The following is a 57,671-nucleotide window of genomic DNA, read 5'->3' on the forward strand; positions in this document are numbered from 1 at the left end:
ACATTGCTATTTCGCCAAACGGCGAAACAGATTACGATGCAAAATAACAGCTCTACAACTAATATTAATACTACAGCAGACACAAAAATAACTGCACCAATGAATGGCGTTATCGTCAGTGTGCTCTGTCAACCGAATCAAGTTGTCGAGGCTGGTGAACCGTTAGTCGTGATGGAAGCGATGAAGATGGAATGCAACATAACCGCACCAACAGCTGGCACAGTAATAACAGTGTGTTATCAAGATGGTGACATGGTTGAAGATGGTGCTGAATTAATACAGTTAACCCCTTCTCCCATACTTGATAACAAGGAATGAGCCTGATGGCAATATTACCGCTGAATACGCTAAACCAACCCTCTAACAATCAATATAAACTGCCTGAACGCGTTAAAATTGTTGAGGTTGGTCCCCGAGATGGTCTGCAAAATGAAATAGCGATAAGTCTAAATGATAAAGTGTCACTGGTTAATATGCTCAGCCATACCGGATTAAGCATGATTGAATCGGGAAGCTTTGTATCCCCCAAATGGATACCACAAATGGCCAATAGTGGTGAACTATTTAGACGTATTAAGCGCACTAAAGGCGTAACTTACTCAGCATTAACACCTAACTTAATCGGTTTAAATGCTGCAATTTCTGCCAATGCCGATGAAATAGCTATTTTTGGTTCTGCATCAGAAAGCTTTAGCCGTAAAAATATAAACTGTTCTATTACCGATTCATTACGCCAATTTGAACCGCTTGTGAAACAAGCTCTCGCTGCAGGTTTACCTGTGCGAGGTTATATATCTTGTACTCTTGGGTGCCCATATGAAGGTTATATCAGCATTAATAAAGTCGCTAAAGTCGCGCAACAACTACAGCAAATGGGCTGCTATGAAATTAGCCTTGGCGATACCGTTGGAGTTGGTACGCCGGAAGCCACTAAAACCATGATTAACGCAGTGAATCAGTATGTACCAGTCGATAAGTTAGCTGTTCATTTTCATGATACTTATGGTCAAGCACTGGCGAACATCTATGCCGCATTACAATTAGGCGTGAGTGTTATCGACAGTGCAGTGGCGGGATTGGGTGGCTGCCCTTATGCTCAAGGTGCTTCAGGTAATGTCGCCAGCGAAGATGTGGTGTATATGCTCAATGGATTAGGCATTGAATCTGGTGTTGATTTAAGCGAGTTAATCGTCGTAGGTAACTTTATTAGTGAACGCTTAAAACGTAGCAATGGTTCAAAAGTCGCTCAAGCTTATCCCGCAGCGCAAGCACGGTTTCAATCATTAATATGAGGTGTTCATGATAGAAGAAGTACCGGTACCAATCTGGACGCCAAACCAAGCGCGTATTGACGCCAGTAATATGAGCCGTTATTTACAGTTTTTATCCGATGAATACTGCCTTACCTTTGCCCATTATCAGCAGTTACATCAATGGAGTATTAGTAATACGGCGCTATTTTGGGGCTCGTTAGTGCGTTTTTCTCAGCTTAAAGGCAGCTTTAATCTGGACCGTATTTTTGTCCTTAATGACTGCTTTTATCACTGCCAATGGTTTCCTGATTCAACCTTAAACTTTGCCGAAAACCTACTGTTTCCTAAAAATATAGCGGCGAGTGTTTCAACTAGAAATACAGAGACTGCCCCCCTCAATAGCGCAATCGAAAACGACAATAAATTAGCCATCATCAGTCACGGCGAAGATGGCCGCCGCAATCAGCTCAGCTACAAGCAATTACGCGATGAAGTCACTCGCATTGCAGGTGCTATGCGTGAACTCGGTATTGTAAAAGGTGATCGTGTTGCTGCTATACTTCCCAACAGCAGTGAAGCGATTGTTGCGATGCTTGCCACGACAAGCATCGGTGCTATTTGGTCATCTTGCTCGCCAGACTTTGGCCACCAAGGCGTACTAGATAGGTTTAGCCAAATCAACCCTAAATTATTATTCGCCTGCAACGGTTACCACTACGCAGGAAAAGCCATTAACATCACCACTAAAGTGACAGCCATTACCCGTGCATTACCTGAGTTACGCAAACTCATCATAGTGCCCTACCTCACAGTAACACAAGCACAACAATCAAATAATCCCGACCTTACAGCGACGACAGATAAAGATGCAGATACAAATCGCGACACAGTTAAGCACTGTCATTGGCAACACTTTAGCGCGACGATCCCTCGATCATTAAGCTTTGAAGCAGTCAGGTTCTCAGATCCACTTTACATTCTCTACTCGTCTGGCACAACAGGCATGCCTAAATGTATTGTCCACAGTGTGGGCGGGACGTTACTCCAGCATGTTAAAGAACTCGCCTTGCACACTGACGTTCAGGTCGATGATCGTATTTTTTATTACACCACATGTGGTTGGATGATGTGGAATTGGTTAGTCAGCAGTTTATCTCAAGGCGCCACATTAGTGCTATTTGATGGTTCACCATTTCATCCACACAAACAGATACTCTTTGAACTCGCAGACACAGAGAAAGTCTCTATATTTGGCGCCAGCGCTAAGTATTACTCCGCTTGTGATAAAGCGGCATTACGCCCCGCTGATAACTATAACTTGACTCATTTAAAAACTTTACTATCAACGGGGTCACCTTTATCTCACGAAAGCTTTGATTATATTTATCAGTATATTAAAAAGGATTTATGTGTTTCGAGTATTAGTGGCGGCACCGACATTATCTCTTGCTTCACGCTCGGCATGCCAACACTGCCTGTTTATCGGGGTGAGCTCCAATGTTTAGGTTTAGGTATGGATGTCGCCTTCATGCATAGCGAAGAGTCAAAGCAAGTAACTGAAGGGAAAGGAGAACTGGTTTGTCGCCAACCCTTCCCTTCAATGCCGACTGGGTTTTGGCAAGATCCAGGCGATCGTAAATATCATCACGCTTATTTCAGTCGTTTTGATAATATCTGGGCACATGGTGATTATGGCGAGCTGATAATGCATCATAGCTACACCAATAGTGACGCCAATACTACCGATAAAAACAAATTACAAGATATCGAAATAAATCAAGTTGGCGTTATCATCCATGGTCGTTCGGATGCCGTATTAAATCCCGGAGGTGTACGCATTGGCACCGCTGAAATATACCGGCAAGTAGAAAAACTACCTGAAATACAAGAGTCTATCGCCGTTGGTCAGCAATGGCGCAATGACGTACGGGTGATCTTGTTTGTTCGTTTATCAGAACACACGGTCTTGGATAGCCAGCTAATACGTAAAATTAAACATGTGATCCGCAGCAATACCAGTCCAAGACATGTACCTGCTAAAATCATTACTGTCACGGATATACCCAAAACCATCAGTGGTAAAATCGTTGAATTAGCCGTACGTAATATAATACATGGCATTGCTGTCACCAATAAAGATGCTCTTGCTAATCCAGACGCGTTAAGCTTGTTTGCTAACCTAGCTGAACTACAATGTGAATAAAGCTTATTCTGTGTTTAAAAAAACATAACTTGCATATCGTATATTTACAATATACGATATGCATTATTGAGAACGAAAAGCCTAGAAATAGGCAACGCTATTCCTAAATTAAAGACTAAACATACTGCCTGTAGTATCAGTATTAGAGAGGTTCGGATGTCGTCCATTATAATAAAACACTTTTATCACTCAGATAGCAGCACAATAAGTTACATTATTTACGATTTAATGAGCCTTCAGGCTACCATCATTGATAGTGCGCTCGATTATGAGAGTAACTCAGGTAACATTACTTTTGACTTTGCTCATACTCAAATTGAATTTATAAAGCAGCACAACTTAACACTTGTATGGATATTAGAAACACATGCCCATGCAGACCATCTATCTGCTGCTCATTATTTACGTTCACAGCTCGGTGGTAAGATTGCAATTGGCAAATACATCATTCAAGCACAGCAAACCTTTAAAGATATTTTTGCGTTAAGCGACACTGAAATATCTGTTTCAGGTAAAGAATTTGACCAACTATTAAGCCACAATGACACCCTATTTATCGGTGATACTGCCATTAAGGTAATTGAAACCCCTGGCCACACCAAAGATAGTGTCACCTACCTCATCGAAGATAATGCATTTATTGGTGACACGTTATTTATGCCCGACAGTGGTTCCGCGCGCTGTGACTTCCCCGGCGGCGCGGCATCAGAACTCTACCAGAGTGTAAAACGACTCTACGCGCTTGCAGACCATACCAAGCTATGGATGTGCCATGATTACCAGCCAAATGGTAGACAATTACAATTCCAAACCACCGTAGCAGAAAGTAAGCTGTCGAATATTCATATTACAAAAGATGTCTCTCTCGATCATTTTGTCTCTATCCGTCAAACTCGCGATAGCAAACTTGCAGTGCCAAGACTCTTGTATCCGGCATTACAAGTAAACATTAAAGCAGGCGAATTACCGCAAGCAGATGAGCACCAACCTGCATTCTTCAAAATACCTGTTCATATATTAAGGCATATAGTACAAACAGAGGATGTTAAATGACTCAACTAACACTTTTAGACTCAATTCTAGGTGGTGTAATTTTATCAATAGCCGCTTTATTTCTACTGTTTGGCATAGGGAAGTTAAGCGGTATCTCAGGGATTTTTTATGGCTTAAAGAACACCCGAACATCAGGTGAATATTGGCGAGTGCTGTTTGTTCTTGGCCTAGTGATAAGCCCTTTCTTTGCAGCGTTATTTGGGTTTTCATTACCGAGCAGTATTGATGTGATTTGGCCTGCGATTATCGTTGGTGGTTTACTCGTAGGTATCGGCACTCGCGTAGGATCAGGCTGCACCAGTGGTCATGGAATTTGTGGCATCGGTCGACTTTCAGCACGTTCACTGGCTGCGACTATCACCTTTATGAGTACAGCTGTTATCACTGTATTTTTTGTCAATACTCTATTTTTATCAACAACCTAACTTAAGGTAAAACATGAAATTATTTATAGCCTTATTCAGCGGTATCTTATTTGGTTTTGGTCTCATCGTTGCGCAAATGGTCAACCCTAATAAGATAGCAAACTTTCTTAATGTTACCGGAGATTGGGACCCGAGTTTAGCGTTTGTGATGGGCTCAGCATTATTGCTATTTATTCCTGCCTATAAGCTATTAAAGCAAAAATTTCAGCAGCCTTTATTTGCAGATGAATTCAGCCTACCAACAGCTAAATTAATCGATCGCCGCTTAATCATTGGTGCTGGACTGTTTGGTATCGGCTGGGGAGTCTCAGGTATTTGCCCAGGTCCTGCTTTGGTAAATATAACAGGTGGAGAACCGAAGATTTTCGTCTTTATATTTGCAATGATGCTGGGGATGTATATTTCTAACTATGTTAATATGGTGATATCAAAGCCAAAAGATTGATTAACTATGACTGAACAAATGAGCATTGAGCGATTAGAGAAGAATGCAGCTAAAGCTGAATCACTCATGAAAGCATTAAGTAACAAACATCGCTTGATGATATTGTGCTTGTTACAGCAAGGTGAACTGTCTGTATCAGCGCTGAATGAATTAATCCCGATCCCGCAATCAACGTTATCACAGCATCTTGCTTGGTTAAGACGTGAGGAATACGTAAAAACTCGCCGCGAAGCACAGACTATCTACTACCAATTAGATGATAGCAACGTGACAAAAGTGATAAATGTATTGCACGACATCTTTTGTGATTAAACTTTTGAGCAGTAGTTTGATACTTCCTCGGTTATACAAGCAGATAACAGTAAAAAGGGTGCAAATATACGCACCCTTTTTACTGACTAAGTTTTGCTGTTATAACCAGCCTAATCCCTAGTTTTTATATTTACTTGCATCGATGCCTAGCAGCTTAGCAATACCGTGGGCATAAGCTGGGTCTGCTTTAAAGCAATGACGTAAATGACGAAGTTGAATTTCTTCAGGCACGCCACCGATATTACGAGCGGTATTATCAAATAACACAGCTTGCTTCTCTGGCGTCATCAAACGGAATAAATCACCTGGCTGACTAAAGTAATCATCATCTTCACGATGATCCCAATGTGCAGCTGCGCCATCTAAACTTAACGGTGGTTCAGAGAAGTCTGGTTGTTCAGCCCATTCACCTTGATCATTTGGTTCATAACCAACCGTGCCACCATGATTACCATCAACACGCATCGCACCATCTCGATGATAACTGTGCACAGGGCAACGTGGAGCATTAACAGGAATACTGTGATGATTTACACCTAAACGATAACGCTGCGCATCACCATACGAGAACAAGCGCCCTTGTAACATTTTATCCGGAGAGAAACTGATACCTGGTACCACACTTGCTGGATTAAATGCAGACTGCTCCACTTCAGCGAAGAAGTTTTCAGGGTTACGGTTTAGCTCTAGCTCACCCACTTCAATCAAAGGATAATCGCTATGCGGCCATATTTTCGTTAAATCAAACGGGTTGTAAGGTACTTTCGACGCATCATCTTCTGGCATGATTTGGATTTGCATCGTCCACTTAGGAAAATCTTGATTATCAATGCTTTCAAGTAGATCTCGATGATGACTTTCGCGGTCTTTACCAATCAAAGTTTCTGATTCAGCATCCGTTAAATTCTTAATACCTTGCTGTGATTTGAAATGGAATTTAACCCAAAAACGTTCGTTATCACTGTTAATAAAACTAAAGGTATGACTACCAAATCCGTGCATGTGACGGTAAGTTGCCGGAATACCCCGGTCACTCATCACGATCGTTATTTGATGTAATGCTTCAGGTAATGACGTCCAAAAATCCCAGTTGTTCTTAGCGCTGCGCATGTTGGTGCGCGGATCACGTTTTACCGCATGGTTAAGATCAGGGAATTTAAGTGGGTCGCGTAAGAAGAACACAGGTGTATTATTACCAACCAGATCCCAATTACCTTCTTCGGTATAAAACTTCATCGCAAAACCACGGATATCACGCTCCGCATCGGCTGCACCACGCTCACCAGCAACGGTGGTGAAACGCGTGAATAGCTCGGTTTTTTTGCCTATCTCAGAGAATATCTTGGCCTTGGTAAATTGAGTAATATCATGAGTAACAGTAAAGGTACCGTAAGCGCCAGAACCTTTAGCGTGCATACGACGCTCTGGGATCACTTCACGATCGAAGTGAGCTAGTTTTTCCAAAAACCACACGTCTTGAAGTAATTGTGGGCCTCTTTTACCTGCGGTTTGTACATTTTGGTTATGGGCAACAGGACAACCTGCTGCAGTCGTTAATTTTTTACTCATCACTAATTCCTTATCTAGGCTAATTTTCACTGTAGAAACGAACGTGTATTACTGTTTTTTCATTATTGTTTTTATTTATTGCTTGTCTTTCTTTTCTTGCACTTCAATCTCAACGTCCACTAAAAATGTTTTCTATATGTGTTTGGCCAGCTTGCTTGCCAATCAAATAGCCTTTATTCAAGGCCGCTTTATTCATTGTTAATCTTTTAACACTAAATTCTTCGGGTGGCGCTATCACTCGAATGGTTAGGTCGCTCGGTGGATTTTTTATAAATTCGAGGGACTCGTTATAATTTGTTGCTCTTACCATCATCGACTTGGCGATATTAGGATGCTGAGAGAATAATTTTTTAACCAACCATGGATACTTAATCGTTTGTTTTTCATAACTAAGCGGATGAGAAAGGACGACGGTGATATCACGCGCACCCAGTCGATATGCTTTGCGAACGGGAATCGAGTCTGCAACACCTCCATCAGTATAGCAGCCGCCTGAAAAGCAAGGTGTGTCACGATAAGCAATCGGTAATGCTGTCGTGGCTTCTAACACATTAGCTAATGTATCAGGTTGAATGCGATGGTAATCAGCATCCCCTGTTTCTATATCCGTTACTGCGGCATACATCGGAATATTGCTAAATAATTTATCATGATCAATCGGATACCGTTCCATTGACGATTCCCATAACCATTTAACATCAACCAAATTACCGCCTTTGGCAAACCGCACCGGATTAAAAAAGGCTTTATCTGTGGCCATCGTAGTGATCACATTGAAACTACGTTGTGGAGCATTCGCCAAATAACCAATTAAATTAGATGCACCCGCCGAGACACCAATGGCAAAGTCATAAGGCAAATAGTGTTGTTCCATAAAAGCATCTAATACGCCGCTGGCAAAAATACCGCGCATACCACCACCCTCAACTATTATTGCTCTTTTTTGCATTGGCTTATCCCCTTTCAAATCAATATATAAAGAATATAGTGTTTTTACCATAAAGAAAAAGTGGTTAAACCGAAAAGAACAATAGTCAAAAACTATTGAAAATATGATTACATACTAAATGATTAATTAAAGATACACCGCACCAACTTGGTGCTTTTAGCATTAAATACCGCTTTACTATGGTGATAAAACATATACCCATTTATAAATACATTTAGCTTTCAAATAGTTAACATTTGGCCCAATTTTTGATATAAGTACAGCTTACAGACTCGTGACTTTTTAAATGAATTAGGGAGTGATATAAATATGCAAGACACACTAACGGTCGTACTCGCAGGTGGAATGGGCGCACGTCTTTCGCCACTAACTGATAATAGAGCAAAACCAGCTGTGCCTTTCGGTGGCAAATACCGCATTATTGACTTTACCCTAACCAACTGCCTTCACTCTGGTTTAAGGCGCATTCTAGTACTGACTCAATATAAATCTCACTCACTGCAAAAACACTTACGTGATGGCTGGTCTATTTTTAATCCTGAACTCGGAGAATACGTAACAGTCGTCCCACCACAAATGCGTAAGGGAGACAAATGGTATAGCGGCACTGCGGATGCTATTTATCAGAACCTCTGGCTACTCTCACGCAGCGAAGCTAAATATGTTGTAGTGCTTTCAGGCGATCATATCTATCGAATGGATTACGCGCCGATGCTAGAACGCCACAAAGAAAATGGCGCTGATTTAACGGTAGCCTGTATGGAAGTACCTATTGCTGAGGCGTCCAATTTCGGGGTGATGTCAACAGATGAAGCAAAGAAGATCATCGCATTTTCTGAAAAACCAGAACAGCCAACCCCCCTGCTCAATGATCCAGAAAAAAGCCTTGCCTCGATGGGTATCTATATTTTTACCACCGATGCATTAATCGATGCTTTAGAACAAGACGCCGATAATCCACTTTCCAATCATGATTTTGGTAAGGATATTATTCCCAAATTGATTGATAAAGAGAAGGTTTATGCGCATAAATTTGCAGGCAGTTCAGGGCGAGTGTCTAAAGATGCTTACTGGCGTGACGTGGGCACGATTGATTCTTTATACCAAGCCAACATGGATCTGCTAAAGCATGTATCACCCATTGATTTATATCAGCGCGATTGGGCAGTCAGAACCTATGAACGTCAATTACCACCAGCAAGAACAACGTCTTCAGAAACAGGTAATGAAGGTATTTTTATTAACTCGTTAATATCCAATGGCGTATTGATTACCGGAGGGTCGGTACAGAACTCGGTACTTTCGGCCAATGTGAAAATTAATGATGCAGCGACGGTGTCTGCCAGCATCTTGTTTGATAATGTTGAGGTCGGTGAATATTGTCAATTGAAGAATTGTATTATCGACAAGCACGTTAAAATCCCGCCAAGAACGAACATCGGTATTAATGCAGCTGAAGACGCAGCTCGATTTACTATTTCAGAACAAGGTATCGTCGTTGTTCCTACTTGTTATAAGTTCGAGTAAATAACTTATTATCAGTTCGCGTAGAGCTAAAGGTTAGCGTTTAATAAAGCTATTCTTTGGCTTTCAATGCGTTAGTAAACTCAGGCAATACATCAAACAAATCTGCGACTAGCCCATAGTCTGCTACATCGAATATGGGCGCGTCAGGATCACGATTAATAGCAACAATAACCTTGCTCCCCGTGATCCCGGCGATGTGTTGAATGGCGCCAGAAATACCCACCGCAATATACAGATCTGGAGCCACAATCTTACCAGTTTGTCCAACCTGTAAATCATTAGCAACAAATCCAGCATCGACGGCAGCACGACTGGCCCCCACAGCCGCATTTAGCTGATCGGCCAAACTATCCAACAATACAAAATTATCTGCATTTTGCAGGCCTCTACCACCAGCAATGACCACTTTAGCCGTGGTTAATTCCGGCCGTGATGATTGGGTTAACTCCGCGCTAATAAACTCAGTTTTACCATAATCCGCTTGCACAGCTAATTCAACAACAGGTACTTGCTTAGCATCATCTAACGACGAAGTGTTTAATGGGACAGGTTCGAACGCGCTGCTACGTACAGTGATAACTTGAATTGAATCACTCGATTGTACTGTGGCAATCGCATTACCAGCATAGATAGGTCGTTTAAAAATATCCGCTGATTCTACGCTGATTATATCGGAGATCTGGGCAACATCTAATAAAGCCGCGATCCTCGGTTGATAGTCCTTACCGGTTGTGCTGGCAGAGGTCATAATATGACTATAGTGACTTTGAAATGGGGCTTGCTTGGCATCTTGAATTTGCTTGAGTTCTTGATTTGTACCTTCAACGAGCGATACCACTAACGAGGCTATATTCTCTGCTAACGAATATTGATATAGAGGAGCATCGGTAATTAATATTTTGCTTAATCCCGCGATGCCCTGTGCCATATCCACAACAGCCTGGCAGTCGTGCCCAATGATAAGTAAATGTAATTCGCTATCACCGTCATAGGTCGCTATCTCAGCCGCCGCTGTTAGCACGCTTAACGTAGCGGCTTGCAATATATTGTTATTATGCTCTGCTACTATCAATATCGCCATTTAGATCACCTTTGCCTGTTGTAGTTTATCGACCAGTTCAGCAACATCAGCCACTTTAACCCCCGCTTGACGCACAGGTGGCGGCTCGACTTTTAGCATGGTTAGTCGCGGTGATAAACTAAACTTCATCGCCTCAGGAGAAGTGACAGTGATCACTTTACGCTTGGCTTTCATGATATTCGGTAGCGAGGCATAACGTGGGGTATTTAAGCGTAAGTCAACAGTCACAACGGCCGGTAAGCTTAAAGCTAATGTGACTAATCCCCCGTCGACTTCACGGGTTACTTTAATTTTATTTGGCACAGTGAACACAATATCAGAAGCAAAAGTACCTTGCGGCATACCAGTCAGCGCCGCTAACATTTGCCCTGTTTGATTATTGTCTGTATCAATCGCTTGCTTACCGAGTAATACTAAATCGGGTAGTTCTTCTTGCACTATTTTATGCAATAACTTTGCTACATCAAGCGACTGCACTTCTTCATCAATTCTAATCAGGATTGCACGGTCAGCGCCTAAAGCTAATCCCGCACGCAACTGCACTTCAGCCTCTTTTGCGCCAATACAGACTAAGACAACTTCATCGGCAGAGCCTTGTTCTTTAAAGCGTATAGCTTGCTCAATCGCAATTTCACAGAATGGATTAATGGCCATTTTGACATTCGCTGTTTCAATACCTGTTTTGTCAGTGTTCACCCTGACATTTACCGTGTGGTCAACAACCCGCTTCACTGCGACTAATATTTTCATAGCATCCCCAAGACATACTTGTATTTATTCAATCAAGTGGTTATGCATTAAGAATAGTGGTGTTATGAGGTATGGCAAATTTGAAGAATGATAATTAAGCAGCAAAGATTAAACCACAGCAAGGCTTTAAATCATCACTTATAATCTGTAAAGTACCCAGCATATTATAACGACTGACTTAGCTCCCTCTGAGCAAGTAGCAACAAAGAGTATATAAGATGAACAACGAACATGATGCTATCGATACGCTAGCAGAGCTAGAGAGTTTCCTATTAAGCGTTGAAAACGGAGGTTTAGGCCTGCAAGGCGTTGCTGGCGTAGGCATGGCAACAAACACCAAAGACGGTCGCCATTTTGTTGCTGTATTTGATGATAACCAGAGCCTGCTATTAGCACGTTACGTCACTGACGAAATTTACGAAAACGGTAAAGAAATGGTACGTAACGGTGTACAAACAAAACACTAACAGCGCGTCATTCAATAGATAGCTATTCAACGTAATAGCTAATAACAGGGGATGGTCGATTCACTCATACCCTGTTATCCTTTCTGCAATACCAACTTTCAAACAGCGAACCTATGAATTCACTACATCTAAAAGCACTGCTCCTCGCTATTGAAACGGGATCTATTTCTGCCGCTGCACGTAAGCTTGGTAAAAAACAGCCACAAGTGAGTCAGTGGATCTCCGATCTCGAAATTGATCTTGGTGTGAGCTTTTTTGACCGTTCGGGCAATAAAACCGCCTTAAGTAAAGCCGGTGAACGTTTGTTGCCTAGCCTGACGCATACACTTAGTCAACTGGATAGATTAGTACAAAGTGCTGACATGATCGCGCAAGGTGCACCAACCGTACTGACTATAGGTATAGAAAACTATATTCCTGAGCAGACCTTTACACAACCGTTAGCCTTAACACTGGATATACCGAATTTAAGTGTCGAAGTATATCGTGATGAGATTGAGCAATTAACGAAAGATTTACGTGACGGCAATGTCGATATCATCATTACCCATGAATCAGACACACTGCACCACCAGCAGTTTGAATATTGCCGATTGGGACATTATCAAGACGTATTAGCATCGAGTCCGACTCACCCACTTGCCACATTACCCATAGTCACGACCAGTGATTTAAGCCAATACCGAGAACTGACCTTAGGCGAAATGAATGAACACAGCGAAGGGTTCAGCCCAAGTTATGCCATGTTCTCAGACATTCAGCCATTGATTGCAATGTTAAAACTCAATAAAGGTTTTGCATTTTTACCCAATGAATATGTCAGTCATGAGATCAAAAACAACCAACTCGTTAAGTTAAACAGTGACTTTGAACCTGCTAGTATTATACGACGAGTGGAGTTATGTTGGCGAAATGGCTTAACGCTATCTGAACAAGGTAATCAGGTGATATCTGCCTTTAAAGACAAACACCAACTGACCTTATAGCGAATTTGTTAAAAAGGAGTCAACTATTCCTCTGCATCAAAAACGATATTACCTTGCAACACGGTCATCAATATTTCTGTTTTCGCGATAGCCTTAGGCGTCAATCCCGTAATATCTTGTTCCAAAATAGCGAAGTCAGCCGATTTCCCCACCGTAATCGACCCCGTAATATCACTAATACCCAAGCTATCGGCGGCATTTATCGTGTAAGCATCAATGGCAGCATAGACATCAGGTAACCCTGTTGCCCCCATTTTCAAGCTATTGGCGATACCGACTAACGGATTTATATCATGCACATTCCAATCACTGCTTAAGGTGACATTAGCCCCTGTATCAAAGATAGGTTTAAGGTTCATCATCGAATGTGTACGCTCTTTGCCTAAAAATGCTTCAGCCCACTGGTGATCATGCTTCGCCACATAGTCAGACCCAACTTGGAAGTCAGCTGTTACATCCAGTTTTTCAAAACGACTGACGTCTTCAGCGTTAACCAGTTCAACATGGGTTAACGTGTACGGTTTTTTAGACCCCTGATCTCGGGCATATTCAATCGCATTTAATGACTCCCGCACGGCACCATCACCAATAGCATGAATATGGGCGCTATAACCCAGCTTATCTAACGCCGCTAACCAGCCTTGCATCTGCTTTGGTTCAATGTAATTAATGCCGAACGGTTCGTCTGGAATGTAAGTATCATCGTACGGAGCCAGTATTTTTGCCGTGCCATTAATGAAAATACCATCACTGTACATCTTCACTTGATCCACCAGCAACAAGCTTGACTTATCACTTGATTGAATGGTTTTTAAAAATGCTAACTGTGGCGGCATTGAGTCAGCCGGATAGATCCACGGACGCAGTGATACGCGCGCGGTTAAATCACCGTCTTTTTCTGCTTGCTTCCATACGTCATACCAACCACGTTTCCAATAAAGTCGACCGTCACCAATCGTGGTAATTCCATGAGCAGCCGCTTCTTCAAGCCCATTCATTAAGCCATCATAGCTTTGGTTAAATTGGTTTTCTAAACTGTTCCATGCCATTTCCATGATAATGTCACCCGCATTATCAAACAGGATGCCATTGAGCTCACCAGTCTCTTCGTCTTTGAGTATCTTGCCACCTTGTGGTTCAGGAGAGTGTTTAGTGATACCAGCCAGTTTTAACGCCGCAGAGTTCACCCACATCGAGTGTGACGTTTGTTCCATTAGCACAACAGGTTGTGTTGGGAATATACGGTCTATCACTTGCAATGGCGTATAACGATTATCTTCAGCTAGTATCGCATCAAGTGAAAAACCATATCCCATTAACCAGCCGCCAGGCTTAGCGTTTGCACTGCACGTTTTTAAATAAGGTATCTGTTCTTCAAGGGATGCATCCATATCCAGCTCACAGTTACCGCCAGCTTCAGATGCAGCTTCGAAGACATGATTGTGGTTATCAATGAATCCGGGCATGACAACAGCTTGTTCAAGATCGATGACTTCAGTTTTGTTAGTGCGGTAGGTATTAACATCCGCAGCGTTACCAACAAATAGGATATTGCCATCACGTACTGCAATTGCATTGGCATTATCGTAACCGTAAATTTTAGCGTTGGTGAAGATCATATCAGCAGGCTTGTCGTGATCTTTCTCTGCTGCCAATGTGTAAGGGCTCATTATTAAACTCGCTATTATTGCTAAGGGGTAGATTTTATTCATCATTTTTCCTTTCATGCCCTATTGTTTTTCATAGTATAGAAAATTTGTATGGGCTGTGGGTGCGTTGTGATGAATAAAGTCTACGGCAGCGAAAAAATAAAAGAAAAGTAGTGAGTATAAGGATTTTGGGATGGTCGATAGTCACTAATGACTACTCACCAACTAACAGCGCTACCCGTTTTTGTAAACTCGGGATCACCTCTTGTTCAAACCAAGGATTTTTCTTCAACCAAATATTGTTACGTGGACTAGGATGCGGCAGCGGTAATCGTACTGGCCAATTTTTTTGCCAATAGTCTTGCCAATGCCTCACAGTTTCAGTGAGGTTTTTCTGCTTTACCTCACCCATATGCCATTTCTGCGCATAAATACCAATCACCAATATCAACTCAATATTCGGCATCGCGGCTAATATTTCCGCTCTCCATGTTCGAGCGCATTCGGGTCTTGGTGGCAGGTCGCCCGACTTCCCCGTTCCGGGATAACAAAATCCCATTGGCAAAATGGCTATTTTACTCGCGTCATAAAATATGTCTTTATCAATACCCATCCATTGGCGTAAACGATCACCACTTGGGTCGGTAAACGGTATACCAGATTTATGCACGCGAATACCTGGTGCCTGCCCTGCAATCAGTATTTTAGCTTGGTCATCCACTTGTAATACAGGCCTAGCTCCCAACGGAAGGTCAGGTTCACACAAGGTACATTTTCGTACATCAGAAACGATTGTATCAAGCATACTATTTTTCAAACTGTCATTTCCTCATACGTTTATTTAAGAATAGTAACTTTGTGTTATCTCTTTGTAATTACTTATAAATTCGTTACTATTTATTATAATTAGATTAGTATTTTACGCTACTCCGTATAACAATAAAATTAATCTGGATAAAAACCGTTTACTGGTTTCGTTTATAACGTGTAGATAAGGTTCTTTCTAGTTCGGTTATTAACAGGGGTTTAAAGATAAAGTCATCCATACCTACAGCTGCACAATTTTTTCTATCTTCACTTAATACATTAGCTGTCATGGCAACAATAACAGGGCGAGCTTGGCCATAACGTTTTACTATTTCTTTTGTGGTGGTCAACCCGTCCATTTCAGGCATTTGCAAATCCATGAAAACAATACTATATTCTGAATTATTTAAGGCCTTTAACGCTTCAATACCGTTCACAGCAACATCACATTCAAAACCCAATTTAGATAGCATCATTTTTACGATGGTCTGATTTATACATCCATCTTCAACAATCAGTATTTTATGATTAGGGTTGATGGTTTTTGCTAACTCATTTTCTGGATCTACTTGAACACGAGATGCCTTAGGGCTTTGAGTGGCTTTAAATGGTATAGATATGAGGAAGGCTGTACCTTTTAGTTCTTCACTTTCTACGCTAATGGCACCATTCATAGTTTTGGTCAGGTTAGCTGAAATAGCGAGCCCGAGCCCGGAGCCTCCGTACGTTCTACTCATTGAATTATCGGCTTGAGTAAAAGGTTGAAATAGATTCTCTTGGGCTATTTTACTAATACCAATACCTGTATCTTTTACAATTATATTAACTTGATAGAGAGAGGTCGCTGTTTCTTCAATATTCACTATTATGTTAACGTCACCTATTTGAGTGAATTTAACCGCGTTATTTACTAGGTTACTTAATATTTTTTTTAATCTTTCTACGTCCCCCTTAAATATAACTGGCGTTGAGTTATCAAAAGTAGTGGTTATACTCAGTCCTTTAAGGTGCGCCGCCGCAGAGAACCTTTTAACCACATCTTCCACAGGCTCAATGAGGTTAAAATCAACTTCATTCAACGCCACCTTACCTGTTTCTAATTGACTATAATCTAATATGTCATTAAGTATTCTTATTAAGTCGTCACCGCTATTTGTTATGCTATCAAGCATTTCTACTTGTTGATTATTAAGCGACGAATCTTTTAGTAACTGAACGATTCCTAGAATACCATTCATTGGTGTTCTAATCTCATGGGATATTGTGGCTAAAAATAGTGACTTTAGCTTATTAGATTCTTCTAAAATCGCTTTTTCATTTTGTAATTTTCTGTTTTGAAATTCGTGATTTCTAGTTTCTAACAGTTTTTTTAGCGATGCACAAAATAGCTCTAACACAATTGAAATTTGGGAGGGGAATCGCTTAGTTCGTTGGAAGAAAAGAATCAACTTAGCATTGTCACTGTCTTTATATAACACGTGGTAAAATAGGTAATAGTCGTTATCAGATAACGAAACAGGCATGTTTTGCGCATATTCCACAATAGGTAGTTTCGTTAACGATTCGAAGTCATGCATTATATTCTCGTTGCTTAAAACGAGGTTAAGGTGACATTTTGTGGACTTCTCAAGAATAAGGCAAAGATCAAAATCGATAATCCACATCAATTTATCAACCAATTGACTTATTATTTGATTAGCGTCTAGAGAAGGGGTCGTACTGTCTTCAGCCATCGAATTTGTGAGTTCAATTAAAGACACTAATTGGTAAGTATCAATTCTATTATTAGACATCATTAAGTAAACTTACTACTTTTTGGTCAACTTCAATCATCATACCTTGCGCTAGTGTATTGGAGTAATTAACCAAACTAACCAGAGCCATCAATTCAAATATTTGGCTTTTAGTTAGCCCTGCATCGAGAAGAGTCTGATGGTCAGATTCAACAATTAATCCTGGATTGATCGCCATTTTTATAGAAAATTCAATGGAAAGTTTAACCCTTTTGGGATTTAAGTTAGTTCCTTTTGCTAATATTTTTTGAATATCACCTTCATTTACATTAAGAAGCTTACACATCGCAGTATGGATATCGGTGCAATAGCTACAGTTTTTCTCATTTGAAACAGCAATAAACACAAGTTCCTTCAATGACCGAGGTAATTCACCTCCCAGTAAAATATTTTTCAGCGTATTCCATGTCACATCCAATACAATAATATTGTAGCGGCCAAGCACCTTAAAATAATCAACAAGTCCTTCATTACCTAAGCACCCGATTATATCGTCATAAATTTTTTTAACAGGCTCAGGAGCATCTCCATATTCCAAAAAACTATACATACTTAACCCTAATTTATAAAGTTACTGTAATTGTAGTCAACTATTCAGAGACTGGGAGGGTTTGATATGTTCCAATAGTTTTTAATACCTTGATATTTATTGCTTCAACTCTATTAGTGGTGAAACTTATCTCGTAACAAACGCGTTAATAGCTCAACATTCATGTAGGCAGCTAAGTCGCAGTTTTGTACTTTTTGATTCTTCCTGTTTTTCTGTAAACATGATAACTTACTGTAAAATTAATGCTTTTATACGTCAGTTTCAGTTATTTTGGCGTTATGGCAATAAACGTGTGATTACGCGTTAAACTAAAAATAAACGAGTATTATGTTTGAATTAAAAACGATTTCACTATTTTTCGTTACCGCCCTTGCTGAAATCATTGGCTGTTACCTACCTTACCTTTGGCTTAAACAAGATAAGAGTATCTTACTGCTAATCCCCGCCGCAGCAAGCCTTACACTGTTTGCATGGTTGCTGTCACTACATCCAGAAGCAGCAGGTCGTGTGTATGCGGCATATGGTGGCGTCTATATTTTCGTTGCCATACTATGGCTTTGGGGCGTTGATGGTGTTAAACCGACAATGTGGGATCTGATTGGCGCTTCAGTTGCACTTGTTGGTATGGCCATTATTATGTTCGCGCCGAGAACCTAATCTGTCAGTTATGTAATGAATACCACACTATCGGACAAATGCTTTTTAAGGTGATATGTTAGCTCATCAATCTTAGCTGCTGGAAAGATAAACTCAGGCACAACGCCAGGTAAAGACTGATCAAGGGGTAATGAGAAATACCCCTCATTTTTAACCGTATCAAGCGCGACTTGTCTTATTGAAATAATGGGGAACGTCACTGCACCTACACTCATATTTATATCTGACATTACTCCCCTATACTTTAGACATATTCCGAATTAGCTCAATTTCATCTGCATCAATATTCAATGACTCAAGAAACTCTTGATGGGCGCCAGGTTCCATCTTCTCGAACTGTTTATGCCAATTACTCATGTCTTCTTCATCAAAACCAGCGTTACGCATCACCCCTACCCAGCGCGCTTTGGTTAGCTGATTTGTGGCTAATAATGCCGGCTGCTCAAGTAACATGACAATGGCTTTTTGCTGCAGGCGTAATACCTGAATTTCTTTCTCTAAAGCATTGAACTGATTATGTAATGTTTGTTCTTGTTTTAGGTCATTATCAAGCAATGGCATAATGTCTTTGATAGACAAGCCGAACGAACGATATGAAATTATCGATTCAAGTCTTTTGACTTCCTTATCACCATACCAGCGATAACCATTATCACTCCTTAGCGCGGGTAATAATAAACCAGCACGTTCATAGTAAAGCAGTGTGGTTCGTGAAATATGACAAGCATTCGCTAATTGTGTCACGGTTAGCATTCGTACCTCCTTCATAATGTTCGTCTAGTCCATCGATTTAACACTAGCGGCACAACGGCGCTAAGTAAGATAATCATCACACCAAGTATGGCGATATTATTCGGCACTTCGGAAAATAACCAGTAGCCAAAGCCTAATGAGTAAATGATTTTTGCATATTCAACATTGGCAATCACATTCGCTTCGCCATATTTATAGGCACTAATACCAATCCATTGTGCGATAGACGAGACAACCCCCACCAGCGTAAGCAGTACCAATTGCTCAACATTAGGCCATTGCCATGACAATAGACTTGGTATTAAGGCTATCAAGCCTACAAACACCGCTTGATAAGTAAGGAGTACAACTTTAGGTACTGTACTCGTCATTTTTTTCACGCATATCACCGCCGTTGCCGCACCTAATGCACTGCCTAAGCCAAGTAAGGTATAACCAAATGATGATTGTTCAAAGCTCGGCTGTACAACAAACATGACCCCTATAAACCCGACGAGAATAGTCATTACCCGTACTGTACCTATCTTTTCAGCTAGGAATAGATTAGAGATACAGGCCACAAACAATACCTGCGTAAATCCAAGCGCTGTCGCATCAGCAAAAGGGATATTACTCACGGTTAAGAAACCAAAATATAACGCAAAGAATGCACCGATAATGCGGAATGAATGTAGTTTTGCATTCTGTATTTTCAGTAATGCTTGTCGACTACTCACGATTGCTGGAAGTAGTAATACAATGAACACGATTTGTCTGAATAATAACATCTGAAATACGTCGATGGATCCACTTAACATACGCACTAACACACCCACAGATACAAACAGTCCTGTCGATATCAACGCTAATAACACGCCCTTTAGCGTCGGCGATAAATCTTTAATAGTATGACGCAATGGTTTTAGAATAACGGAATGATTAAATAACAACATAGTGTACCTCAAGCTAAGTTGAGGACATATTAAAGCCTACACCTATAGACGGGTCAAGCTGGCTCGTTATGTTATCCAGCATTTAATGAGGTCGTTGACTTGTTACCAGCGTTTGCCTTAAAAACGCCAACATCCATTTGGTAATAAGCTTGTAATCTGCCTGATAATGGCGTGAAAGCCCAAGCGAATCCATGGCAATGTTAAACGTCTCTGTAGGGATAATATCACGACGCTGTGCCATGAGTGCGGCAGAATATTGCGTAGTAAACTCAGGGTGTCCTTGCAAACCAAGAAAGCACTCTCCGACCTGGAACATGCTATAGGGGCAAAATGTATTACTCATCAACACCCTTGCGTTATCAGGTAATTGACAAACCTGGTCTTGATGACAAACAACAAGGGCAATACTCGCTTGCTGTGGCTGCATCCAAGCTTGCTCTACAAGTACATCAGCATGTGCAATTCCGACGCCCCAACCTCGGAGACTTTTTTCAACTTTCCCGCCCAACGCTTTAGCTATCATTTGATGACCAAAACAAATACCAATCAAGCCTTTCTGCGCATCGTAGAGTTCGCGCGTAAAATCTTCCAACTGTCTGATCCAAAGATCGTCATCATTAACCCCCCATTTACTGCCACTGCAAATGTAAGCGTCACATTCATCCACATGTTGTGGAAACTGACCATCAATCACGCGATAAAAATGAAGTTCTAATGCGCTATCGACTTGTTGAAATAACGCCTCAAACATAGCCGCGTAATGACCAAAGTCAGCGTGTAAGCTAGCCCGAACATCGTCACATTGCAAAATACCAAGTTTCATATCCTTACCTCCATCACATGATTCCTGTTGCCGTTATAGATCGCCATGTACCGCAGATAAACAAATATCAGCATACGCCTGCGCATCAAGTATTATCGGATTTCCGCCTGCGGAGGGATCTTGCGACGCCATAGCACCGAGCTCAACGACACGATCAGCATCAATGCCAATCTCACCGAGGGAGTGTGGAATATCGAGTTGTTTACGTAGCGTTAATACCCAATCTAAAAAGCCATCAAAGTCAGTATCTTCCAGTTCGATATAACGACTTAAACGACTTAATTTATCCTCAATCGCATCCCTATTCGCCTTTAATACATACGGCATTAAAATCGCATTTAATAGGCCATGGTGACTATCATAAAGCGCGCCGATAGGATGAGCGAGTGCATGCATACCGCCAAGGCCTCGTTGAAAAGCAGTTGAGCCCATCGTTGATGCCGTCATCATTTGCGTTCTAGCTTCAAGATCAAAGCCATCTTCAACTGCGCGCGGTAAATATTCCTTAATGAGACGAATGGCTTCCAGCGCAATGCCTTCTGCCATCGGATGATAACCATTTGCGCAATACGCTTCTAAGGCATGAGATAAGGCATCCATCCCCGTGGCAGCAGTTAACTGCGAAGGTAAACCAACGCTCAATTGGGGATCTAAAATGACAATATCAGGTAACATATTAGGGTGGAAAATAATACGCTTAATATGATTCTCGTTATCCGTTATGACCGAAGCTCGCCCGACTTCTGATCCCGTACCAGATGTGGTAGGCACCGCGACAACGGGGACCATTCCCGCCGTATTTACGTTTAACCAATTATCACCAACATCTTCAAAGTCCCAAATAGGTCGATCTTGCCCGACCATCAAGGCAACCGCTTTACCAGCATCCAATGCTGAGCCGCCGCCAAATGCGATAACACCATCATGTTCGCCACGTTTAAATACACGCACTCCATCACTGACATTATCACCTGTTGGATTACCTTTTATCTGTGAAAAAATAGCGAGCTTTAACCCAGCTTGTTGGCAATTGACTAATGCATCTTGCACCATAGGTAACTCAGCTAAACCAGGATCGGTAATCAGTAGTGGCGATGTCATTCCCAGTTCTTTGCAAGCATCGGGTAAACCTTGAATACGACCAATGCCGGCGCGAATAGCTGTTGGATAATGCCAATTAGCAGTAAAGTGATTCAAATCCATAGTATCTCCTTGCTTAGCGACAACAGTTATTACAGTTACAGCTCAAGCTACAGTTTAATGTGGAATGATTTCGGACGCGTTAACGACTCATAGCCTAAAACAGATAAGGTACAGCCTCGCCCCGAATGCTTAACTCCTGTCCACGCCAAAGCTGGATCGAGGTAATCACAACGATTAACAAAGAAGGTGCCCGTTTCGAGTTGCTCACCAATAGCCACCGCCGCGTCAACATCTTTCGTAAACACCGCAGCAGTAAGACCAAACTCAGAATCATTCATTAACGTGATAGCCTCTTCATCACTCTCGACTTTCATGATGCCGACGACAGGACCAAAACTTTCTTCGGTCATGACGCGCATTTGGTGATTAACATTAGTTAATAGTTGTGGTGCGAGATAAGGTGTGCCAACTTCATTCATTGGAAAATCATCTGCGTTAATGTGAGTAATTGCACCTTGTGATATGGCATCCTGCACTTGCAAACGCACAAAGTCAGCCGCAGATGCTTTCACCATTGGCCCTAATGTTGTGTTTGGATCATCAGGCAGGCCAAGCTGATAGCCGTTAACAAGGTCGACAGACTTACGCACGAATTCGTCAAACACGCGGCTATCGACATAGATACGTTCGATACCGCAACAGGATTGACCCGAATTAAAAAATGCACCATCAATACACGTTGCTACCGCATCATCAATATCAGCATCAGCACGGACATAAGCAGGATCTTTACCACCTAGCTCTAAACCAACACCAATAAAACGACCATTAACCGCCTTTTCAACCATAGCACCACCAGCAACAGACCCCGTAAAAGCGACATAATCCACACGCGAATTCTTGATTACCGTTTCGGTATTCTCATGGCTAAGGTGCAAATATTGAAATACCCCATCAGGTAAGCCTGCTTGCTGAAAGGCTTTATATAATTGTTCTGCGCATAATGGCGTCTGTGTAGAGTGCTTTAATATCAAACTGTTACCCGCCATGATGGCAGGCATAATGGCATTAATAGACGTGAGATAAGGATAGTTCCACGGCGCGATAACAAAAGTAGTGCCTAAGGCTTCGCGCTTGATATAACGTTGGAAACCTGTTTTTTCTGGCAATTGAATCGGCGCTAACGCAGTTTCTGCTACATCAATCATATAACGAGCACGCTCTGCTAAACCCGCAACCTCACCACGTGCATATTGGATTGGGCGTCCCATCATCCAACATAATTCATTGGCGATTTCATTTTCATTGGCAACGAAGGCATCAACCATTTTATGGCAAATTTCAGCGCGTTCTTGTAGTAAAATATGACGCCAATCAGCTTGTGCGGTGACTGCCTTTTGCAAAACCTGATTAATATCGTCACTATTTGCTTGTTCACGCTTAACGTAAATTGAGTTATCAATGGGTGAATACGTTTCTTGTATGATCCTTTGCTTTTCCCTGTTGCTTGTCATTATCGCTGTGCTCCCTAGATAATTTCAAAATAGCGTTCTAGTTCCCAATCTGTCACATGTTTTCTAAACTCACGCTCTTCCCATTCCCGTGTCGCCGCATAGTGCGCAACAAAGGCTTCACCGAATAATTCTTTCGCCGCTTCAGAACGCTTAAGTTTACCTGCCGCATCAAACAATGTGCGTGGCAAGGATAAGGCTTCAGGATGATCTTGTTCGTAGGCATTGCCTTTTACTTGCGCGTGAGGTTCAAGTTTATGCTCTACCCCCATCAAGCCCGAGGCTAATGCAGCAGCGAGCGCAAGATACGGATTAGCATCTGCTGAACCCAAACGATATTCAATGCGTTGAGATTTGGCCGCCCCCGGAATGACGCGCAGTGCAGTCGTTCGATTTTCAACGCCCCAAGTTGCATCAAGTGGTGCCCACAAGCCTGGTACCATTCTGCTATAGCTGTTTACAGTGGGCGCGATCAGGGATAAGAATTCCGGCATGTATTTTTGCTGCCCCGCCAAGAAGTGACGTTGAGTATCGCTCATGTTGTAGGGATTATTCGGATCATGAAACAGCGCCTTGCCATTTTTATCTTTCAACGAGATATGAATGTGACCACTTTGACCCGGCCAGTCACTCGACCATTTCGCCATAAAGGTAGCCATCAGGTTGTTACGTTGCGCCCAAACTTTAATAAACGTTTTAAAGAGTGCTGCTTTATCGGCGGCATCTTGTGCATCATCATAGCCAATAGCCGCTTCTAATACGCCAGGGCCTGTTTCGGTATGTAGACTCTCTAATGGAAAGTCCATCTCTTCGCCTAACGCCATAATTTGATGATGCAAACCAGCATGTACAGAGTTACGAATAATAGAATAGCCAAAGGAATCTGGCGTCAGTGGGGTGAGGTTTTTAAAGCCTTTTTCTCGAATCGATTCAGGCGTCTCTTTAAACATGAAAAATTCATATTCAAACGCAGCCGTCACAGCAAATCCCATTCTCTCAGCGCGATCTAATACACGGCACAGGGTTCCACGGGGGCAAACGGCGCCAGCGTCATCACAAAATTCAGCAATGAATAACAACATGCTGTCTTCGCCAGGTAGGTCACGGCAGGTCTCAGGTAAAATACGCACAGGTGCATCGGGATAGCCTGTATGCCAGCCTGTGTATTCAACATTATCGTAAAGCTGATCTTTTGTGTCCCAGCCTAAAACCACATTACAAAATGAAAAACCACTATCGAGAGCAGAGAAGAACTTCTCTTTACTCATATATTTACCACGCATAACACCGTCTATATCAAACAAACCGACTTTGATATGGCTTAACCCACGTTGTTCGATTATATGTTTGGCGTCGTCAACAGTCTTTACGTCTCTGGAGTTGAGCATAATACATCCTTATATTACTAAGCCGACGTCGGCTAAGCTGATAATGAGTGACAGCACCATTATGAGTATAGGAAGTGTAAGTGTGTTGTGATGAATAAAATGAGAATAAAATTAAATGTCGCGATGAATAAATAGTACTGAAAGGCTTCTATTGAAAGATGTACTGAAAAAAAGGCAAAAAAAATGGCAAACCCATAAGGCTTACCATTCTTTATATTTATTCAGCTCTGAATCAGAGCCAAATACATAGCAATTAAAGTGCTACGATGTTTTCTGCGTTCGGGCCTTTTTGACCTTCGCCTACAGTGAATTCTACTTTCTGGCCTTCAGTAAGGGTACGGAAACCTTCACTTGAGATAGCGCTGAAATGTGCGAATACATCTGGGCCATTTTCTTGCTCGATGAAACCAAAACCTTTAGCTTCGTTAAACCACTTAACTGTACCTTGAACTTTAGACATAATAATATCCTGTAATCTTAATGTTGAATTGCCTTAATAGGCTTGGATAGCGTACAAATTTTGGAACTTAAAAACTACAGAGCGAGGTATTATGAATAAAACAACGAAATGGAGAATGTAAACAAAAGTTTTCTTGCTGAGGAACACTTTATAGAATCTTTAAAAAAAGTCAAAGCTATTCATGAAATAAAAGCGTCCTGCCTGCCACAAAAACATCATTAAAAGTTAAATTGAATATTGTTTTCATATGCTTAACATGAAATTAAACCTACATTTTATTTCCTATTGATTTATTAACCCTGACGAAAAAATACCCATTAATGCTTAAACCTCAAGCTTGCGTTGCAACAGCACTGAGGTTATTCTGCTTTTATATTATGGATAACAGACTAAAAAACCAATATGACAGTAGTATTTACATTACCAATCATCCTTGATGGTGGCATGGGCCGAGAACTACAAAGTGTCGGAGCTCCTTTTCAACAGCCAGAATGGTCAGCTCAAGCGTTAATTGAAGCGCCTCATTTCATCTCGCAAGTACATACTAGCTTTATACAAGCCGGTGCAGAGGTGATCACCACCAATACTTACGCATTAGTCCCCTTTCATATTGGTGAAAAGCGTTTTAATGAAGAAGGTGCAAACTTAATTAAGCTTGCAGCTCAGTTAGCACGGCAGAGCGTAACAGGTCACCCTGGATTGTTAGTCGCTGGTTGCATCCCTCCGGTGCTAGGTTCTTACCGACCCGATTTGTTTACGCTAGAAAAAGCCAAACCTTTGCTTGAGGTATTGATCAACAACCAACAAGCAGATGCCGACATTTGGTTAGCAGAAACAATATCTTCAATTTCAGAAGCTGCCATGATCAAAGCGCGTACAGCAACCACTGATAAGCCGACCTGGATTGCATTTACGATTAAAGATGAAGTAACGGCAGCGCCAGCTCTACGCTCTGGTGAATTCGTTTATGATGCCGTGAGTCAAATAGCAGGGCAGCATGTGTCCGCGATCTTATTTAATTGCAGTTGCGCAGAAGTCATGGAAACCGCCCTTACAATCGCTAAGCAAGCATTAGTCGATCGCGGACTAGCAGATAGTGTGCAACTAGGCGTCTACGCAAATAACTTCCCTCCAATTGGCGATCTGCACGAAGCGAACAATGCAGTATCCGGCATAAGAGAAGATGTCGAACCACAAAGATATCGTGAATTTGCAACTATGTGGCTCAAGGCTGGCGCATCCATCGTCGGTGGGTGTTGTGGCGTTTCGCCTGCACACATTAAAGCATTAGCCGAGCTTAAACACGCATAGTCATCGCTTAGCTAAATGGCCCTTCCTTCTTTGCTAGAGCCATTAATGATTTCTCAATTACTGATAAATGATTTATCAAAAATATTACATTTATTGAATTTATAATTTTTACGTGGTCTAACCAAGAATCCTGTGCTTTAGTAATAATCAGTCAATATTGATAAAAAGGCTTCTTATGCATATAACCCCATCGTTACGTACTATTTTGGTCGTTGATGATATAGCCGATAACATCCAAACTTTAAACGGCGTTCTTAACCCTGAATATAAGATACAAGCGGCAACAAATGGTCACAAAGCATTAATGATTGCACAGCAGCATCCTCAACCAGATATGATTTTGCTTGATGTTATGATGCCTGAGATTGATGGGTTTGAAGTTTGTCGATTATTAAAAATAAACCCTGCCACTAAGCATATCCCAGTCATTTTTGTCACCGCAAAAAGCGATCCCACGGACGAATCATTAGGGTTTGAGTTAGGTGCTGTTGACTACATAACGAAGCCTTATCACCCTGACATCGTAAAAACACGCGTAAGATCCCAGTTCTCTTTGTCTGTTCAAAATCATCACCTTGAAGACTTAGCAAAGATGAACAGCGACAACATAATTAGCAGTGAGGAGATGATAGCCTTAAATAACATATTTCTGGGTGGCGCTAGCTGTAGGGATACACTTGATATACTCCAAAATTACGCTGACAACAATAACGCCGAGATAAACGATGATGTCGCATCTATCATGCAGCGTTTTGCTGCATTGAATACTGTAGATAAAGAACAAGTAACTCACCTTATAGAAACGTTAAACATTGGCAATGAAGATGAAAAATACAAAATATCCACCTTTTTCGGTTTAGACGATAACTAAAAAAAACCGACGTCAAAACACAACATAAGCATCTAGAATATTTACTCAAAGCCAGTACGTATGAGTTCGAGAGCACTAAACTATCAATTATAAATACATTACCTGTATTTGAGCACGTAGCAAAAAACAATCGAAATTTATAACACATATGAGAGATGATGAAAGTGCCTAAATTATTAATTGAGTCAAATAATAAGCGCATCATGTTCGGTTTTTTCATTGCGATTTTTCTGCTTGTTGCTATTGGTTTAGCTAGCATGTTCCATTTTACTAAATTAACTAACGCAATTGATCGATATACACAAGCAGGGCAATTATTGATTGCCCTTGATAGCGCTCGTATTGCAGAACTGATTTATACCCGAGATGGTTTAGAGCAGGATGCAAAAAAAGCGACTATTAATCTTGAAACTGTACAGTCATTAATTAAGGAATTCATCAATAACGCTGACCGGATATATGTTGAAAAATTATTAATTATATCTGACCAATATCGATCTGCTTTTGAACGTTATGTATTACTGACTAGAAAAATACGTCAAACATACAAAGATATGAACAATTCAGTCATATTAGCAAATGACAATGCAGAAGCCCTAAGGACATTAAGAAAAAAGGATATCGATGACGAGAAACTGAAAATGCAGCATTTTAGGTTAGACATTAATGAGAGAACTGAAAATATAGAAAATGCCTATCAGCTAGAGAGCGCTATTGAAGCCGTGATCAGTATTAAAAAAGATATCTTACTCTCACATAAACAGCGTGACCTTAAAACTCTTGAGGCATACTTTCATAAAATAACAACACTAACGAAAACCTTAAGAAGATCGATTACCGACCCTGAAGGCGTCAATACACTGATGCAGTTAGAGCCACAAATAACAAAGTTGAAAGCCCTCTTCAAACAATTTGAAAATATAAATAATTATGCAAATCTCACTATCAATACACCACTAGTTGTTGATATAGAGGCACTGGCTTTACGACTTGCAGACCTGACTTTTGATTTACGTACTAGCGAACAAAACCTTATTGATTCAACCTCTACACTGCGTGATATGTCTCAAAAGGTAATGTTACGCAGGTTAGAGTTTTATGAACAACTCGATGTTTTATTAGATAATATAAATGCTGCTAGACAATTTAATCGGGAGTTTTCGTCAATACAAGACCACAGAACTCGATACTTATCGTTAAGTCAAATTCAACAGTTGTTAACTTTAACAAAAACTGAAGTTAATGTTATTTCATCTTCATTTATAGATATAGATGACCGCAATGCTTTCAATGAACTATTACCTAACATCGAACTTTACTTCAATGATTTTTTGGCATTAGCTAATTTAACAGCACAAAGATTCGTACTTAGAAATAAAATGAATGAGTCAGCCGCTATTGCCGACGATATTTTGTCTAATTTTCGTGAATACAGATTTGAAGAAATGGCCGAGTCACGTAATTTAGTCCAAACAATGTCTATTCTGTCTATTTTCTTTCTAATTAATATCGTATTGCTGGGTTATGTTATGCGTCGTTCGCAAATATCGCTTACAAACTTAAGCCAACAATTGGGCATTGCCGCAGAACAAGCAAAAAAGGCAGAGCAAGCAAAATCCGATTTTTTAGCCAATATGAGCCATGAAATCAGAACCCCAATGAATGCGATTATCGGCATGAGTTATTTAGCGCTAGAAACAGAGTTAAACCCTAAACAAAAGAATTATATTAGTAAAGTAAACGGCTCTGCCAATGCGCTACTTAGGATCATTAATGACATCCTAGACTTCTCTAAAATAGAGGCTGGTAAGTTAACCATTGAAAAAATTGAATTCAATATTTCAGACGTTTTAGATGAGGTCGCAGACACCATTGGTTTAAAAGCACAAGAACGGGGTTTAGCATTACGCTTTGAGATAGATAGCAGCCTGCCAATCAATTTTATTGGCGATCCTTTAAGGCTACAACAAATACTAGTCAATCTAGGTGACAACGCGGTTAAATTTACGAAAGCAGGGAAAGTAACATTAAGCTTCACCTGCAACATGAGCAAGGATAATCATGTCGTACTCGTTTGTAATGTACGCGATACCGGTATTGGTATGACACCAGATCAAGTAAAAGACCTATTTTCTGCATTTTCTCAAGCTGATACCTCAACCACTCGGAAATATGGTGGCACAGGTTTAGGCTTGGCGATTTGTAAACAATTGACACAATTAATGCAAGGTGACATATCGGTAACCAGTGAGCTTGGTGTAGGCAGCTGTTTTTCATTTTACGTGACACTAGAACATTCAAAATCATTACCAAATGTCCTAGATGCACAGCCAACAGCCTATTCAGCAGACTCTCTGACGCCAGCATTCCAACAAAACGATATCAAGGTAAGTACAATTGCCGTTGAACAACTGTTGAAAGGGGCTCATTTTTTATTGGTCGAAGATAACAAAATTAATCAAGAACTTGTCGATGAAATATTAACAAGTAGAGGCATTAACGTAACCATTGCTAACCATGGTCAAGAAGCGATTGAATACTTGACTCATCGAACTTTTGATTGTGTGCTAATGGATTGCCACATGCCTATAATGGATGGTTATAAAGCGTCAGAAATAATAAGAAAAAATCCACGTTTACAACAGTTACCGATTATAGCAATGACCGCAAATATCATGGAAAAAGATTTGGAGAGAGCAAAAAAATGTGGCATGAATGACGTCATCAGCAAACCAATCAATATTGCTAAGATGCTGAACACACTTGCTAAATGGGTCAAGGTAAAGCCATTACACACATTCAACCAATCTGAGTTAACACCTAGCGTACAGCTTGAAATTGAAAGCATAAGCAGCCTTAACATTGTAGGGCTTGATCATGCTATGGGCTTGTCTTGTGCTAATAATGATATTGCGCTTTATTATAAATTGCTGACTCGATTTTCAAAGCAATATGTTCAAAGTTCCCCTCCTTTGACATTATCTGAATTAAATTCAAAAGAACAACAACACTTTATTCACACTTTAAAAGGCCTTGCAGGAAACTTAGGATTTTCAGATATTTATAAGCTTTGTAATACCATTGAAAAAGGCACTGGCGAAACATCAAAAAATGACCAATTGCAAGTCCTTGAGCAAATGTTAGCAAATGTATGTATCGCCCTAGATCACTATTTTCAGCACAATGAGCGCAACTTTACAGATGAAGTAAGCAATCAGGCAGGATGTTCAACTCACAATACATCAGCGATCAATACAGTGATGATAGACAAGCTCAAAAAAGCGTTAAAACATTCAGATACCATTGCCATCGAACTAGCCGAAAAACATGCAGCCAGTGAATTCGGGTTATCTATATCCGATCACCAGAGGCTAATAGAGTATGTGAATAATTTTGATTTTGATGCCGCATTGATACTCTTTGATGACTGATCTACCCAAATCGGTAATAGCATATTAATGCGAGCTGCTTTTAGGCGTCATATTAAAATGGCGCTTAAATTCACGACTAAATTGTGAAGAACTTGAATAGCCCACCAATCTTGCTGCATCATTAACTCGCAAACCTTCAAGTTGGATCAGCTCTTTGGCTTTATTTAACCGCACCTTCTTTAAATACTGTAATGGTGATTCTAAAGTAACCTTACGAAACGCCAAATGAAATGCAGAGACACTCATGCTAGCCTCTTCAGCAAGATATTGTACCGTCAACGTTTCTGGATAAGACTGGTGCATTTTAGTCAGAACTTTCGCTACCCTTGCATACTGTCCGTCGTGATGTGCTAAATCAAACAGCACATGCCCTTCTGACCCGACAAGTGCCCGATAGACGATCTCCATGACCAATGACGAACCCAACATTTTACTTTCTAAATCCGAATGTAGTGCCAGCATTAACCGCTTGCAACTCTCTAACATCGGCGTTGCCATTTTGACCGAGCTTAATCCACATGTCTCTTGGTTACTACGTGATGTGTAATCAAAAAAATTCGATTCCAATTCATTCACTAAACGATGTAACAAAGTCGGATCTACATTTATCGTTAAGCCTAACAAGGGTACACCATTCTCAGGAAAAGCTTCACACTCCAACGGCATCGGCACACCAACCACCAGATAGTCTTCAGGACCATAATGCACAGGCTGATTACCTATGTGTATATGCTTACGCCCCTGCCCCATCACAATGATGCCGGACTGGTACACAAAAGGCTGGCGCTGATTGCCTTGGCTACTACGATAGAACCACACACCAGGAATAGCGGTTTCCTTAATACCTTCTAGATCGTTAAGATCGTACGCATCCGCATATGTTTGCATTAAATCGCCAAGAGAATTCATCGTCACCCTTAAACATTAGTCATCACCTGTGTATTAAAATACTCAAAAAAATAGAAATAGGCAACTTAAATGGAGGATAGCGTCTTTTTAAAGTGTCAACTAAAGAGTAATATGCACTTATTGAATAAATAAAAATAAAGGACATACAATGAAATTCTCTTATGTTAACCCTACTCAAATCCATTTTGGCCAAGGTCAAATCGCGACTGTCGCTACCTCTATTCCAAAAGATAAAAAAGTATTGGTGATTTACGGTGGTGGTTCTATTAAGAAAAATGGCGTTTATGACCAGGTTTCTGCCGCACTTGCAGAGCATACATGGACAGAATTTTCAGGTGTTGAAGCAAACCCAACAGTTGAAACCCTAGACAAAGCCGTGATTATCGCTAAAGAACAAGCAATCGATTACATCCTTGCTGTCGGCGGTGGTTCTGTTATTGATGGCTCAAAATACGTTGCTGCAGCGGCAATGTACGAAGGCAATGGTTGGGATATTCTAATTGGTAAACACCAGGTAACAGAAGCTATCGCAATTGGTGCTATTTTGACACTACCAGCAACAGGTTCTGAATCAAATTCAGGCTCTGTGATCACTCAAAAATCAACGCAAACTAAACTGCCGTTTATGGCCGATGCTGTTCAACCTAAATTTGCTGTACTTGATCCTGATTCAATGAAGACATTGCCAGAACGTCAATTAGTGAATGGTCTTGTCGATGCTTGGGTACACGTTTGCGAGCAATACTTAACAACGGCTACAGGCACTATGGTTCAAGACGGTTACGCTGAAGTATTACTTAAAAACCTACTGACGTTAGCTGAACAATACAATGAACGTGATAACAACGAATGGCGCTCAAACCTAATGTGGACAGCAAACCAAGCGCTTAATGGCTTAATTGGTTCTGGCGTAACGCATGACTGGGCAACGCACATGATTGGCCATGAATTAACAGCGCTATACAGCGTTGATCATGCACGTTCGTTATCTATTATCCAACCGTCTTTACTGCGTAACCAAATTGAAGCGAAGCGTGCTAAATTGGAACAGTTAGGTAAGAATGTATTTGGTTTAACGGCCTCTGCAGATTTAGCTGAACGTACGATTGTTGCAATCGAAGCTTTCTACCATGACGTTAAAGTACCAACACAATTAACTGAGCACGGTGATGATAAAGTGGCTGCGATTGATACGATTATCAAACAACTTGAAGCACACGGTATGGTTGCATTAGGTGAAAGCCAAGCGATCACACTGGATGTATCTCGTCAAATTTTAGAAGACGCTGTAGCGTAATAGCACTAGCTAAACGCGTTCGACTATTGACCGTTAATATAACATTCGAGCGTTAATACAGCATTCCGTCGCAAAGCCAATACTGTTAACCCGGCATTGGCTTTTTTATTGATAGCGTTGGACCCGATTCTCGTATCCCTTAATCCGACTTAATAACAAGTAAATGTTGTTTCATAAAATCAATAAATACGCGGCTTTTATTCGGCATATATTTACTTTGTACATACTGCAAACAAATATCACCGTGATAATTACCCTGTAATTGCCAATCTTCCAATAACGGAATGAGCGTTCCCGCTTCAATCCCCTCCTGCGCAATATAATCCGGTAAACCACCAACACCAAAGCCTTGCTCAATGGCATCACAGCGCATTTCGCTGTGGTTAATCAAATATGCTCCAGTTACGTGTACGGTCGCTTGCTGATTTCCATTGCTAAATCGCCAGCGGTTATCGGCCATATTTTCACCTAGACAAAGGCATGGTAGATATTTTAAATCATCCGGATGTGCAGGCAAGGCATGGTTAGCGAGAAAACCAGGGCTGGCACATAACACCTGCTCAACGCGACCAATTTTAACATTGACCAATGCTTCAATGGGATTGTCATTAATATGAATCAAAAAATCGACACCGTCCTGAATGGGATCTAAAACACGGTCGGTCACTTTTAAATGTAACTGAATATCTGGGTAGCACTTTAAAAACTCAACAAAAAGTGGTCTCAATACCCTACTCGCTAACGATTTTGGCGCCGCCACTCTTAATAACCCACTCACAGTCGATGTCGCAGAGGTACTGGCATTAACCGCTTGTTCTGCAGATTCAAGCATCTGTTTACAATAATCAAACGTTATTTTACCTGACTCCGTCAACGCCAATTGCCGCGTCGTACGCGCTAGCAGTTTAATGCCTAATGCATCTTCTAATCGGCTAATTTGACGGCTCACCGCAGAGGGAGTTACACCTAATTCTCTGGCGGCTTTACTAAAGTTACCCTGCTCAACCACAGTGACCAAAATCGCCATATCCGGTAACAAAGGGATTATTTTATTTGTGTCCATTAGGCACAAGTCCTTTTACAAATTGGAGTATTGTTTTAAATCTATCATAAATTAACATGACTGCAGCGTAATAAATACATTGCTGTAAGCATATTTTAAATAATAAGGGGTAAATATGGAGTTGTTAATAAATACGTATATGGCTGAAATAATAGCGGTAAGCACCATTGCGATTTTCATGGTGGTGTTACCTGGGGCTGACTTTGTAATGGTGACCCGTACGAGTATTTACCATGGTCGTTTAGCTGGTTTATATACTAGCTTAGGCATGTGTTTATCTGTTTGTATTCATGCTAGTTATTCAATTGCAGGGTTAGCCGTCGTGATTGCAAATTCGGCATGGTTATTCAATTTAATAAAATATTTAGGAGCCGCTTATCTTATTTATATTGCTTGGCAGTTATTAACAACACGCGCGCTTTTAAATACAGATCAAAATAATAAAACGGCGCATATGTCACCTCTTGCAGCGATACGTTTAGGTTTTACCTGCAATATATTAAACCCTAAAACATCTATCTTTTTCTTAAGTATCTTTACGCAAGTGGTGTCGGTCGATACCCCACTGATAATGCAGATAGGTTATGGTCTGATCATCATGCTGGCACATTTAATCTGGTACATTGGGGTTGTATTACTGCTATCACATCCAAATATACTGCCTCGCTTCAATCGCCATAAACAAAAAATTGATAAGGGGGCTGGATGTATATTAATGCTGATTGCGATCAAACTTAGCTTAGTGAACTCTATTTAAATTGTTTAAATGAGAATCATTTTTAAGTAGAATGTACTTTCATACACTACATTAGCTTAGTTAGGCGACATTAATCATATGCAAAGCGAATCATTAGATCGTCTTAAGAAAGCATTCATCTCTGGTATTTTGGCTACGTTGGCCAGCATTAGTGTCGGCTTCGCCTTTAAAATTTGGCTGGCACAATGGGTGGCAAAAGGCGATCTGGCTTTGTATCACACCGTCGTTGATATCATCTCACTGTCATTGATTTTAATGACAGGCTTTCGCTCTTCGATGGTGGTAACTTACTCTCAAACACACAACGACCGTGATATTATCAATATCTTCCGTTTCAGTTTAATTGCGATTGTACTCATTACTTGGGGTGCCATCATTCCATATATTAAACATTCGCTTAATATTAATGTTGGCTACTTACAGATGGTTGGCATCATTTTCGGCATGGGTTTAAAGATCTACTTTACCAACCTTATCGCCATGTATCGTTTATACGATGTGTCCAATAAAGTCACATGGCTCGAGCCCATCAGTAACGTAGTTATGTTTGTATTCTGTTATTACTTCTTAGGGCTAGGTACACTCGCCTCTCTATTTTACGGGCTTACTCTATCTTCGCTTTCTATTGCGATTTATATGTATGTGCGTCGTAAGAAATCGATCACTACACGTCCTTTAGCCCTGGTACACCTTGATCCTCCTCTTATCAGTTACGTGAAGAAAAGTTTTACAGCGTCTCTTGAAGCAGGAACAAGTATCTTAATGATTTACATCACCGTACTCCTGACGATCACACATTTCAGTGTCGATGAGCTCGGTGATTTCCAGGTGGTCGTTCGCCCTGTCTTTACCTATATGACGATGCTATTTGTTTTCCCTATTTATCGCTTTGTCCTACCTGAGTTAGCGGTGAATATACGTAACACCGATCATGGACAAGTGAAGAAAATACGCCAATGGGTATTTAAGTTATCAGCTATAGTTGGAATATCATTTTTCTCCATCATGTATTTTGGGGGGGCTTCGATTATTGCAGTGGTATTCCCACCCGAATATAGTGGCGCGCTACCGGTATTGCTCCACTTCTCGATCTTCTTTGTATTTATGATGTTGAATGCTTATCAACTCGCCTATATAAAAGCGCACGGACGATTTACCCTCAGTCTGTTAATCCGAATTATGGGCATCATTACTTTGGTTACTGCCTACTATTTGTTGTCACAAATGACTGACAATGTCGTCGCTATCATTACCGCCCTATGCACTGGATATGTCGTCATGTTCGTTCTATCAAGTATCGCAGAACGTCAGATTTTAAATGAACAGACCCATAAACTCGTGCCTATTGCAGCGTAATCAAACATGAAATTGAGCGAGTGCGAGTCCGCAACTCTTTAAGCACACGAACAAAACTAAGTCGTAACGTGTTACGGTTGTTAGCATAACCCGAAGGCTGTATATCACAGCGTAAAAATAAAATTAACCAAATTCTCGGTTAATACACGTTTATATTTTTAAGGATTTTTTATGATCTATTCAACGACAGAGTCAATTCCAGGCAAAGAAATACAAGAGATTGTAGGCGTCGTCACCGGTAACGTCGTGCAAGCAAAACATATTGGACGCGACATCATGGCGGGCTTAAAAAACATTGTAGGTGGTGAAATACGTGGCTACACAGAAATGCTAACCGATGCGAGGGATATCGCAATTCAACGCCTCATTGAGGACGCAAAGGAAAAAGGCGCTGATGCCATCGTCGGTGTCCGCTTTACCACAAGTGCAATAATGGATGGCTCATCTGAAATTATGGTCTTTGGTACTGCGGTTAAATTTAAAAACTAGAAGTGGTGTGCTTTGGCGATTCGCAGAGAATAAGCAGCCTAACAATCGCTAAATGGATTTTAGGTAAATCACTCAAAATGGAGTAATAATGAATAACTTAATAAAAGTTACAATACTATCAATCAGTTTATTATCAGGAACAGGTGCTTTTGCTAGTACACCAACAGAACAACTAGGAACTTGTTTAGTTGATTCATTAAATGGTAAAGAAAGAAAGAAACTTGCTAAATGGATTTATTTTTCTATTGGCTCTCACCCTGAAATAAAGTCATTCATGAGTGCAACTGATGCAAATATTCAAGAGAGTGATCAGTATGTTGGAAAACTTATAACCAAAATATTAACAGTCGATTGCCCAAAAGAATTATATGCAGCAAACAAATCTGATCCGTTAGCTATACAAAAAGCTTTTGAATTAGTTGGTAAGGTGGCGATGCAAGAATTAATGACTAATCAAGATACAATTAAAGCTATTACAAACTATGCAGCATATACAGACCAAAGAAAAATAAACGCAATACTTAGCAAGTAATGACCTAAAAAATAGTCGTTAAAAAGGAAGCATCTCAGCTTCCTTCGTCATATCTATTGAGCGAATGTAGTGCCTCATCGAAACATGCTAAATTATAAATCAGCTAACGCAGTTTCAATCTTTTTAGCCACATCCTTCGGTACCCACTGACTCCACTTCGCTTTATTATTTAATAAGAAGTTTTCAGCAGCATAATCACCGTCGGCTTGCTCTTCATCTATCCACGCTAACTGCTGGTTCATTTCATCATTGGTGAATGAACGTTTCCCAAGATACTGCATGACAGCAGGCTCTCTTTTAGAAAAATCAGTGGTCACAATAGTCTGCACAGGCGCTGCTGGGTAATCGGTTACTTTCGGGTTTTCACAGTCTTCGACAATCGTACAATTTTCGAATTCATCGCGGTTAAAACCAGTACCAAAATCAACACGTACCATATCGTATTTGTCCATGATTGCCGTTGGTGACCAATAATAGCCAAACCATGCATCTTTATTTTCATAGGCTTTAGCCATTGAACCCGCTAAACCAGCACCAGACCCTGGATCAACTAAATCAAAGCCGTAATCAGCAAGATCCATAGCGTTGAATAAATTAGTCGTTGAGATCTGACAAGTCCAGCCAGCAGGACAAGCCATGAAAGCAGAGCGGCTTGGATCTTCAGGGTGTTTGAATAGCTTAGCATTGGCTTTGATACCCGCTAACGTCGCTAAAGACGGATCTTTTTCAACCATATACTTAGGTACCCAAAACCCAGAAATCGCGCCGTCAGACAGTAAATCTCCGGCCACAACAATGCGCCCTTCCTCACCACCTTTTGCCAATGTAGCTCTGATCTGATTGGTCCAAAATTCAGGCGCAATATCAGGGGTATTCTTTTCAATCATCGATGTCGCAGTGATCGTTGAATTACCCGGCACAATATCAACTTCGCAGTTATAGCCGTATTCTAGAATAAACGCATCAATATTAGCAACTAAGGTAGCGCTACCTAGGTTCATATCGGCGATGGTCACTGAGCCGCATTCAGCAGCAAGCGTATTGTCTACTGCAAAAGAATTAAAAGACGCCATGGTCAACAGTAATGCTAAGGGTGATTTTTTAAGCATCATAAAACCTCAAATTAAACTGGGTGTATTAAATATAGATGACCTCATTGTACTGCACTATTTTACAGCCCAGTTTAATCTTTAGTTAAAAATGTTAACTTGTAGCTAAAATTCAGCAAGTTAATTACTAATAGAATATCGTTGGCGCTTATTCAAACATACACAATACTTAGAATAGTTACATGCATAAGGATGTTAAGTGTGAAGCGAGATTCAATGGAATTTGATGTTGTCATTGTCGGAGCAGGGCCTGCCGGATTATCTGCAGCCTGTCGCTTGCGCCAACTTGCACTAGACACTGAAACCGAACTCAGTGTTTGTGTCCTCGAAAAAGCCGCTGATATAGGTGGACATACCCTTGCAGGCACCATCTTTGAACCTCGAGCATTAGACGAACTCTTTCCAGACTGGAAAAACTTAGACTCCCCTGTTACCTGCCATGTGAAACGTGATGAAACTTGGTTACTCAAAAATGCGACTACCGCCCGCCGTGTACCTAGCATGTTAGTACCATCAAGCTTAGACAACAAACACAACTATATCATCAGCCTCGGAGACTTGTGTATTTGGTTAGCCAAACAAGCTGAACAACTAGGCGTCGAGATATTCACAGGTTTTGCCGCGAATGAATTCACGTTTGCCGACGATGACAGCGTTAAAGGCGTGATTACCGGTGACATGGGACGCGATAGAAACGGGGCAGAAAAAGACAATTTTATGTCAGGGGTAGAAATCATAGGCAAGTATACGTTAGTCACCGAAGGTTCACGTGGTCATTTAGGCAAACAATTAATCGAAAAGTACCAGTTAGATAAAGACGCAGATCCACAGCACTACGGATTAGGTATTAAAGAATTATGGCAAATAGACCCAGATATCCACCAGCCCGGATTAGTCATCCACAGTATTGGCTGGCCACTAGCAGAGCACGGCGCGACTGGCGGTGCTTTTCTCTATCATGTAGGTAAAGATCAAGCTTATGTCGGACTCATCACCGATTTGAACTACCAAAACCCCTATCTCAGCCCTTTTGAAGAATTCCAACGTCTTAAGCTACATCCTGCAGTGAGCCGCTATTTAAAAGGCGGGAAACGCCTTGCCTATGGTGCTAGAACAGTAACCAAAGGCGGCTATAATTGCTTGCCGAAGATGGTTTTCCCCGGCGGTTTACTACTCGGTTGCGATGCTGGTACATTAAACGTAGCTAAATTAAAAGGCACTCATACCGCCATGAAAACAGGCATGGTTGGGGCTGAAGCAGTGTTTGCAGCGATGGCATTAACACGCTTTAAAGCAAACGAGAGTACTGAAGATGTCGCTAAAAAAAGCTCGGAACACCCCCCTAAACAAACAGCAGAGCAAGTGACTGAACCATTAACTGATAAAGTAATCGAAACCAATGACAGTCTCGAACATTTCACCTTATTATATAAAGCATCTTGGGTATACCAAGAGTTATATCAATCACGTAATTTTGCGCCTATCACGCACAGATGTAATGCCATGCTAGGCGTAACCTGGTTTGAACAAAACATATTGCACAAAAGCTTACCTTTTACCCTACACGATTCAAAACCAGATCATTGTCAGTTACAAAAAGTCACCAAATCGACAGCGATTACTTATCCAAAGCCAGACAACGTATTAACGTTTGACCGTTTAAGTTCAGTGTTTCTAGCCAATATCCAACATGATGCCAATCAGCCAAACCACCTTAAACTGACCGACCCTAGCGTGCCAATGTGTACCAACCTCCCCCGCTTTGCAGAGCCCGCACAACGCTACTGCCCTGCGGCTGTGTATGAAATTGTCACGGTTGATAAAGAAGTAAAATTCCAGATAAATGCGCAAAACTGCATCCACTGTAAAGCCTGTGACATCAAAGACCCATCGCAGAACATAGTCTGGACACCACCCGAAGGCGGCAGCGGTCCTAATTATTCCGGAATGTGACTTGCACATTGACAGCATCAACTAAAAACAGAGTCAAAAACGATTACATAACAGTAATAAAAAGCGCCGCTAATCAGTGATTAGCGGCGCTTTAATATGAGTTGTTTAATTCGCGTAGTGAGTTACGCCATTAACCAACTTCATCTAGCTTTACCGGATTAAGCTTTACAACCTGTGCATTCATGTAGTCTGTAACCGCTGCTTGTTGTGCTTTGTTTAAGTACAAACCAAGCTTAGTACGACGCCATAATACATCTTCCGCTTTTTTAGCAAATTCTGTTTCAATCAAGTAATCAAGTTCACGGCTGTAAACACCATGACCAAAGTGAATACCAAAATCGGCTTCAGAATGACAATCAGCGAATAACTTCCAGGTGTCTGTACCAAACTGGTTCACATAACGCTTCGCCGTTTCAGGGTTTAGCCATAAGTGCTGTGAACAAATGTTATCAACTAGCTGCGTTCGTGGGTAACTAAAGTCACCACCAGGTAATGGCGTATCTGCAGTCCACGAATAACCTAACTTATCAAAGTACGGTGAAATCAGTGTCATTGCTGACTCAGCCAGTTTACGATAAGTTGTTAGCTTGCCACCGAAGATAGATAACAATGGCGCTTGTGTGCCTTCTTGCTCAAGTTCCAGTGTGTAATCACGTGTGATCGCTTGTGGTGATGAAGATTCGTCATCACACAGTGGACGTACGCCGCTGTAAGTCCAAACAACATCACTTGGTGCAAGCTGCTTCACAAAGTGTTCGTTTACAACATCAATCAAGTATTCAACTTCGTCATCAGAAATAGCCACTTTGCGTGGGTCGCCAATGTATTCAACGTCAGTCGTACCTATGATTGAGAAGTCTTCCATGTAAGGAATAACGAACACAATACGGTTATCTTTGTTTTGTAAAATATAAGCTTGTTCTTCATCATGGATACGTGGCACCACAATGTGTGAACCTTTTACCAAACGAATGTTACGTGGTGATTCTTCTTCCATGCTGTCATCGAAGAATTGCTTCACCCAAGGACCGGCCGCATTAACTAATGCACGCGCAGTACGTTCGAAACGCACGTTTGTTTGATCGTTTACAATTGTTACTTGCCATAAGCCATCTTTACGCACAGCTTTTTCTACACGGCAATAGTTCTCAACTTCGGCGCCGTTACGTTGTGCTGCCATCGCATTTAGAATAACCAAACGAGCATCATCAACCCAACAATCTGAATATTCAAAACCTTTAGTGATTTCTTTTTTAAGTAAACCTGATTTAGCTAGGTTCACTTGGTTACTACCTGGTAACGTTGTACGTTTGCCCAAGTTATCATACAAGAATAAACCTGCACGAATTAATAACGCAGGACGTAAGAAAGGACGATGTGGTAAACGGAAACGCATTGGTTTAACAATGTGTGGTGCTTTCTTCAGTAATACTTCACGCTCAGCGAGTGATTCAGACACGAGACGAAACTCGTAATGCTCAAGGTAACGTAAACCACCATGAACAAGTTTAGAACTTGCTGATGATGTAGCTGAGGCAAAATCGGCTGCTTCATATAAGCCTACTGTGAGACCACGACCAGCGGCGTCTGCAGCAATACCCGCACCATTAATACCGCCGCCTACAACGATCAGGTCTAGCACTTCATTAGACACGTTATTGGTCATTACTTTCTGGTTTCCATTATTCATACTTAACTCACTTTAATACATTCTTGTCTGAGCGAACGACCGCTTTCGAACATCTGCAACTAATATAAAACATTTTAGTATTAAAATCACCATTTACTTTCGAATTCGCGCATTTATTTTTACATAGCGAACATGAATTGCGAAGGTAAAACGCAAGTTATGCTCGAATGGCTATTAAGCCTTAGAAATATGTCAATTTGATGACAAAAATAGACTACTTTGCTCGAAATGCCCAACATTCCAAGAAATAAGCTCAAAAAAATCCCAAAAAAAAGCATCACTATATCAATATAATGATGCACTTCTATTAAGACTAAGATGACACCTTATTGGCAATCAAATTTAAACTCGATTACAGTAAATCGTCTTCTTCGTCATGGCCTTCAGCCCATGACTGCGCCGCTTTAACAGCACGTTTCCAGCCACGGTAACGACGTTGACGTTTAACATCATCATCATGTGGCATAAATGATTTTTCAATCACAGCTTTATCAGACAGTTCATCTAAGCCATCCCAGAAACCAACAGCCAGACCAGCAAGGTATGCAGCACCAAGTGCCGTTACTTCTGTAACTGCAGGACGTAATACTGTCGTATTTAACACGTCAGATTGGAATTGCATTAGGAAGTTATTCGCTACTGCACCGCCATCTACACGTAATTCAGCTAGCTTGATACCTGAATCTGCTTGCATCGCATCAAGTACGTCACGTGTTTGATATGCAATACTTTCTAATGTTGCACGAATAATGTGATTTGCACCAACACCACGTGTTAGACCAACAATCGTGCCACGTGCATAGGCATCCCAGTACGGTGCACCTAAACCAGTGAATGCAGGCACAACATAAACACCGTTTGACGAGTCTACTTTTGTTGCAAAATATTCAGAATCTTTGGCATCAGCAAGCAATTTCATTTCGTCACGTAACCATTGGATAGAAGCACCACCCATGAATACCGCGCCTTCTAGTGCGTATGCCACTTCACCACGTGGACCACATGCCAAAGTAGTAAGTAGACCGTTCTGAGACGTTACTTTTTCTTTACCCGTGTTCATTAACAAGAAACAACCCGTACCGTACGTGTTTTTAGCTTGGCCTTGTTCAACACACATTTGACCGTAAAGAGCAGCTTGTTGATCACCCGCGATACCAGCGATTGGGGTACGAGTACCGCCTTTACCGCCTAAGTTCATTTGACCGTAAACTTCTGAAGACGATTTCACTTCAGCCATCATTGATAGTGGAATATCAAGGACTTTAAGTAGTTTCTCATCCCATTGCAGCGTATTGATGTTAAATAACATAGTACGTGATGCGTTAGTGTGATCCGTTACATGCACGCGTCCCTGTGTCATTTTCCAAACTAACCAAGTATCAACAGTACCGAATAATAGTTTACCGGCTTCAGCGTCTTCACGTGCACCCTCAACATTATCAAGGATCCATTTAATTTTTGTACCAGAGAAGTACGGGTCAACAACTAAACCTGTGTTTTCACGTACGTATTCTTCAAAGCCTGCATCTTGTGCTTTTAATTTGTCACATATATCTGCAGTACGACGACATTGCCATACGATCGCGTTATAAACTGGCTTGCCTGTTTCTTTATTCCAAACAATCGTTGTTTCACGTTGGTTAGTAATACCGATACCGGCAATTTCATCACTCGTGATGCCAGTCTTAGCTAACGTTTCAACTAATACTGAGCTCTGAGTTGCGTAGATTTCAAGTGGATCATGCTCAACCCAACCCGCTTGCGGATAGATTTGCGTGAATTCACGTTGAGATACACTAACAATATTTGCATCGTGGTCAAGAATAACGGCACGAGAACTTGTTGTACCTTGGTCTAAAGCAATAATGTATTTTTTCTCAGTCATTACGAAGTCCTTTTAATTTCATTTGTATGAGTACGTCATATTTCAATTAGCTTACGTACTTATGTTTAATTATACACCTAAGCGATAATCAAAGTCGCTCAAGTGTTATTCAAAATTTATTCAGGGTTACTTTTCACTATCGCTAACTATACTTCAGCCGCTTTAGCTTCAACAGATACTTCATCACACTGGTTTGGAATAGTGCAACCATGGCCTGCAGACGGTAAGTATTGACCAATCACTTTTGGATATAACCAACCACCAAAACATGCACCTGCAATTGGACCTAAGATAGGTACGATGAAGTAAGGAATATCTTTAGCACCTGTTAGTGCGAAATCCCAGCCAGCGAAATAAGCGAATAATTTAGGACCAAAGTCACGTGCTGGGTTCATCGCAAAACCAGTTAGTGGACCTAAAGAGCCACCGATAACCGCGATTAGTACACCGATAAGCACAGGGTTCATTGCGCCACGTGGTTCACCGTTACTTTCATCACCAAGGGCTAGAATAACGAACATTAATACCGCAGTGATAACAAATTCAACCGCAAATGCGCCGATGAATGTTAATGATGGATGTGGGTAAGTTGAGAAGATACCCGCTGTTGATAATGCCGCTTCACTATTACGTAGGAAACCGTTAGCGATTTCGTAGTCAGTAAATAAGTTACTATATAGACCATATACTAACGCTGCAGAACAGAAAGCACCTGCGAGTTGCGAAAATATATAAGGTAATACTTTGCTTTTATCAAATCCGTGGAAAGCAGCCAATGCAATCGTCACCGCGGGATTAATATGTGCGCCAGAAACACCTGCCGTACAGTAAATAGCAATTGCTACACCCATACCCCAAATGATACTAATTTCCCATTGACCAAAACTTGCACCCGTTAGTACTAATGCAGCCACGCAGCCGACACCAAAAAATATTAACAGTCCAGTTCCAATAAACTCAGCCAGGCATTCGCCCATCAGAGTATGTTGTTTATTGCTAGCCATGATTCATTCCTTTGTTTTATTTATGTAGGGTGTACACAATGTTCGTGTGAATTTGAATTTACACTTTTTATACATAATTAAAACAAATAAGGAATGGAAATGAGCGTTCGAGCACAGAAATATATTCAAACGAGACAGGTTGAAATGTATTTATCTATAAAACACGCTATATCGAGCGGAATTGATCAAGATCAGAGTATATATTAATTAGCATTAAACGATAGTTAGCAACATAAATTAACACTTTATTGGTAGTTACGTACTAATTATTACTCATACCGCTTATTAATAAGTATTAAAGTAGGAGAAATGAAGGTAATCAGGCTAAATGTAACAAATCGAACATCTGTAAGGTGAAATGATTAAAACGAACAAAATACAGTTAAGCCATCTGCAGGCTTAACTGTATTAATCAGTACGAAAAGATCTACGTGCTATAACTTACTCTCTGCACCCTATTGCGGGATTGCAGAGTGATCGCTTGGTTTTGATGTCGCACTTTTGATCAGCATGTAAATACACATAGTCAGCATGCAAACACCAAGATACATAATCAAACTATTGTTGTAGTGCTTAAAGGTTTGCGCCACAACAGGCCCCGCAACAGAGCCAGCGCTATAGCTAAGTAACATGATCTCAGTTGCCGCTACAATTTTACTGACACCTAAACTGTCACACGCTAGCGAGATAGCAACGGGATAGAGTGAAAACACACTCGCACCCAACAACATGTAGCTTGAGCTCAATAATATTGAGTCATGCGTCGTTAATATACCAATAACGCCCAGTACACCAAGCAAACAAAATAGTGACATTAGTAACGTCTTGCTCATTTTTGGTGACAAGTAGCTTACGACTGGTTGTACTAACATGCCACCTAGAATAATAATCGCCATTAACATACCGCTTTGCTCTGCACTGCCTGTTTGCGCTTTAAGGTACAAAGGCATTAACCCATAAATAGGTGCCATTAACATGCCAGAAACTAAACATCCCAAAATCGCAGGGCGGCTTAGTGTTTTTAGTTCAGCAAACTTGATCTTTTGGTGTCCAGTGCAATCAGGCTGCCCCACCTTGATTAATAACGGCGGTAAAATGGCAATCAACAACACACCAATCACAACGCTGTAAGGAAAGATCCCAACAGCACCAATTGGAACAAGTGCTAACTGGCCTAATGCATTACCACCGTATAAAGAGGTCATGTATAAACCTAAACGTTTAGCACGTTGCTTTGCTGTGTCGGCCATTAATAACCAAGACTCAACAACAACAAATACCCCTGCTACAGCAATACCGGCAATAAAACGAGCCGCTAACCAGGTTGCAGCACTTGGTAGTGCAATCATCAAAAAGATCGATAACAACAGTACACTTAAAAACAAAATAAACGCAAGGCGGTGCCCCATTCTTGCGACTACGCTTTCTATCTGTAATGAGCCTATTAATAGTCCCAGATAAAAGATACTTGCCAACCAAGGTGTTAATGTAAGACTTAGTCCAAAAGATTGCAAAGATAATGGAATTAGGCTCATTAAAAAGCCCGATGCAATAGCAAAAAATGACAAACCGACAACAGGTACAAATGTGCTGTTTTTTGGGTTTGAGCAGGCGAATGTTCCCACCTTGTATCCTCAAGTTAAATTGTTTAAATATAGGTTAAGCCGCTATATGTGTACCAGTTGTTGGTTACTGCATATTTCGGCGAGACTTTAATCCTAATTTAATGTGATGTAAAGTTTATTTTTCAATTAAACACAAAATAATTTATAAGGATTATAATCGCGCTTAAGCACCGCAGGACAGTAGGTTATAGGCATGTTAATGTTTTATTCCATCGCACTTTCGATACGTTCACCAAAACGAAACAGCCTTAATTATCACGTAAATACCAAAGCGCTATTTACATAAGGTTAAATCTATTAAAGGCTAACGTAACACGATATTTACCACTATTAATAGACGTTTGAATATACAACAAACAATAGCTTAACCAACCATTGTTCGTTGTATAATGAACGATGACCTGGGAGGTCAAACCACGCATTTAATAGTGTATGTGATGGGGGTTTAGAAGTGATAGTGATGTGGCTTACATAGCACTAGATTGTTAACTACATATTAAGCGGTTCATTACTGCTGAAATCAGTATGAAGCACACGATTCTTACCCGCTACTTTAGCCGCGTATAAGCGTTCATCAGCTTGTTTAATGACACTTTTTATTGATTTAATTTGGTCTATCGAAGATGTGGTCACTACACCGCCAGACATAGTCACGTGAAACTCGGTTTCGTTGCTGTAATGTGGGGGGTTAGCAACGCTTTCACAGATGCGCTCAAACACATCAATCTGCTTATTATCTTTGTTGTATGCAATCAGCAGGCCGAACTCTTCACCGCCAAGACGTAGTAATATGTCTTTTTCACGAATTTGCTGCTTAATCACAGTTGTCACTCGGATCAGAACTTCATCACCGATGGGGTGCCCGTAAGTATCATTCACATGCTTAAAATTATCTAAATCAATAATCATGAAAGAGTAAAACTGATGACGTTCGATATTTTTCAGTTCAGCCATAAAACCACGACGGTTTAACAACCCAGTCAATGGATCATGACATGATTCAGACGCCAATATCTTCGACACAAAACGTAATTTCAACGTATACAACACCCACACTGCAAGCACAATAGCCACAAAATAAAAGGTGATATCGACAAGACTATTTTTAAGTAAGTCACTTGATCACTGATTGAATAAGGCATTACCACGCGTAGATTGGTTGTATTACCATCAAAGCTCAGCGGCTCACTAAGAATGCCTAAATCAGAGTTTGGCTTGGGATCATTAATTAGGTAGAAATCAGATGAATAGCGAAAACGGTAGACACTATTCAGTTGAAACATTATGTTACGCGACTATCGACTAATCACACTATCTACGATGTACTAGCCGCGCACTGAATATACTTTATGATATGAGCATAAAATATATTATAACCAATTGAAAATCACAAAATATGCAATACTAGTAACTGCAAAGAGAGTTAATCGACAGTTAAATGATAAACAAAAAAGGCCGCTGTTAAGCGACCTTCTCTATTAACGAAGTATTAATAAAACATCAATAAAACATTATGTATTATTGATGAGCATTTTATTTATGCCCAGAATAGCCAAGCGACAAACGACAATGCAAAGATACAAATGAGGTTAAGGTAAATACCCACACGCATCATTTCAGACTGCTTAATATGCCCAGTACTAAACACAATCGCATTCGGCGGTGTTGCAACAGGCAGCATAAAGGCGCAAGACGCAGCGATCGCAATTAACGCAGACAGAATAATAGGCGACATCCCCAGCGCTTCAGCGACACCAGCAAATACCGGAATTAATAGCGCAGCACTCGCAGTATTACTCGCAAACTCCGTCAAAATAACCACAAACGCAACCACCGTTAGAATGATAATTAACATTCCTGCTTGTGATAATACATCACTTAAGCTTTCAGCCAGGAACACACTTGTGCCCGTTGCTTTTAAGATATTACTCAAACAAATACCACCACCAAATAACAGCAATACGCCCCAATCTGTGGTTTTTTCAATATCTTTCCAATGCACCACTCGTGCGACACCAACCAACACAATCGCCATTAACGCTACTAGGGTGTCGAATTTAGAAAAACCACCTAGCATCGCGTTAATCGGTTTACTGAATATCCATAAAAATACAGTTAATGCAAAGATAGCTAAAGTAACAACTTTACCTTTATCCCATGCAATTGGTTGGTGGTCTAATTCAAAAATTTCATTGAGGTTTGGTTTAAGTAAAACATATAGCACGCCGACGGTAATCGGTAATAGCAGCAATGTGATTGGCACGCCATACGACATCCATTCTGTGAAGCTCAAATCTAACTGCGCAGCGGCAATCGCATTCGGTGGGCTACCCACAATAGTGGCAATACCACCAATACTCGCGCAATAAGCAATACCCAATAACACAAACACATACGTGTTGTGGCCTGTCTTGGTATTTACTTTATTCAGTACGCCTAACACAAGTGGTAACATCATCGCCGTCGTAGCGGTATTACTGATCCACATCGATAAACCCGCCGTTACGCCAAATAGCATAAATACAGCAACATCCATACGACCTTTTGCCAATACAAGTACTTTATCAGCAATGGCTTTATCGAGCTCTTGTCGGTGTAATGCAGCAGCTAACGCAAAACCTCCTAAGAACAAAAATATAATCGGGTTAGAAAAATTGTTCAGCGCAGTTTGGGTGTTAAAGATCCCAAACACCACAGCAAGTATAGGTACTAGAATAGCCGTTATGCTGACATGTAACGCTTCAGTTAGCCACAATATAGCGATGAAACTCAGGATACTAAGCCCTAGCACTACATCTTTTTCAAACGGTAATAAGTTGTATAACAGTGCAAATAAAATAACATCTAATATAACAATAATACTGTTTTTATTTGTTAGCCACTCCATTGTATTTGTCGGTAGCGGTAAACTTTCATTTTTGTTCATGTGAGCTCCATTCTCGCGTTAAATATACATTTGTAAGTACTCCAATAGTGTTATTTTCACACGCAATATCATTAATTAGTTATTAACAATGTTAATAATAAGAGCTAAAAGACGAGAAATATTCAATAAAGCGAACTTACTCACATTTTACATGGCCATTGCTATTTTTTAACCAGTGCACAGCAAGTAAAAAACAAACCAATAACATCAGTACTTGTTTATATCTAGCCTTCACTCGCCCAGAAAGCAACGATACTTCAGCCTAAAGCTTGGTTTGAACCATTAGTGACATCATAAAAAAACCATCACTTAGCTTCCTAAATTAAGGAACGGAGTTAGATTAAAACCCCGAGAGGAGTGGATTAACCAACAACATAATAATGATTAACAAGCTAACAACTAGGTATTTTATTTCATAGAAAAACCTTAAAATAGTTAAGGTTGTTAAGTATCTGTAATAAAAGCAATTGCATCAAACGCACACATGAATAACGACTTATCGGCGTTGATGAAACAACCATAAAGTGTTAGTTTTACAGTATTATTTATACCTATTTACTTTAATGGAAGACTGTCACTTACAATGAGTTTATCTTTATTTCGCAAGGTCGCGATCTTTATCACAATGCTCAGCTCTTGTTCTGCACACGCACTCGATACTGTCAATTTAGACCTACGATGGGAGCACCAATTTCAATTCGCTGGATATTACGCTGCAATTGAAAAAGGTTATTATCAAGATGAAGATATCAATGTCAATATACGTGCAGGCTCAGCCAACAAAGATAATATTGACGAAGTGATTAGTGGCAGAGCTGATTTTTCAATAAGTAACAGCGAGCTTATTCAAGCTCGTTTGCAAGGTAAACCCGTTGTCGCGATATCCGCACTATTCCAATATTCGCCAGAAATTTTACTGAGCTTAAAAAGCAGTAACATCAACTATCCTTTAGAACTAAAGAATAAGATCATTGCAACAAGAAGTGGCACACTCGAACCACATTTATTAGCCATGTTAGAAAGGCAAGATAGTCTCTTGACTGAAAAGCCAACGATAATAAAAAAGTCTGACTTTAATCTCGGTTTGTTTATTTCAGGTGATGTTGATGTAATAACGAGCTACTTAACCAACGAACCTTATACACTCAGTAAAATGGGCATCGACTACAAAATCATGGATCCACAAGCATACGGGATTAACTTCTACAGTGACTTTCTATTCACCAGTGAACAGTTTATTTCTACAAATTATCGCTTGGTCGAGCGCTTTAAACGCGCTTCATTACGAGGCTGGGAATATGCACTGGCAAATCCAGATGAAATCATCACACTCATCTTAGCTAAATACCCAACCACAAAATCTGCTGACGCTTTACATTATGAAGCACAAATGATGTCAAGATTAGTGCTTAACGACCTTGTCGAATTAGGCCACATTAATCCAACACGTATTAACGCCATGGCAGAATCAACGATTAAATTCAACGAGCAAAGTTATGACCTTGCCACAATGGATGGATTCCTGACAACGACAGAAGATAAAAATATTCAGCAATTCCAGTGGCGATTACGATTTCTGCTGCTATTTTTCATCATTGCAGCCTGCATAATTGGCCTTTATTTTCGTTTATATAACAAACTCCGTCAGGAAATCAAAGAACACAGGTTGTTAGCGCGTCAATTAAAAGCAGCTGCTAACACTGACCCGCTAAGCGGCATATATAATCGTCGGAAATTTGCTAAATGTTACAAGCACGAAACAGAGCGTTCACTGCGCTATGGTGGAAAATTCAGTATTGTCATGATTGATATTGATACTTTCAAGCAAACCAATGACACTTACGGTCATGAATTCGGCGATGAAGTGATTAAAAAAGTGGCGGGCATTCTTGCAGATGGCGTGCGAGATATAGATACTTGCGCACGTTATGGCGGCGAGGAATTTATCTTACTCCTGCCCAACACTGATGAATATGCGTCTGGTATTTTAGCTGAACGCTTGCGTAAAAGGATCGAACAGTGCATTTTCATAGCACCAAATAACGATACCGTTACAATAACCTGCTCATTTGGTGTCGCTCAATTCCAAGACAATCTAGACTCGACGTCTCGTTTCGTCGCGCAAAACAGTCAGCATGAAGGCACAATTGCCTGCGCAGATAAAGCCTTGTATGTTGCCAAGAAAAACAGTCGAAATCGAGTTTGTTATTGGTCTGAGATCACCGAATATCTTTCTGAAAGTGCTTAAATAGATATTTTGTTTGCATGATAATGACGCTTTAAAATGCATATTAGCGCTTATTTAAATGGCTCGTTTATTTAATTTTAGAGCTTATGTCACTTCACATTTTGTTAGGGTAATAACATTTCAATAATAAGAGTTAAAACTCTAATTATTCTGTGTAATAATTACGCCCTGCGTATTATCAAGCATACCCTGTATTTTAGTTTCCGGTTAAATGAATAAAGGATAGATAGTTTGAATTTAATGTTAATGGAAATGGGAATTCTACTATTTTTTGTCTCAATGATTATTTTTGCAATCATCAGACAAACAAAGAAAGTGATATCAACCAAAAAACGTCAAAGTTTAGTTAAACACTACAAGCGTATCACCGAAACAGATACGGTGTTGAAACATGCTACATCACTTGCTTTCAGCACGCGCCTTGTCATCTTATTACACGAGCGTATTATTTCATCGCTAAAAGCTATTTTAGTCGTTGACCCTAAACAAGAAAAAATAAAACTGCATATAAACCAACATTACAATCTTATCTCTGCAACAAAAATCAGTCCTGCCACAGGTCTATTCGTCGAACCTGTCGATGAGCGTATCGCGATTGATTTAGCCCGTAGTATTTCTCGCCTAAAAACGATATTGCATAGTGAGTTAAATGAAAAAAATATATCTTTAGAAGATTGCAATGCAGAAGAAGCAAAGTTAGAAAAAATACGCTTAAAATTACGTATCAGTAATTGCTTGATTAAAGCGACTGTATTCTTTGAACGAGAAAACTATAACATCAGTATCAAGATGCTAAATGACAATATCGCTTTAATTGAAGCTGTAGATATAAAAGATGAGTTCTTAATTGAAAAGCATGATCAAATGATAATATTATTGAATAAATCCACTTACCAGTTAGCCGAACTTGAAGCTAAAAATGAACAACTTAAACAACTTGAAAAGCCAGAAAATGCTTCAACGCTCGATACTTTATTCGATCAAAAACAACGCTGAATACGACCGACTTCTGGATAATCATTGGTTGTCCAACTATTGGGGCGCACTTCAGTTCCTACATAATCGATTTGGGTAATTAAAACAAAAAGGCCCGTCATCTGATTAAGATGACGGGCCTTTTTAACTAATAGACGATGCTATTATTTATCTGCACGGCTCATGAATTTATGATCAGTCGTGTTGATTTTAACTTTTTCGCCACTTGCAATGTATTCTGGCACTTGGATAGTTAGACCAGTAGACAGGATTGCAGGCTTAGTACGTGCGCTTGCAGAAGCACCTTTGATTGAAGGGTCAGTTTCAACAATAACCATTTCAACAGCAGAAGGCAGTTCGATAGATACAGGCTTGTCATCAACAATTAATATTTGTAGGCCTTGTGTATCTTCTGTGATGAATAATAATTCATCAGCAATCGTTGCTTTGTCTAAGCTGTACGGCGTGTAATCTTCTGTATCCATGAATACATACTCATCACCATCAGCGTAAGAGAAGATAACTTGGTTACGTGTAAGATCAGCTAAGTTAAGGTTATCACTGTCTTTGAATACTTCATCTATTTTTGAACCAGTCACTACATCGTACATACGCATACGGTAAATACTACCACCAGCACGGCCTTGTGGTACTGAACGTTCGATATCACGGATGATGTATACGCCGTTATTATATTCAACAGCGGTATTCTTTTTAACGTCACTTGCCTTTGGCATTTTAGGTATTCCTAATTATAAATTGTGTATAGAAAATAGCATAAAGGCCAAATCAGACCAAGTGTTACGACAAGGAAGCGCTGACTTATTCACCATTTTTGCCAACTTTATTGTATTACCAAACAGATATCTACTTCTACAGGTCCTAAGTCGCTCTTACTCAGGGCTTAAACTGAATTTATGTGAGTATTAACGATCCATCTTATAATTTAGACTATGCTTCACCATCGGCCATTCATGATCGATAATTGAAAACACAACGGTATCACGGTAAAAACCATCTTTATCTTTTTTATGATTACGCAGTACTCCATCTTGCTTCGCGCCTAGCCGGGCAATAGCAGTACGCGAAACAGAGTTATGCCAGTGGGTTCGTAACTCTGTCGCGATCACATTTAACGTTTCAAACGCATGCTGCAACAATAGATATTTACATTCAGTATTCACACCGGTTTTTTGATAACGTTTTGCATACCAAGTATACCCAATTTCAACGCGATCATTTTCTGGGGTTATTTCACATAATCGAGTAGAGCCGATGATATCGCCCGTGCTGTTATCAACCACAGTAAAAGGTAATGCTTTCCCTAATGAATGATCGTTAAGCGCCTTCTCAATATACTCATCTATCGTGTCTTTACTCGGTACGCTGGTAAACCACAACTCCCAAAGATTACCATCGGATGCAGCGCTAATAAGTGCATCCGCATGTTTGCGCTGCAGCGGAATGAGCGTAACTTTACAACCAACAAGTTTGGTTTCTTCTAACCAAGTATCGTTATTCATATTCAAATTTCCCTCAAATTTTTCCACTAGCGATTTACCTTATAAATAAGTTAATCCAAGCTACAAATAAACACCGGACAACAATTTACCCCCAAATGGGTACAACCATACATTAACACTAGCCATCTGATTAATATACATAGCATTTTATAAAAATTCGTATATACAAAGATGCCTTTACAATATTAATCTATATCATTATTTATGAATTTAGTTTCAGCATTTTATAGCATCTAAAATGCCGTTTACATAGTGAGTGCATTGACTTAAAGTGTTTTAACCAGTTCGAATAATAGTTAAACTTCACTCGCTCTTCTAGGTTATACAATGAAAAGAAATGTAATAAGTAAAAAATGGATGTACTTCCCTATTGTCAGCATGTTGGTTTCTACAATCATCGGGTTATTTATCTTCAATTTAACGCTATCAAATTGGATAGAAGAAAAAATAGAGGTAGGTTTAGCAAGTGAAATCACACGGATCACCCATAAACTACAAGCCTCTAACTTACCGTTTAACGACCTTGAAAAGCTTGATATTTACATCAAAACAGATATCGAGTTAAGTCGTCAAAATCACATTACCTTAGTGGCATTTGATGGTACCGTTTTAGCAGACAGTGATATTTCATTAGTTGAAGTAATGAACATTGAAAATCACCTTAATCGTAAAGAAATTATTGATGCTAAAAATAACGGCCATGGTACAACGACCCGTTTTAGTACTAGTCGCTTTAAAGACTTACTTTATTCAGCAAATTCATTCTCCTACAAAGATAAAAACTACATCCTTCGAGTTGCAACGCCATTAACGCGTATCGAATCGATGGCCAACGAATTAATGACCATTTTGGCATTGCTAATGACCATTAGCTTGGGCTTAGTAACAGCATCAACTCTACTTAGTAGCAAATTAATGAATCAACAAGTTCAACATGAAAAAGACTTGCAAGAAAGCTTGATTGAGCAGCGTACTTTAGAAATCGAATTATTACGCCGCCTTACAAATATGCTGGCCGCTTGTAATTCAATTGATGAAGCGCAAATGATTGTCGAAGATATCATTCCGCGCATCTTAGGCGATGTAAATGGTGTTGTATCGCTGATCCGTTCGTCTCGAAATCAGCTATTAGTCAAGCTAGACTGGGGCGGCGCTTGGCCAGGTAGTAAGACTTATGCACCTGAAGAGTGCTGGGCATTGCGTAAAGGTAAATTCCACCTCGCTAATGATAAATACACCACACTACCTTGCTCGCACATGGCAGAGGTACAAACAGATTGCCCTGAAGCAAGCCAAACACTGTGTATTCCACTTGTCGCGCATGGTAATACAATCGGTATGATGCACCTTTTCTCTGGTGATAAAGAGCTAACCGATGAGACACAACAATTAGCGTTTACTGTAGCTGAACATTTAGGTTTGGCTCTTGCTAACTTGAACATTCAAGAAAAGCTGCGTGAGCAGGCAATTAGCGATCCATTAACTGGTCTTTATAACCGTCGCTACTATGAAGAAACAATTAATCAAGAGTTAATGAGAGCAAAACGTAACAAACAAGAGCTGTCATTGTTAATGCTCGATTTAGATCATTTCAAGTTGTTCAATGATAACTATGGCCATGACGCCGGTGATTACGTACTTAAAACCATAGGTTCACTATTACTTGAATCAATGCGTGGGGAAGATACAATTTGTCGTCTTGGTGGTGAAGAATTCATTATTATCTTACCTGAAACAGGCATGGAAGCAGCAAGAACAATTGCCAATGGCCTATGTAAGTCAATCAATGAGTTGCACCTCGCGATGAAAGACTTGTCATTAGGTAAACTGAGCGTATCAATTGGTATTTCGACTTATCCAATTAACGGCATGCAAAAAGATGAATTAACCAAGCTATCTGATATCGCATTATATGAAGCGAAAGAACGTGGACGTAATCAGTCTTGTCACTACAGCGATTTAATCATCATGGGCGATGACTTAGAGACCGTTACGCCAACTGAAAAACTGATTACCCAATATGAACAAAATCCAGAAACACATGTTATAAATGTCTAATCTGTACATTAAGGGCCTTCGGGTCCTTAAATCTGCTTTTCGATCACAACTTATCCAGCAACGCATCCCGTAACAACTGAATTGTCCCAACGAGGCTATCCTCTAAATCCGTCGACTCTATGTTATCTGGCGATATACTATTAAGAAACGGTAACGCGTTATGCACTCCACCTATCATCTCGACAATACTGTTTTGCACCTCTAATTCTGTCAGGGCTTTCTTAGTACTGCTAGATTGCACATGGGCGATATAATCATTTCGTAACGTTTTAATAGCAGTATTATTGTTGATTAAGGCGATGTATTTATTTTTCTGTTCTTGATGCTCAGGAATAATAGCATTAAGTATTTGCCCATACTTTGCCGTAAATTCAACATATTTACGGCAATTAATCACAATTAAAGAAAAGCACAGACGGTAAACACTCTGGCGAAATTCCTTTTTAGATTCAAGATGAAACGAAGGCTGCTTTTCATAGTCTTTAATCACCTCAACCGCGACACTCAAATCACTGATTAATCCTGTGAGTATATTCACGCATTCTTCAATTTTTTTACGCATACACATCCTTACCATTATGAGTACACAGCCACTCGCTACGTTAGACAGCGAGTTCGACTTCATGCATTGAATATCCTCTCCTTTCGGTTTGTTGATTCTGCATCTTTAAGTAGCTTGGGTATATATAAATAATAGCTGGTGCTGAGATAACGATCCTCGGGAGTGCATACTTATTTGTAGTTATTACCTTTACACCTTAACGTATTTCAAGTTTGATGGTAACATTTTTAAATTAGCCCAAGGATATGAGGCTTAATACAGACAGTACTTCAACTATGCTATGGCATCTTTACTGGTGCTGTCGATATTGCCTGTTATCAACGAAATAGTTAAGCAATTGGCCTAATGCACTATCAATGCCTGTACTATCAATGCCAGTACTATCAATGCCAGTACCATGAATATCCGACTAGGCACCTATTTCGACAGTAATGCGAGTCTAAACCTAAAGCCAGTAAATATTTACGCATTGCGCATATCTATTCTAAGCTTGCACAAAACCAAAGGTCAATTACAATAGCCTAACGACCAATGAACTGGTTACGCGATCTCCAATAAATCAAGGATATGACTTATGAATCAAGAACGCCCTTCTATTTTTTATATCGACT

General features: G+C 40.4%; 52 protein-coding genes (2 of these 52 running past the window's edge). 24 read left to right on the forward strand and 28 right to left on the reverse strand.

The features are described 5' to 3' along the window. From JFU56_RS01765 to JFU56_RS01795, 7 genes are all read left to right on the forward strand, one after another. Positions 1-318, forward strand: the end of a protein-coding gene (locus JFU56_RS01765) for an acetyl/propionyl/methylcrotonyl-CoA carboxylase subunit alpha (protein WP_198435564.1). It extends 1,806 nt beyond the left edge of the window; only the last 318 of its 2,124 coding nucleotides appear in the window; its start codon lies off the left edge, out of view; it ends in the stop codon at positions 316-318. 5 nt (positions 319-323) lie between these two features. Beyond that, positions 324-1,292, forward strand: a complete 969-nt coding sequence (locus JFU56_RS01770) for a hydroxymethylglutaryl-CoA lyase (protein WP_198435565.1) — start codon at positions 324-326, stop codon at positions 1,290-1,292. Positions 1,293-1,299: 7 nt separating this feature from the next. Then, positions 1,300-3,456, forward strand: coding sequence for an acetoacetate--CoA ligase (locus JFU56_RS01775; RefSeq protein WP_198435566.1), 2,157 nt, complete (start codon positions 1,300-1,302; stop codon positions 3,454-3,456). Positions 3,457-3,684: 228 nt separating this feature from the next. After that, positions 3,685-4,509: an MBL fold metallo-hydrolase gene (locus tag JFU56_RS01780; RefSeq protein ID WP_242065795.1), complete on the forward strand. Its 825-nt coding sequence runs from the start codon at positions 3,685-3,687 to the stop codon at positions 4,507-4,509. Next, positions 4,506-4,934 (forward strand): YeeE/YedE family protein, encoded by a 429-nt coding sequence (locus JFU56_RS01785; protein WP_198435568.1) that lies wholly within the window; start codon positions 4,506-4,508, stop codon positions 4,932-4,934. Before JFU56_RS01780 ends, JFU56_RS01785 begins: the two co-directional genes overlap by 4 nt. A 13-nt stretch (positions 4,935-4,947) precedes the next feature. Continuing rightward, entirely contained in the window at positions 4,948-5,379 is a 432-nt protein-coding gene (locus tag JFU56_RS01790) for a YeeE/YedE family protein (protein ID WP_198435569.1), read from the forward strand. A 6-nt stretch (positions 5,380-5,385) separates the two neighbouring features. After that, complete coding sequence (locus tag JFU56_RS01795) at positions 5,386-5,691, forward strand: helix-turn-helix transcriptional regulator (protein ID WP_198435570.1); 306 nt, start codon at positions 5,386-5,388, stop codon at positions 5,689-5,691. Between the two features lie 117 nt (positions 5,692-5,808). On the opposite strand, the gene JFU56_RS01800 is transcribed toward JFU56_RS01795, so the two are convergent. Both JFU56_RS01800 and JFU56_RS01805 read right to left on the reverse strand, forming a co-directional pair. Further along, on the reverse strand, positions 5,809-7,260 hold the full coding sequence (locus JFU56_RS01800) for a catalase (protein ID WP_198435571.1): 1,452 nt from the start codon (positions 7,258-7,260) through the stop codon (positions 5,809-5,811). Between the two features lie 109 nt (positions 7,261-7,369). Continuing rightward, positions 7,370-8,209 carry a patatin family protein gene (locus tag JFU56_RS01805; protein WP_198435572.1) on the reverse strand — a complete coding sequence of 280 codons (840 nt, stop codon included), beginning with the start codon at positions 8,207-8,209 and terminating at the stop codon, positions 7,370-7,372. 309 nt (positions 8,210-8,518) lie between these two features. Here JFU56_RS01805 and glgC point away from each other — a divergent pair, with 309 nt between their 5' ends. After that, positions 8,519-9,736: a glucose-1-phosphate adenylyltransferase gene (gene glgC / locus JFU56_RS01810; RefSeq protein WP_198435573.1), complete on the forward strand. Its 1,218-nt coding sequence runs from the start codon at positions 8,519-8,521 to the stop codon at positions 9,734-9,736. 49 nt (positions 9,737-9,785) lie between these two features. Here the strand turns inward: glgC and JFU56_RS01815 are convergent, their stop codons facing one another. Both JFU56_RS01815 and JFU56_RS01820 read right to left on the reverse strand, forming a co-directional pair. Continuing rightward, positions 9,786-10,817, reverse strand: coding sequence for an electron transfer flavoprotein subunit alpha/FixB family protein (locus tag JFU56_RS01815; RefSeq protein ID WP_198435574.1), 1,032 nt, complete (start codon positions 10,815-10,817; stop codon positions 9,786-9,788). Beyond that, complete coding sequence (locus JFU56_RS01820) at positions 10,818-11,567, reverse strand: electron transfer flavoprotein subunit beta/FixA family protein (protein ID WP_198435575.1); 750 nt, start codon at positions 11,565-11,567, stop codon at positions 10,818-10,820. Between the two features lie 218 nt (positions 11,568-11,785). On the opposite strand from JFU56_RS01820, the gene JFU56_RS01825 reads away from it, so the two are divergent. Together JFU56_RS01825 and JFU56_RS01830 are read left to right on the forward strand one after the other, a co-directional pair. Further along, positions 11,786-12,034 (forward strand): hypothetical protein, encoded by a 249-nt coding sequence (locus JFU56_RS01825; RefSeq protein WP_198435576.1) that lies wholly within the window; start codon positions 11,786-11,788, stop codon positions 12,032-12,034. Between the two features lie 113 nt (positions 12,035-12,147). Then, on the forward strand, positions 12,148-13,020 hold the full coding sequence (locus tag JFU56_RS01830) for a LysR family transcriptional regulator (RefSeq protein WP_198435577.1): 873 nt from the start codon (positions 12,148-12,150) through the stop codon (positions 13,018-13,020). A 23-nt stretch (positions 13,021-13,043) separates the two neighbouring features. Here the strand turns inward: JFU56_RS01830 and JFU56_RS01835 are convergent, their stop codons facing one another. From JFU56_RS01835 to JFU56_RS01850, 4 genes are all read right to left on the reverse strand, one after another. Next, positions 13,044-14,690, reverse strand: a complete 1,647-nt coding sequence (locus tag JFU56_RS01835; RefSeq protein ID WP_242065796.1) for an amidohydrolase — start codon at positions 14,688-14,690, stop codon at positions 13,044-13,046. 193 nt (positions 14,691-14,883) lie between these two features. After that, positions 14,884-15,474, reverse strand: coding sequence for a uracil-DNA glycosylase family protein (locus JFU56_RS01840; RefSeq protein ID WP_198435836.1), 591 nt, complete (start codon positions 15,472-15,474; stop codon positions 14,884-14,886). Between the two features lie 160 nt (positions 15,475-15,634). After that, the gene (locus tag JFU56_RS01845) at positions 15,635-17,272 is read right to left on the reverse strand and encodes an ATP-binding protein (RefSeq protein ID WP_198435579.1); all 1,638 of its coding nucleotides are present in this window, start codon (positions 17,270-17,272) and stop codon (positions 15,635-15,637) included. Beyond that, complete coding sequence (locus JFU56_RS01850) at positions 17,262-17,819, reverse strand: carboxymuconolactone decarboxylase family protein (protein WP_198435580.1); 558 nt, start codon at positions 17,817-17,819, stop codon at positions 17,262-17,264. The genes JFU56_RS01845 and JFU56_RS01850 overlap by 11 nt, the downstream gene beginning before the upstream one ends. 327 nt (positions 17,820-18,146) lie before the next feature. On the opposite strand from JFU56_RS01850, the gene JFU56_RS01855 reads away from it, so the two are divergent. Further along, positions 18,147-18,476: a YnfA family protein gene (locus JFU56_RS01855; protein ID WP_198435581.1), complete on the forward strand. Its 330-nt coding sequence runs from the start codon at positions 18,147-18,149 to the stop codon at positions 18,474-18,476. Positions 18,477-18,484: 8 nt separating this feature from the next. Here JFU56_RS01855 and JFU56_RS01860 read toward each other — a convergent pair whose 3' ends face one another. From JFU56_RS01860 to JFU56_RS01895, 8 genes are all read right to left on the reverse strand, one after another. Continuing rightward, positions 18,485-18,706 (reverse strand): hypothetical protein, encoded by a 222-nt coding sequence (locus JFU56_RS01860; RefSeq protein ID WP_198435582.1) that lies wholly within the window; start codon positions 18,704-18,706, stop codon positions 18,485-18,487. Positions 18,707-18,713: 7 nt separating this feature from the next. Then, positions 18,714-19,229: a MerR family transcriptional regulator gene (locus JFU56_RS01865; protein WP_198435583.1), complete on the reverse strand. Its 516-nt coding sequence runs from the start codon at positions 19,227-19,229 to the stop codon at positions 18,714-18,716. Between the two features lie 11 nt (positions 19,230-19,240). Further along, positions 19,241-20,161 carry a DMT family transporter gene (locus JFU56_RS01870; protein WP_242065797.1) on the reverse strand — a complete coding sequence of 307 codons (921 nt, stop codon included), beginning with the start codon at positions 20,159-20,161 and terminating at the stop codon, positions 19,241-19,243. 82 nt (positions 20,162-20,243) lie between these two features. Continuing rightward, complete coding sequence (locus tag JFU56_RS01875) at positions 20,244-20,984, reverse strand: GMP synthase (RefSeq protein WP_198435584.1); 741 nt, start codon at positions 20,982-20,984, stop codon at positions 20,244-20,246. A gap of 33 nt (positions 20,985-21,017) precedes the next feature. Next, a complete protein-coding gene (locus JFU56_RS01880; RefSeq protein WP_198435585.1) occupies positions 21,018-22,187 on the reverse strand; it encodes an iron-containing alcohol dehydrogenase in 1,170 nt (389 codons plus the stop codon). 47 nt (positions 22,188-22,234) lie between these two features. Further along, positions 22,235-23,641: an aldehyde dehydrogenase family protein gene (locus JFU56_RS01885; RefSeq protein ID WP_198435586.1), complete on the reverse strand. Its 1,407-nt coding sequence runs from the start codon at positions 23,639-23,641 to the stop codon at positions 22,235-22,237. A gap of 14 nt (positions 23,642-23,655) precedes the next feature. Then, positions 23,656-25,026 carry a glutamine synthetase family protein gene (locus tag JFU56_RS01890; protein WP_198435587.1) on the reverse strand — a complete coding sequence of 457 codons (1,371 nt, stop codon included), beginning with the start codon at positions 25,024-25,026 and terminating at the stop codon, positions 23,656-23,658. Positions 25,027-25,279: 253 nt separating this feature from the next. Then, a complete protein-coding gene (locus JFU56_RS01895; protein WP_019441106.1) occupies positions 25,280-25,486 on the reverse strand; it encodes a cold-shock protein in 207 nt (68 codons plus the stop codon). Positions 25,487-25,888: 402 nt separating this feature from the next. On the opposite strand from JFU56_RS01895, the gene JFU56_RS01900 reads away from it, so the two are divergent. From JFU56_RS01900 to JFU56_RS01910, 3 genes are all read left to right on the forward strand, one after another. Further along, positions 25,889-26,797, forward strand: coding sequence for a homocysteine S-methyltransferase family protein (locus JFU56_RS01900; protein ID WP_198435588.1), 909 nt, complete (start codon positions 25,889-25,891; stop codon positions 26,795-26,797). Positions 26,798-26,972: 175 nt separating this feature from the next. Then, positions 26,973-27,668, forward strand: coding sequence for a response regulator (locus tag JFU56_RS01905; RefSeq protein ID WP_198435589.1), 696 nt, complete (start codon positions 26,973-26,975; stop codon positions 27,666-27,668). 158 nt (positions 27,669-27,826) lie between these two features. Then, positions 27,827-31,099 carry an ATP-binding protein gene (locus tag JFU56_RS01910; protein ID WP_198435590.1) on the forward strand — a complete coding sequence of 1,091 codons (3,273 nt, stop codon included), beginning with the start codon at positions 27,827-27,829 and terminating at the stop codon, positions 31,097-31,099. Positions 31,100-31,123: 24 nt separating this feature from the next. On the opposite strand, the gene JFU56_RS01915 is transcribed toward JFU56_RS01910, so the two are convergent. Further along, complete coding sequence (locus JFU56_RS01915) at positions 31,124-32,008, reverse strand: AraC family transcriptional regulator N-terminal domain-containing protein (RefSeq protein ID WP_198435591.1); 885 nt, start codon at positions 32,006-32,008, stop codon at positions 31,124-31,126. A 148-nt stretch (positions 32,009-32,156) separates the two neighbouring features. Between JFU56_RS01915 and JFU56_RS01920 the strand changes: the two genes are divergently transcribed. After that, on the forward strand, positions 32,157-33,305 hold the full coding sequence (locus JFU56_RS01920; protein ID WP_198435592.1) for an iron-containing alcohol dehydrogenase: 1,149 nt from the start codon (positions 32,157-32,159) through the stop codon (positions 33,303-33,305). A 139-nt stretch (positions 33,306-33,444) separates the two neighbouring features. On the opposite strand, the gene JFU56_RS01925 is transcribed toward JFU56_RS01920, so the two are convergent. Continuing rightward, positions 33,445-34,368, reverse strand: a complete 924-nt coding sequence (locus JFU56_RS01925) for a LysR family transcriptional regulator (RefSeq protein WP_198435593.1) — start codon at positions 34,366-34,368, stop codon at positions 33,445-33,447. A 115-nt stretch (positions 34,369-34,483) separates the two neighbouring features. On the opposite strand from JFU56_RS01925, the gene JFU56_RS01930 reads away from it, so the two are divergent. From JFU56_RS01930 to JFU56_RS01945, 4 genes are all read left to right on the forward strand, one after another. Beyond that, on the forward strand, positions 34,484-35,125 hold the full coding sequence (locus JFU56_RS01930; RefSeq protein WP_198435594.1) for a LysE family translocator: 642 nt from the start codon (positions 34,484-34,486) through the stop codon (positions 35,123-35,125). Between the two features lie 78 nt (positions 35,126-35,203). After that, complete coding sequence (locus tag JFU56_RS01935; RefSeq protein WP_198435595.1) at positions 35,204-36,481, forward strand: lipopolysaccharide biosynthesis protein; 1,278 nt, start codon at positions 35,204-35,206, stop codon at positions 36,479-36,481. Between the two features lie 171 nt (positions 36,482-36,652). Further along, on the forward strand, positions 36,653-36,970 hold the full coding sequence (locus JFU56_RS01940) for a heavy metal-binding domain-containing protein (protein ID WP_198435596.1): 318 nt from the start codon (positions 36,653-36,655) through the stop codon (positions 36,968-36,970). Positions 36,971-37,058: 88 nt separating this feature from the next. Next, the gene (locus JFU56_RS01945) at positions 37,059-37,502 is read left to right on the forward strand and encodes a hypothetical protein (RefSeq protein WP_198435597.1); all 444 of its coding nucleotides are present in this window, start codon (positions 37,059-37,061) and stop codon (positions 37,500-37,502) included. A gap of 92 nt (positions 37,503-37,594) precedes the next feature. On the opposite strand, the gene JFU56_RS01950 is transcribed toward JFU56_RS01945, so the two are convergent. After that, a complete protein-coding gene (locus JFU56_RS01950) occupies positions 37,595-38,611 on the reverse strand; it encodes an ABC transporter substrate-binding protein (protein ID WP_198435838.1) in 1,017 nt (338 codons plus the stop codon). A gap of 216 nt (positions 38,612-38,827) precedes the next feature. On the opposite strand from JFU56_RS01950, the gene JFU56_RS01955 reads away from it, so the two are divergent. Next, the gene (locus JFU56_RS01955; RefSeq protein ID WP_198435839.1) at positions 38,828-40,564 is read left to right on the forward strand and encodes an electron transfer flavoprotein-ubiquinone oxidoreductase; all 1,737 of its coding nucleotides are present in this window, start codon (positions 38,828-38,830) and stop codon (positions 40,562-40,564) included. 130 nt (positions 40,565-40,694) lie between these two features. Here the strand turns inward: JFU56_RS01955 and glpD are convergent, their stop codons facing one another. The 6 genes from glpD to JFU56_RS01985 all read right to left on the reverse strand — a co-directional run bounded on the left by glpD (position 40,695) and on the right by JFU56_RS01985 (position 49,694). Beyond that, positions 40,695-42,254 (reverse strand): glycerol-3-phosphate dehydrogenase, encoded by a 1,560-nt coding sequence (glpD, locus tag JFU56_RS01960; RefSeq protein WP_374221025.1) that lies wholly within the window; start codon positions 42,252-42,254, stop codon positions 40,695-40,697. Positions 42,255-42,606: 352 nt separating this feature from the next. Beyond that, on the reverse strand, positions 42,607-44,139 hold the full coding sequence (gene glpK, locus JFU56_RS01965; RefSeq protein WP_198435598.1) for a glycerol kinase GlpK: 1,533 nt from the start codon (positions 44,137-44,139) through the stop codon (positions 42,607-42,609). A 146-nt stretch (positions 44,140-44,285) separates the two neighbouring features. Further along, positions 44,286-45,143, reverse strand: coding sequence for an MIP/aquaporin family protein (locus JFU56_RS01970; protein ID WP_198435599.1), 858 nt, complete (start codon positions 45,141-45,143; stop codon positions 44,286-44,288). A gap of 455 nt (positions 45,144-45,598) precedes the next feature. Beyond that, the gene (locus JFU56_RS01975; RefSeq protein ID WP_198435600.1) at positions 45,599-46,768 is read right to left on the reverse strand and encodes an MFS transporter; all 1,170 of its coding nucleotides are present in this window, start codon (positions 46,766-46,768) and stop codon (positions 45,599-45,601) included. 489 nt (positions 46,769-47,257) lie between these two features. Beyond that, positions 47,258-47,806, reverse strand: a complete 549-nt coding sequence (locus JFU56_RS01980) for a GGDEF domain-containing protein (protein ID WP_242065798.1) — start codon at positions 47,804-47,806, stop codon at positions 47,258-47,260. A gap of 499 nt (positions 47,807-48,305) precedes the next feature. Beyond that, positions 48,306-49,694: a DASS family sodium-coupled anion symporter gene (locus JFU56_RS01985; RefSeq protein ID WP_198435601.1), complete on the reverse strand. Its 1,389-nt coding sequence runs from the start codon at positions 49,692-49,694 to the stop codon at positions 48,306-48,308. Positions 49,695-50,277: 583 nt separating this feature from the next. On the opposite strand from JFU56_RS01985, the gene JFU56_RS01990 reads away from it, so the two are divergent. Then, positions 50,278-51,942: a GGDEF domain-containing protein gene (locus tag JFU56_RS01990; RefSeq protein ID WP_198435602.1), complete on the forward strand. Its 1,665-nt coding sequence runs from the start codon at positions 50,278-50,280 to the stop codon at positions 51,940-51,942. A 240-nt stretch (positions 51,943-52,182) separates the two neighbouring features. Next, positions 52,183-52,938, forward strand: a complete 756-nt coding sequence (locus JFU56_RS01995) for a hypothetical protein (protein ID WP_198435841.1) — start codon at positions 52,183-52,185, stop codon at positions 52,936-52,938. 143 nt (positions 52,939-53,081) lie between these two features. Here JFU56_RS01995 and yeiP read toward each other — a convergent pair whose 3' ends face one another. After that, on the reverse strand, positions 53,082-53,654 hold the full coding sequence (gene yeiP, locus JFU56_RS02000; protein ID WP_198435603.1) for an elongation factor P-like protein YeiP: 573 nt from the start codon (positions 53,652-53,654) through the stop codon (positions 53,082-53,084). Between the two features lie 189 nt (positions 53,655-53,843). Beyond that, complete coding sequence (locus JFU56_RS02005; RefSeq protein WP_198435604.1) at positions 53,844-54,440, reverse strand: GNAT family N-acetyltransferase; 597 nt, start codon at positions 54,438-54,440, stop codon at positions 53,844-53,846. Positions 54,441-54,767: 327 nt separating this feature from the next. Here JFU56_RS02005 and JFU56_RS02010 point away from each other — a divergent pair, with 327 nt between their 5' ends. Beyond that, complete coding sequence (locus tag JFU56_RS02010; protein WP_242065799.1) at positions 54,768-56,498, forward strand: sensor domain-containing diguanylate cyclase; 1,731 nt, start codon at positions 54,768-54,770, stop codon at positions 56,496-56,498. A gap of 43 nt (positions 56,499-56,541) precedes the next feature. Here the strand turns inward: JFU56_RS02010 and JFU56_RS02015 are convergent, their stop codons facing one another. Beyond that, the gene (locus tag JFU56_RS02015; RefSeq protein ID WP_198435605.1) at positions 56,542-57,060 is read right to left on the reverse strand and encodes a hypothetical protein; all 519 of its coding nucleotides are present in this window, start codon (positions 57,058-57,060) and stop codon (positions 56,542-56,544) included. Positions 57,061-57,634: 574 nt separating this feature from the next. Between JFU56_RS02015 and JFU56_RS02020 the strand changes: the two genes are divergently transcribed. Then, a protein-coding gene (locus tag JFU56_RS02020; RefSeq protein WP_198435606.1) for an acyltransferase crosses the window boundary here: on the forward strand, positions 57,635-57,671 show its beginning. Its footprint extends 1,004 nt past the window's final position; 37 of the gene's 1,041 nt are visible here — the first part of the coding sequence; the start codon lies at positions 57,635-57,637; its stop codon lies beyond the right edge, outside the window.

The sequence above is a fragment of the Moritella sp. F3 genome, from assembly GCF_015082335.1.
Lineage (GTDB): Bacteria > Pseudomonadota > Gammaproteobacteria > Enterobacterales > Moritellaceae > Moritella.

Excerpts from the sequence above, each read along its gene's own strand:
- JFU56_RS01880 (WP_198435585.1), bottom strand. The coding sequence starts at position 22,187 with ATGGATTTGAATCACTTTACTGCTAATTGGCATTATCCAACAGCTATT.
- JFU56_RS01770 (WP_198435565.1), top strand. The coding sequence starts at position 324 with ATGGCAATATTACCGCTGAATACGCTAAACCAACCCTCTAACAATCAA.
- JFU56_RS01995 (WP_198435841.1), top strand. The coding sequence starts at position 52,183 with ATGTTAATGGAAATGGGAATTCTACTATTTTTTGTCTCAATGATTATT.
- JFU56_RS01850 (WP_198435580.1), bottom strand. The coding sequence starts at position 17,819 with ATGTATAGTTTTTTGGAATATGGAGATGCTCCTGAGCCTGTTAAAAAA.
- JFU56_RS01930 (WP_198435594.1), top strand. The coding sequence starts at position 34,484 with ATGGAGTTGTTAATAAATACGTATATGGCTGAAATAATAGCGGTAAGC.
- JFU56_RS01985 (WP_198435601.1), bottom strand. The coding sequence starts at position 49,694 with ATGAACAAAAATGAAAGTTTACCGCTACCGACAAATACAATGGAGTGG.
- JFU56_RS02010 (WP_242065799.1), top strand. The coding sequence starts at position 54,768 with ATGAAAAGAAATGTAATAAGTAAAAAATGGATGTACTTCCCTATTGTC.
- JFU56_RS01870 (WP_242065797.1), bottom strand. The coding sequence starts at position 20,161 with ATGTTGTTATTTAATCATTCCGTTATTCTAAAACCATTGCGTCATACT.
- JFU56_RS01860 (WP_198435582.1), bottom strand. The coding sequence starts at position 18,706 with ATGTCAGATATAAATATGAGTGTAGGTGCAGTGACGTTCCCCATTATT.
- JFU56_RS01865 (WP_198435583.1), bottom strand. The coding sequence starts at position 19,229 with ATGCTAACCGTGACACAATTAGCGAATGCTTGTCATATTTCACGAACC.
- JFU56_RS01940 (WP_198435596.1), top strand. The coding sequence starts at position 36,653 with ATGATCTATTCAACGACAGAGTCAATTCCAGGCAAAGAAATACAAGAG.
- glpD (WP_374221025.1), bottom strand. The coding sequence starts at position 42,254 with ATGAATAATGGAAACCAGAAAGTAATGACCAATAACGTGTCTAATGAA.
- JFU56_RS01905 (WP_198435589.1), top strand. The coding sequence starts at position 26,973 with ATGCATATAACCCCATCGTTACGTACTATTTTGGTCGTTGATGATATA.
- JFU56_RS01825 (WP_198435576.1), top strand. The coding sequence starts at position 11,786 with ATGAACAACGAACATGATGCTATCGATACGCTAGCAGAGCTAGAGAGT.
- JFU56_RS01855 (WP_198435581.1), top strand. The coding sequence starts at position 18,147 with ATGTTTGAATTAAAAACGATTTCACTATTTTTCGTTACCGCCCTTGCT.
- JFU56_RS01910 (WP_198435590.1), top strand. The coding sequence starts at position 27,827 with ATGAAAGTGCCTAAATTATTAATTGAGTCAAATAATAAGCGCATCATG.
- JFU56_RS01775 (WP_198435566.1), top strand. The coding sequence starts at position 1,300 with ATGATAGAAGAAGTACCGGTACCAATCTGGACGCCAAACCAAGCGCGT.
- JFU56_RS01820 (WP_198435575.1), bottom strand. The coding sequence starts at position 11,567 with ATGAAAATATTAGTCGCAGTGAAGCGGGTTGTTGACCACACGGTAAAT.
- JFU56_RS01895 (WP_019441106.1), bottom strand. The coding sequence starts at position 25,486 with ATGTCTAAAGTTCAAGGTACAGTTAAGTGGTTTAACGAAGCTAAAGGT.
- JFU56_RS01885 (WP_198435586.1), bottom strand. The coding sequence starts at position 23,641 with ATGACAAGCAACAGGGAAAAGCAAAGGATCATACAAGAAACGTATTCA.
- JFU56_RS01925 (WP_198435593.1), bottom strand. The coding sequence starts at position 34,368 with ATGGACACAAATAAAATAATCCCTTTGTTACCGGATATGGCGATTTTG.
- glpK (WP_198435598.1), bottom strand. The coding sequence starts at position 44,139 with ATGACTGAGAAAAAATACATTATTGCTTTAGACCAAGGTACAACAAGT.
- JFU56_RS02005 (WP_198435604.1), bottom strand. The coding sequence starts at position 54,440 with ATGAATAACGATACTTGGTTAGAAGAAACCAAACTTGTTGGTTGTAAA.
- JFU56_RS01815 (WP_198435574.1), bottom strand. The coding sequence starts at position 10,817 with ATGGCGATATTGATAGTAGCAGAGCATAATAACAATATATTGCAAGCC.
- JFU56_RS01890 (WP_198435587.1), bottom strand. The coding sequence starts at position 25,026 with ATGCTCAACTCCAGAGACGTAAAGACTGTTGACGACGCCAAACATATA.
- JFU56_RS01805 (WP_198435572.1), bottom strand. The coding sequence starts at position 8,209 with ATGCAAAAAAGAGCAATAATAGTTGAGGGTGGTGGTATGCGCGGTATT.
- JFU56_RS01845 (WP_198435579.1), bottom strand. The coding sequence starts at position 17,272 with ATGATGTCTAATAATAGAATTGATACTTACCAATTAGTGTCTTTAATT.
- JFU56_RS01900 (WP_198435588.1), top strand. The coding sequence starts at position 25,889 with ATGACAGTAGTATTTACATTACCAATCATCCTTGATGGTGGCATGGGC.
- JFU56_RS01990 (WP_198435602.1), top strand. The coding sequence starts at position 50,278 with ATGAGTTTATCTTTATTTCGCAAGGTCGCGATCTTTATCACAATGCTC.
- JFU56_RS01950 (WP_198435838.1), bottom strand. The coding sequence starts at position 38,611 with ATGCTTAAAAAATCACCCTTAGCATTACTGTTGACCATGGCGTCTTTT.
- JFU56_RS01970 (WP_198435599.1), bottom strand. The coding sequence starts at position 45,143 with ATGGCTAGCAATAAACAACATACTCTGATGGGCGAATGCCTGGCTGAG.
- JFU56_RS01795 (WP_198435570.1), top strand. The coding sequence starts at position 5,386 with ATGACTGAACAAATGAGCATTGAGCGATTAGAGAAGAATGCAGCTAAA.
- JFU56_RS01790 (WP_198435569.1), top strand. The coding sequence starts at position 4,948 with ATGAAATTATTTATAGCCTTATTCAGCGGTATCTTATTTGGTTTTGGT.
- JFU56_RS01840 (WP_198435836.1), bottom strand. The coding sequence starts at position 15,474 with ATGCTTGATACAATCGTTTCTGATGTACGAAAATGTACCTTGTGTGAA.
- JFU56_RS02015 (WP_198435605.1), bottom strand. The coding sequence starts at position 57,060 with ATGCGTAAAAAAATTGAAGAATGCGTGAATATACTCACAGGATTAATC.
- JFU56_RS01935 (WP_198435595.1), top strand. The coding sequence starts at position 35,204 with ATGCAAAGCGAATCATTAGATCGTCTTAAGAAAGCATTCATCTCTGGT.
- JFU56_RS01830 (WP_198435577.1), top strand. The coding sequence starts at position 12,148 with ATGAATTCACTACATCTAAAAGCACTGCTCCTCGCTATTGAAACGGGA.
- JFU56_RS01920 (WP_198435592.1), top strand. The coding sequence starts at position 32,157 with ATGAAATTCTCTTATGTTAACCCTACTCAAATCCATTTTGGCCAAGGT.
- JFU56_RS01780 (WP_242065795.1), top strand. The coding sequence starts at position 3,685 with ATGAGCCTTCAGGCTACCATCATTGATAGTGCGCTCGATTATGAGAGT.
- yeiP (WP_198435603.1), bottom strand. The coding sequence starts at position 53,654 with ATGCCAAAGGCAAGTGACGTTAAAAAGAATACCGCTGTTGAATATAAT.
- JFU56_RS01785 (WP_198435568.1), top strand. The coding sequence starts at position 4,506 with ATGACTCAACTAACACTTTTAGACTCAATTCTAGGTGGTGTAATTTTA.
- JFU56_RS01835 (WP_242065796.1), bottom strand. The coding sequence starts at position 14,690 with ATGAGCCCTTACACATTGGCAGCAGAGAAAGATCACGACAAGCCTGCT.
- glgC (WP_198435573.1), top strand. The coding sequence starts at position 8,519 with ATGCAAGACACACTAACGGTCGTACTCGCAGGTGGAATGGGCGCACGT.
- JFU56_RS01800 (WP_198435571.1), bottom strand. The coding sequence starts at position 7,260 with ATGAGTAAAAAATTAACGACTGCAGCAGGTTGTCCTGTTGCCCATAAC.
- JFU56_RS01875 (WP_198435584.1), bottom strand. The coding sequence starts at position 20,984 with ATGAAACTTGGTATTTTGCAATGTGACGATGTTCGGGCTAGCTTACAC.
- JFU56_RS01955 (WP_198435839.1), top strand. The coding sequence starts at position 38,828 with ATGGAATTTGATGTTGTCATTGTCGGAGCAGGGCCTGCCGGATTATCT.
- JFU56_RS01945 (WP_198435597.1), top strand. The coding sequence starts at position 37,059 with ATGAATAACTTAATAAAAGTTACAATACTATCAATCAGTTTATTATCA.
- JFU56_RS01915 (WP_198435591.1), bottom strand. The coding sequence starts at position 32,008 with ATGAATTCTCTTGGCGATTTAATGCAAACATATGCGGATGCGTACGAT.